We start from the raw sequence: 56,658 nt of genomic DNA, 5'->3' as shown, positions 1-56,658 counted from the left end.
CGGGACACCCAGGACCCCGGGGCGGCTGGAGGGGGACGGCACCTCGGCGCGCCCGGCCAGCACCCTCGTACGATGCTCCTGGCCCAGGTCCCATGGGCTCCGCGACGGTGCGAGTCCGCCCGGGGAGGCGTTACGGGCAGGGGCCCCTCACCGTTCAGCCACGAAACGTGGGTACGGTCGGGGCCCCGACCGTCAGGAGCGGGCTCCGCCCACCCCGGACAGCACCATGGACACCGCCGCTTCGGCGACGACCTCCGGGCTCTCCGCCGCACCGAGTTCTATGCGGCGCACGGCAGCGTCGACGACGCCCTGCAACAGCATGGCCGTCAGCCTCGGCTCAGCGTGTCCCATGTCTTCCAGAGCCTTGACGATCATGGCGATGAGCCCGCCGTGGGCAGCGCGGATCTTCTCCCGGGCACCGGCTTCCAGCTCACTCGCGGAGATCGCGACCACGGCTCGGTGACGGCGGTCCTCCACCAGAGCGAGCTGTCTGCGCACATAGGCCTCGACCTTGGCCTGCGGTGTGGTCGCGCGCTCCATTGCGGCCTCGACCTCCGTGGCCCACACAGGGAAGTCGACCGCGCACAACTCCTCCACTACAGCGGCGCGGGAACGGAAGTACTCGTAGACGGAGGACCTCGCCAGGCCGGTGCGCTCGGCCAGAGCGGGGAAGGTCAACGCGTCCGTGCCGCCTTCCGACAGGAGGGTGCGGGCGGCCTCCAGCAAGGCGCCGCGCTGCATAGTCCGGTGCTCGGCCAGTGAGGCCGCTCGAATCCTGGGCACGTCCCCAGCTTAAGGAGGTGCCCAGGGGCCGCGCGAGTGCCCGAAGGGCCGATTCAACGGATATCGGCCAGCTTGGCTCGTAGTTGCAGCACGGACTTGGAGTGGATCTGACTGACCCTGCTCTCCGTCACCCCGAGGACCTCCCCGATCTCGGCCAGGGTGAGGCCCTCGTAGTAGTAGAGCGTCACCACGGTCTTCTCACGTTCGGGAAGGGTGTTGATGGCCCGGGCGAGCAGGGTCCTCTGTTCGCGGTCCTCGGCCACCTCCACCGGGTTGTCCGCGGTGGTGTCCTCCAGTGTGTCGATCAGGCTGAGGCGTTCACCACCGTCGCCATTCACGTGGAGCAGTTCCTCAAGCGCCACCACATTGGCGAGGGACAACTGGCCGAACAACGTGTGCAGTTCGTCCACGGAGACATCCATGGCACGCGCCACCTCGGATTCCGAGGGCGTACGGCGCAGCGAGGCCTCCAGCGTGGCGTAGGCGTGCTCCACGGCACGGGCCTTTTGGCGTACGGAACGCGGAATCCAGTCCATGGCGCGTAGTTCATCGATCATGGCGCCACGAATTCTGGTGATCGCGTAGGTCTCGAACTTGATCGAGCGGTCCGGGTCGAATTTCTCGATGGCGTCGATGAGCCCGAAGATCCCCGACGACATGAACTCGGCCTGCTCGACGTTGGGGGGAAGCCCCACGCTGACCCTGCCGGCGACATATTTCACCAGGGGCGAGTAGTGGAGGATCAGTTGCTCACGCAGCTTCCCGTCCTGCGTCTCCTTGTACGAGCGCCAGAGTTCGGGGAGCGACCGGGGCGCAGCGACCCGCGCGCTGTCGTTGTTCGAGGTCGACACCGCGGTGGCTGTGGCGTGGGCAGGCCCGTGGGTGTGCTGGGGCATTTCGCTGTCGTGCGCCGTTCTGGGTAACGGCCGCTCCTGGACGAAGTCGGCCGATCGGAAGGGGAGGGAGGCGGAAAGGTCTGGTCACGTGCGAGTCGCGGGTGTGTCGGCGCGGGCATGGCGTCACGGCACCATCGCAATGCGTAAAGAGCGTTTCACTGGCAGACGATGATTCGTCCCGCTGCCCGCGCCTGGGAGTACTCCCCGCAGTCCGACTGATCCTCCGAACCGTTCAGGGTGTACGGCACTCACCTTGTCACTCAGTAATCACAGATCAAGGACCCGGCCATCACTCGATGGGGTTGGCTGATGAAAGCCTGACGAGTGCCCACCCGTCGCCCTGTTTTTCGACCAGTCCCAGGGAACGCAGTTCGTGGAGCCTCATGCGAGTCGCCTCGACCGAGTTTCCCGCCTCCCGGGCAATTTCGATCTCGCCCGCGCCTCCCCGCCCCGGCAACGCTTCCAGAACGGCCGCGGTCTCGGCGGGCAACGCGTCTCGGGGATGAACGGGTCCTTGGCGAGCGGGCGCCAACTCCCCCATCTCGCCGACCACTTCGATGATCTCAGCGACGTCCGAGACCAAGTGCCCCTCTCCTCGCAGGAGTTCGTGAACCCCCGTGGAGAGCGCCGATGTCGCTGGGCCGGGGACTCCCATGGTGTACCTGCCCAGAGCCTGCGCGTTCCGCGCCGTGACCAGGGAACCGCTGCGCAGTTCCGCCTCCACCACGACAGTTCCCCGAGTGAGGGCGGCGATGACGCGGTTCCGCAACACGAATCGGGACCGTGTCGGGTGAGCCCCGGGCGGCAACTCGGCAACCACCAGGCCGTGTTCGGCGATGCGTGCGATCAGGCCGCTGTGTCCTCGTGGATACGGCACGTCCAGTCCGTTGGCGAGGACCGCCACGGTGGCTCCACCACCGGCCAGGGCACCTCGGTGAGCGGCGCCGTCGACGCCGTAGGCCGCCCCGGACACCACTGTCCAGCCCCGCTCACTCAGGTCCGCTCCCAGGGTGGACGCCATGTGGATTCCGTAGCCGGTGCAGGCGCGGGCGCCCACCACGGCCACGGAACGAAGCGCCCAGAAGCGCAGGGAGGGGGTGCCTCGTACCCAGAGTCCCAGCGGCGTCTGCAACCCCAGGTCATCGAGCTGGGTGGGCCACTCGGCGTCCCCGGGACAGACGAAGCGCAGGCCGTGATCACGCAGGTCCCGCAGTGCCCTACCAGGGCGCAGCTGTCTCATGCGGAGTCGCAGGCCCTCCCAGCGCCGGGCGGTGGCACCGTCCAGCCGGGTGTCGCCCTCCAGGGCGCTGAGGGTCTCCTGTGCGCCGTATCGCTCCAGCCAGCGGCCCACCTGGTGGTCGCCGGGCTCCGTCACGTAGCTGAGGCTCATGCGGGCCAGCCGCTCCTGGGGGGACGCGGACCGCGCGGGGGTGGTCATGAGGTGACCTCCGCCGGCACTCCGCGTTCGACCCCGGTACGCAGGTGCAGTGCCCTAGCCACCTCCTGGCTGCCGGGGCGGTCCCGTCCGGTGAGGTCGGCGATGGTCCACGCGACCCGCAGCACGCGGTCCAGTCCCCGGGCGGACAACAGGCCCCGTTCCAGGTCGCGTTCGGCCTGGCTCATCACCTCGCCGGGCAACGGCCAGAGGGTGCGCAGCTCGTGTCCGGGCACCTCGCTGTTGGTGCGCCACGGGGTGTCGACGTACCGGTGGGCCGCGCGCTCCCGTGCGGTCACCACGCGTTCCGCCACCGTCGCGCTGTCCTCGGAGGTGGTCACGGCCTGGGCCAGCTCGGCCCGGCTCACGCGTTCCACGGCCACGCGGAGGTCCACCCGGTCCAGCAGAGGGCCGGACAGCCGCGCCTGGTAGCGCCGGACCAGAGAGGGTGGACACTCGCAGGCCGCCCCCACCAGGCTGTGCCGCCCACAAGGACAGGGGTTGGCGGCCAGGATCAGGGCGAACTTCGCGGGGAGCCGCACCATCCCCGCCGAGCGGGCTACGACCACGTGTCCCGATTCCAGTGGTTGCCGGAGCGCGTCCAGCACCTTGCCGCTGAACTCGGGCGCCTCGTCCAGGAACAGCACGCCCCGATGTGCGAGGGACACCGCTCCGGGACGTGGCACGCCGTTGCCGCCACCGACGATCGACGGCATCGTCGCGGAGTGGTGAGGGGCGCAGTAGGGCGCCGTGGAGATCAGTGGACGCGTCTCGGGCAGGACGCCGGCGACCGAGTGCACCGCCGTGACCTCGAGGGACTCCCGCTGGGTCAGCGGTGGCAGGAGTCCGGGGAGGCGCTCGGCCAACATCGTCTTGCCGACGCCGGGAGGGCCGGTGAGGAACAGGTGGTGGCCGCCGGCGGCGGCGACCTCCAGGGCGTACCGAGCCCTCGGCTGACCCACCACGTCGGCCATGTCCGGGGGTCGCTCGCCGGCCTCTGGCGGCCCCAGGCCCGTACCGGCGGGCAGGAACATCGAGGTGCCCGCCGCGCTCTGACCACGCGTTCCGGGAAGGGGTTCCTCGTCGGGGACCGGCTCGTCGCGGAGCACCGCGATGAGCTGTCGGAGGCTGCGGACGCCCAGCACGGACACATCGGGCACCAGAGCCGCCTCGGGCACCGCGTCCTCGGGGACCACCACCTCGCGGTATCCCGCCTCGGCTGCCGCGAGCACGGCGGGCAGCACTCCCCGTACGGATCGCACCCGGCCGTCCAGGCCCAGCTCGCCGATCATCATCAGGTTCGCGATCACCCTGGGGTCGATGGCTTCCGCCGCCCCCAACACGGCACAGGCCACCGCCAGGTCGAAGCCGCTGCCGCCCTTGGGGACGGATGCCGGACTCAGTCCCACGGTGAGCTTCTTCTGCGGCCACTCGGCCCCCGAGTTGACCATCGCGGCCCGTACCCGGTCCCTGCTCTCCACCAGGCTCTTGTCGGGAAGGCCGACCAGCGTGAAGGTGGCGATACCCGGTTCGAGGTCCGCCTGGACCTCGACGAGCACCCCCTCCACCCCGACCAGCGCCACGGAGCATGTACGCGCGAAGGCCATCACGCCACCCCCGGAGCGTGGTAGACCTCGGGCCCCCGTCCGTCGCGGAGCACCACCCCGACCAGGTCGATGCGGACCCCGCCCATGGGGGGACTGCCGTATCTGGCGAGCCAGCACTCGCTCAGCCACCTGGAGGAGAGCCTTCTGATCCGAGCGGCCTTGAGCGGGGTCAGCGAGGCCATGGGGTGTTGGTACCTGGTGCCCCGGCGGGTCTTCACCTCGCAGACGACGAGCGCGTCGTCCTCAGCGGCGATGATGTCCAACTCCCCCTCGCCACAACGCCAGTTGCGCGCGAGGATGCGCATCCCCAGACGGTGCAGTCGGTGCGCCGCGAGGTCCTCTCCGTATCGACCCAGTGCTCCACGTGCGTACGTGCTCATCGGTACCACCTCCGGCACCGACTGTGAGGGGTGCGGGGCGCACTAGTTGATCATGGTGCGCTTCTGTGGATAACCCGCGCTCTGTGGAGAACCCGTTCGCCCTTTCGGAGGAACCTCTCGCCTCAGGAGCCCTTGAACCCGGAACCTTCGGGAAGATCGAGATCGCTCTTGTTCAGCTCCTCGACGTTCACGTCCTTGAAGGTGAGGACCCGCACCTGTCTGACGAACCTCGCTGGTCGATACATGTCCCAGACCCACGCGTCCGCCATGGACACCTCGAAGAAGACCTCACCGCCCGCTGAGTGCACCTGCATCTCGTAGTCGTTGGTGAGGTAGAAACGCCGTTCGGTCTCTATGACGTAGGTGAAGAGGCCGACGACGTCGCGATACTCCCGATAGAGCTTCAACTCCATCTCGGTCTCGTACTTCTCAAGATCCTCGGCGCTCATGGCAAGGGCCCCTTCTGCCGTGCGTCCCCCTATTGTGCGTCAGGTACGACGGCGTCGACCGCTCAGGCGTGCGATCGGGCCATACGCGGCTCCGCCGAGGATCAGTCCGGCACCGGTGAGGATGGTCGCCACGATGGCGCGCACCGGCCCCGGCTCGGAGACTCCGCCGGGCAGGGCGGCGAAGCTGTCGGGGCGTGCCACCACACCCATGCCGCTCAGCGGCCAGGCTGTCGCGTCCACCCTCGCCTTGACCGAGAAGCGGTCGACGGACCCCTTGCCACTGTCGGTGAGGTGTATCCGCGAGTCGAGGGAGTCGTCGCGGTGGTCGCCCAGCAGGAACAGCCGGCCCTCGGGCACGGTGCTGTGGAAGCCCTTGGGCGAGGCCGGGCCCTTGGTGGAGAGGTAGGGCTCGTCGACGGGCCTGCCGTTCACGGTGAGCCTGCCCTTGCTGTCACAGCAGGCGACCTTGTCCCCACCCACGCCCACCACACGCTTGACCATGGGCAGCGAGCCCCACACGGCGTCCTCGAACACCACGATGTCCCCCCGGCGCACCGTGGAACCGTCGATGCGTTCCGCGAGGACCCGGTCCCCGGAGGAGACCGTGGGAGCCATGGAGTCGGTGGGCACGGTGTACGGCTGGTAGACCACGGCGCCCCAGACGAAGCCGCCGAGGAACAGCACACAGCCGACGAACACCACCACACCCGACAGCAGGCTCCCCCGGTCTCCCCGCCTGTCCGAGGACCTCCTGATGTCGACCATCCCGCCGCTCCTGATGTCACCGCCGTTGAGGATCTGGCCGAACCCTAACCGGGCGTGCAGCGACGGGGCAGCACCTGGTCGGCGGGAAGGCGGTCGGTGAGCGGGTGGGAAGGACATCCGAATCAGCGCTACCGGGCGCTACCGAGCTTGTCGAAGGAGTCAGGCACCGGCAGGTTGTTCCACCGGGTGGGCGGCCAGCCCACGACCATGGCCCGACCGACGACCTCGCTCTCCGGCACGGTGCCCTTGCCCTCGTCCTTCTGGTGGTACCGGGAGTCCAGCGAGTCCTGGCGGTTGTCCCCCATCACCCAGAGCCTCCCGTCGGGCACCTTGACCGGGCCGAAGGGCATGTCGTCGCAGGGGGTGCTGCCCGGGTAGAGGTACGGCTCGTCCAGCTTCTTGCCGTTGACCTTGACGGACCCGCCGCGGTCGCACTCCACCGTGTCCCCGCCGACAGCGATGACCCGCTTGATGAGGTCCTTCTCGTCGGCGGACGGCATCAGGCCGACGGCGCTCAGCCCCTTCTGGAGGAAGTTCCCCGAACTGCTCGCACCACGCAGCCAGTTGCCCGGGTCGTGGAAGACCACGACCTCGCCGCGCTGCGGCTTGGAACCGAACCACGGGGTGAGCTTGTCCACCAACACCCGGTCCCCCCGCTGGAGGGTGTCCTTCATGGAGTCGGAGGGAATCGAGAACGCCTGGAGCAGGAAGGTCTTGATCACCAGGGCCAGCACCAGGGCGATCCCGATCAGCAACGGGAGTTCGCGCCAGAAGGAACGGGGCTTCTTCTTACTCCTGTGTCGGTTTCCCGGATCGTCCTGATCTCCTTCGGACCCCGTACGGTCCTCCGGGCGTCGCTCTGGCTCTCCGGTCCCCGACCGTGCGCCGACCGCCACGTCCCCCACATCCACTCCTCACACTGCGATACCGCCCGCCCCACGGCCGGGACAGGCCCACTACTCCCATAACGAGCGGGAGTTCCGCAGGGATCGGGAGTGGCGTGGTTCGATTGTCCCCTGCGATCTTGGCCGCTGTCCCCGAGTTCCGTGCATCGGGCACGGAAGCGTAGGTGTCGTGCTGTTCGAGCCGCTGCCAGTGGCCGAAGGGCCAGGCGATCACCACGGCGCGCCCCACCACCATGTCCTCGGGGATGGTGCCCTTGCCCTCGTCCTTCAGGTGATATCGGGAGTCCGCCGAGTTGGAGCGGTGGTCACCCATCACGAAGACCCGCCCCTCGGGGACCTTCACCTCGAACTCCATCCGCGAGGGAGCGTTCCCGGGGTGGAGGTACGGCTCGTTCAGCGGTGTGCCGTTCACGGTCACCCGGCCGTCCTTGCCGCAACACTTCACGGTGTCCCCGCCGACCGCCACCACGCGCTTGATCAGGTCCTGCTCGTTGGCGGACGGCAACAGACCGACATGGGTGAGGGCGGACTTGACCTGCTTGATCCCCACGGGATCGTCGGCCTGCTTCTGCTCCGACGGCGGCAGCCAGCCGCCCGGGTCCTTGAACACGACCACGTCTCCCCGCTCCGGCTTGGAACCGAACCACGGGGTGAGCTTGTCCACCAGCACCCGGTCACCGATCTTGATCGTCTGCTCCATGGAACCGGACGGGATGACGAAGGCCTGCACCAGGAAGGTCTTGAGGACCCAGGCGATAGCCAGGGCTACGCCGATGAGGATGGGTATCTCCTTGGTCGCCGACAGCCGACGGCGCCGTTTGATGCGCTTCGCCGCACGCCGACGTGCGGCGCGGCCCTCTCCGAGGCGACGTAGCGGCTGGGCCTCCGCGTCGTCCGCCGCCGAGTCGGCGTCGTCCCCGGCGAGCCCGGACTCGGCGTCCCGTAGCCGCCCCAGCCACTCCTGGTCGGGGTCGAGGTCCTGGGACGGCGTGTCCGAACCCGACGGGGGGTGCGGGTACCGCAACCGGATCGTGTCGGAGGAGACCACCCCGTTCGGCGGGAACCCGGGGATGTCGCCCGGACCCGGCACCGTCGGGACGGCGGGACCCGCGTCGTCGGGGCGGACAGGCGGGGCGGCCCCCGCACCGACGAAGCCGTTGCCGGCGCTCGCCCCGGGGTGTGGCCGCCCGTTCATCTCGGGAGCCGAAGGCGCCCCGACCTCAGGAGACGACGAGGAGGCGTCCGAGGTGTCGGGGGGCGACTCGGGGCGGCGGCGCCGGCCACGCGGCCGACCGTGGCTACCCATGGACGGCTCCGAGGCTGTCGCGGTGCGCCAGGGCCTGGTCGGTCGACGGCTGAGCCTCAACCCGCCTGGGCGGCCACACCAACCAGTCCACCCGTCCGCGCACCCGGTCCTCCGGCACGGTCCCCCCGCCGGGCTTCCCGAGAAGGTCACGGGAGTCGCTGGACTCCGAGCGGTGGTCCCCCATCACCCACAGCCGGCCCTCGGGCACGGTGACGTCGAAGGGCACGGAGGAGGGCTTGTCCTGAGGATGCAGGTACTCCTCCCGCACTGGTTCACCGTTCACTTCAACCCTCCCCCGCTTGTCGCAGCAGACCACCCGGTCACCGCCGACGCCGATCACACGCTTCACGTAGTCGGTCTCAGCTGGTCTCACCAGGCCCACCGCCGATCCGGCCTTCCGCAGCCACGTCCATACCCTTCCCTCGTTCGAGGCCCTTTCCTCCTCGAAGGAACCGGTGCCGTCGAACACCACAACGTCTCCGCGCTGCGGAAGGTTGCCGAATCGATAAGCCAACTTGTTCACCAGCACGCGGTCGCCCGCTCGCAGGGTGTTGGCCATGGACGAACTCGGGATCGCGAAGGGCTGCACCACATAGGTGCTGAACAGGGAGAGGAGCGCCACCACAGCGGCCAGGACCGCGCCCACACGAACAAAACGCGACCGGAACCACCGTGCTCCAGGGAGAACGGTCCTCCGGTCGCGTTCCGTTGACTCGTGCCGCCGCTGTCTTTCGGTTTCCATCGGCGAGAGCTTAACCCGCCGTACACGACCTCAGACGAGGGACGGCGGCAAGATCAGTTCTCGCGCTTCTCCTTGATCTTCGCGGCCTTGCCGCGCAGGTCACGGAGGTAGTAGAGCTTCGCACGACGCACGTCACCACGGGTGACGACCTCGATCTTCTCCACCACGGGAGTGTGGACCGGGAAGGTCCGCTCCACGCCGACGCTGAAGCTGATCTTTCGGACGGTGAAGGTCTCACGGACCCCCGCGCCCTGGCGACGGATGACGACGCCCTTGAACTGCTGCACACGCGAGCGGTTACCTTCGATCACGCGCACGTGAACGTTGACCGTGTCACCGGGGCGGAAGGCCGGGACATCGGTCCGCAGCGAAGCGGAGTCAACACTGTCGAGAAGCTGCATGACCGTCTGCTTTCCTCGCTGATGCCACAGGTCATCAACGGAATCATCGTGGTGAGAGGGAAAACCCCGAAGGGGTGTGCGCCGGTCCGTGTGTGGACTCCCCCTGTGGCAGGTCACACCCCGGAAACGGCACGGTCGCTCATTCTTCCACGCGGTCCCCCGGCGGCCAAAATCGGCCGTCGGACTCGACCCACCCCAGCTCACACAGCTTCTCCCGGTCCGCGCGGTCCAGTTCGGCGGAGCCGATCCCGGCCAACAGGTCGGGACGGTGGGACGCGGTACGCGCGAGGGCCTGGTCCCTCCGCCAGCGGGCGACCCGTCCGTGGTGTCCGCTGAGCAGCACCTCGGGAACGTCACGCTCCCGCCAACTGGGCGGCTTGGTGTACACCGGCCCCTCCAGCAAGCGCTCCATCGCCCCCGGGGCGAACGAGTCGTCCCGGTGCGACTCGGCGTTGCCCAACACCCCCGGCAGCAGCCGGGCCACGGCCTCCACCATCACCAGCACCGGGGCCTCACCACCGGCCAGTACGTAGTCGCCGATCGACACCTCACGTACGTTCAGCCGGCTGGCGTACTCCTCCACCACCCTGCGGTCGATGCCCTCGTAGCGCGCCGGCGTGAAGACCAGCCAGGGCCTGCCGGAGAGTTCGACCGCGAGTTCCTGGGTGAAGGGCGCCCCGCTGGGTGTGGGCACCACGAGGGTCGGCTCCTCGGCTCGGCCCTCCGCCCGGGCGCCATCGAGCAGCTGGTCCAGTGCCTCGCCCCAGGGCTCCGGCTTCATCACCATGCCCGGCCCGCCGCCGTAGGGGGTGTCGTCGACGGTGTGGTGACGGTCGTGCGTCCACTGCCTCAAGTCGTGTACACGTACGTCGAGTTGGCCCCGCTCCCGCGCCTTGCCGACCAGGGAGAGGTCCAACGGCGCGAGGTACTCGGGGAAGATCGTGATGACGTCCAGCCGCATCAGTCGTCCGCCCCGGAGCGTGTGGCGGGCTCCGTGGGGCCCTCCCCCGAGGTCTCGTCCTCCTCCGGCAGCAGCCCGGGCGGAGGGTCGACGACCACCCGCTGCGCCTCCAGGTCGACCTCGGGCACCATCTCGCTGGCGAACGGGATGAGGACCTCACTGTCGTCGGCGCGCCTGACGACCAGCAGGTCCTGAGCCGGGAGATGGGCGACCTCCTGCACCCGTCCCACGGCGGTGCCGTCGACGGTGACCACGTCGAGGTCGACCAGCTGGTGGTCGTAGAACTCGTCGGGGTCCTCGGGGCGTTCCTCGGGGTCGACCTCGGCGATCAGCAGCACGTTGCGCAGTGCCTCGGCCCCCGTACGGTCCCGCACTCCGGCGATGCGCAGCAGCAGGCGTCCACTGTGCACCCGTCCCTGCTCGATGGTGAGGGGACCGGCGGAGGGCGGGTCCGTGGCCAGCACCGCGCCGGGGGCCAACCTCAACTCCGGTTCGTCCGTGCGGACTTCGACCGTCACCTCACCCTTGATGCCGTGGGCACGGCCGATCCGGGCGACTACCAACTGCACTGTGCGTACTCCATAACCATCCAGACCTACCGTGATCGGCTACGACGACGGGCCGGGGCCCGGGGTTCCTGTCGTCGGACAGCCCCGGTCCCCGGCCCGTGCCGGTGCCTTGACGCGTTCAGCGCACCTGGTCGACGTCGACCAGGTCGACGCGGATGCCACGGCCGCCGAGTCCACCCACGACGGTGCGCAGGGCTCGCGCCGTACGACCGTTGCGACCGATGACCTTGCCGAGGTCGTCGGGGTGCACCCGTACCTCCAACACCCGGCCCCGGCGCAGATTGCGGGAGTCGACCTGAACCTCGTCGGGATGGTCGACGATGCCCTTCACCAGGTGCTCAAGGGCCTCCTCCAGCATCCTCAGCCCTCAGTCGCGGAAGACTCGGTGGCTTCGTCCGCCTTCTTGTCGGCCTTCTTGGCCTTGGGGGTGACGGCCTCCCCCTTGGGCTCGTCGCCAGCTTCCTTGGCGGCGGCCTCGAACAGGGCCCGGTGGTCAGCCTTGGGCTCGGCCACCTTCATCGGCTCGGGGGCCGGCAGACCCTTGAACTTCTGCCAGTCGCCGGTGACCTTCAGAATGGCCTGCACCGGCTCGGTCGGCTGCGCGCCGACACCCAGCCAGTACTGCACGCGCTCGGAGTCGACCTCGATGCGCGAGGGGTTCTGCACCGGGTGGTAGATGCCGATCTCCTCGATGGCCCGGCCGTCACGGCGGGTACGGGAGTCGGCGATGATGATGCGGTAGTGAGGCGAACGGATCTTGCCCAGACGCTTCAGCTTGATCTTGACTGCCACAGCTGTGGTGTCTCCTGGTCTTGACGAGGTTGGGATGCGACGAGTTGCCACGTGGGGTTGTGGTACCCGAGATCCCGATGGACGCGTCAGCCGCCGGAGAGAGGGGTCCGAATCAGCTGTCGAGTACGGGCAGGCATTCTGCCACACCCGGCCCGGACAGCCGAATTCGCCCATCCTCACGGCCTCCCGGGCCGGGAGGCGTCAACCCACCGCCACGACCTCGGGGATACGGAAGGGCTTGCCGCAGGCTCCACAGGTGATGGGGGCCTGTGCCAGCACCGAGGGCACCACCCGTACGTTCCGGCCGCAGTCGCAGACGGCCTTGACCCGCACACCGCCACCGGAGGAACCGTGCCGGGCGGCCGGCCCCCGGAAGGCGCGGTCGCTGTCCCGGTTGTTCGCCATGGAGTGGGCGCGCAGGGCCCGGGACAGCCGCTGGATCGTACGCCGATACCGGCGACGGGTCTCGGGCGCCATGGTGACCAGCGAGAAACCACTGCTGGGGTGCGGCTCCTGCCGGTGCCGCAGCCCGAACTCCTCGGCGATCGCCAGGAAACGTCGGTTGTGGTACCGCCCGGCCCGGGAGGTGTCGCGCACTCCCCGGGCGGCGGCCAGGCCGTGCACCGCCTCGTGCAGCAGCCGCTCGAAGGAGAGCTCGGCTCCGCAGGCGGAGGACGACTCACCGATCAGGGCTTCTGGCGCGGCGAGGTCCGGCAGGTCGGGGTGGTAGCGCTGGATGTCCGCCCAGGCGGCGGCCAGCTCGGCGGCAAGGACTGGTGTCGTGCTCACGTCGTGTTCAACGACCAACCGTCCCCCTGTGTTCCGATTCGGGCTCATCGCAAATATTTCGCACGTACTCACCAGTTCATGAAGTGGGTCACGACAGGCGGAGAGTGCGGACAACTGCTGAAGTAGCCCCATTTGAAGGGCTCTTCCGCACCCTCAACGCCACTCTCCGTACGTGACGTTCCAGCGTTCAGTAAGCGCGGGCGATCACGGCCCGCACCCCGGGCTGCCCCTCGCTCTCGGGGACGTCGTCGTCCTCGGTCACCAGGCACCGTACGGTCACGCCGTGCTGGGCGAGCTTCTCCTCGCCCTCCGGGCCCAGATCAGCCCAGACCATGCGGGCCCAACGCCCCTGCTGGGTGACCTCCACGGCCTCGTCGAGCCGTGTGACCTCGACCGTCCGCGACTGGCGGCGTTCCCGGGACTGCCGGAGCAACGTCTCCTGGTCCTCCTCCAGGAGTCGGGGCACCAACTCCCGCAGGCGTTCCGCCGGCACCGGTTCCTTGCCTCCGACGACGCGGCGGGCCAGGGTGACCGCGCCCTGCTCGACGTCCCGGGGGCCGATCTCGACGCGGAGGGGCACGCCCTTCAACTCCCAGTCGACCGCGCGGCGGCCGAAGGGGGTGTCGGTGTTGAGGTCCTCCTCGACCCGAACCCCCGCCGCCCTCAGTTCCTCGGCGACGCGCCGCGCCGAGGCGAGCACCTCGTCCTCGCCCTTGATGGCCAGGACGACCACCTGTACCGGCGCCAGGCGAGGGGGCACGCGCAGTCCCTGGTCGTCGCCGTGGGCCATCACCAGGGCTCCGACCATGCGTGTGGTGCTGCCCCAGGAGGTCTGCCAGACCAGTTCCCGCTCCCCGTTCCGGGAGAGGTAGCGGGTGTCGAAGGCGCGGGCGAAGTTCTGGCCCAGTTCGTGGCTGGTCCCCATCTGCAGGGCCTTGCCGTCCCCCATCATCGCTTCGAGGGTGAGGGTGTTGAGGGCGCCGGCGAACCGCTCCTTGGCGGTCTTGCGGCCCAGCAGCACGTCGATGCCCAGGACGTTCACCATGAAGTCGGCGTAGACGTGGCGCTGGATGCGTGCCGCGTAGTCCCGCGCCTCCTCGTAGGTGGCGTGGGCGGTGTGACCCTCCTGCCACAGGAACTCCGAGGTGCGCAGGAACAGCCTGGGCCGCATCTCCCAACGCACCACGTTGGCCCACTGGTTGATCAGCAGGGGCAGGTCCCGGTAGCTCTGCACCCACCGGGAGAAGTACTCGTTGATGATGGTCTCCGAGGTGGGCCGGACCACCACCGGCTCCTCCAGCTCCTTGCCCCCGCCGTGGGTGACCACCGCGAGTTCCGGGGCGAAGCCCTCCACGTGCTCGGCTTCCCGGGTGAGGTAGGACTGCGGGATGAAGAGGGGGAAGTAGGCGTTGCGGGCTCCCTGCTCCTTGATGCGGGAGTCCATGTCGGCCTGCATCCGCTCCCAGATGCCGTAGCCGTACGGTCGGATGACCATGGTCCCGCGCACCGGGCCGTTGTCGGCCAGTTCGGCCTTGGCGATCAGATCCTGGTACCAGCGCGGGAAGTCCTCGGCCTGAGGGGTGAGGACGGGTGTTCTTGCCATGGCCGGCATCGTACGTCGCAGGACGTCAACGCCGGGAATCGGGACCGGGGATCCAGCCAGCCCGCTCCCGTCCACGACGACGGCCTCAGAGGGGCAGCCACTCCTCGGCGGTGAGGGCGAAACGCTCGTGGTCGCGCCAGGCGTCGTTGAGGTACAGCATCCGCGGGGAGAAGCCCTCGTGACGGAACCCCAGCCGCTTGGCCAGGGCGATGGAACGTTCGTTCTCCGGCTGCACGTTGATCTCTAGCCGGTGCAGCCCCAGTCCCCGGGGCGCCCGGGCGAAGCAGCGGTCGACGATCAGGCGCAGCCCCTCGGTCATACGACCGGTGCCCGCGTAGGGCAGGTAACTGTCGTATCCCAGCGAGGCGTTGCAGAAGCGGGCGCGCACGATGTTGGCCACGTTCACCCGGCCGACCAGCCCCTCCTCCTCCCGGTCGAGGATCAGGAACGAGTGCAGCTCGGGCCCCTGGCGGCGGAGCAACTCGGGGAAACCGTCCGGCTCCACCGGGTTCCAGGGCTCCAGGTGCTCCTTGGAACGGACCACGGCCTCACTGTAGAGGCGTTCATCCCCAGGCTCCGGTGGCCGGATATACACGCGCATGACGTGCATCATCGCCCGAGGGGAGGCGGAAAAGCCAGTCGCGGTGGACGGCCCGGATCCGAGCTGGTCCACCGCGACCGAAGCGGAGGTCACTGGGGGGGCAGGATGTCCCGGAACTCCTTGGGCAACTCGAAGTTCTCCGCGCTCTGACCGGCCCCGGGCAGACCGAAGACGCCGTCTCCCTGGGCGCTGCGACGCTGGGCGGCCTCCTCCTCCTGCTGCTTGCGCTTCATCGGGTTGCCGGAACGCTGCTTGCCCTTGGCCTTCTTCTGCTGCTTGCCCTTGCGCCTGGCGCCGCCGGCGCCGGGCATCCCCGGCATACCCGGCATCCCGGGAACGCCGCCGCCCTGCGCCATCTTGGACATCATCTTGCGCGCCTCGAAGAAGCGCTCCACCAGGTTCTTGACCGCGCTGACCTCGACGCCCGAACCCCGGGCGATACGGGCCCGGCGCGACCCGTTGATCATCGTCGGCTCCGCGCGCTCGGCCGGGGTCATCGACTTGATGATCGCGGCGGTGCGGTCCACCTCGCGTTCGTCCAGGTTGTTGATCTGGTCCTTCATCTGCCCCATGCCGGGCATCATGCCGAGCAGCTTGGAGATGGAGCCCATCTTGCGGACCTGCTCCATCTGCGCCAGGAAGTCGTCGAGCGTGAACTCCTTGGGCCCCTTCGCCAGCTTGGCCGCCATCTTCTCGGCCTCTTGCTGGCTGAAGGTCTGCTCGGCCTTCTCGATCAGGGTGAGCACGTCACCCATGCCGAGGATCCGCGAGGCCATGCGGTCCGGGTGGAACGCGTCGAAGTCGTCCAGCTTCTCGCCGTTGGACGCGAACATGATCTGCTTGCCGGTGACCTGGGCCACCGACAGCGCGGCACCGCCTCGCGCGTCACCGTCCAGCTTGGACAGGACCACTCCGTCGAAGCCCACGCCGTCACGGAAGGCCTCGGCGGTGGTCACCGCGTCCTGGCCGATCATGGCGTCGACCACGAAGAGGACCTCGTCCGGGCTGACCGCGTCCCGGATGTCGGCGGCCTGCGCCATCAGTTCCTGGTCGATGCCCAGACGTCCGGCGGTGTCGACGATGACGACGTCGTACTGCTTGTCGCGGGCGTGCGCCACCGAGTCCTCGGCCACCCGGACGGGGTCGCCCACGCCGTTGCCCGGCTCCGGCGCGAAGATCGCGACGCCGGCGCGCTCGGCCACCACGCTCAGCTGGTTGACCGCGTTGGGGCGTTGCAGGTCACACGCGACCAGCAGGGGGGAGTGCCCCTGGTTCTTCAGCCAGCGCCCCAGCTTTCCGGCCAGGGTCGTCTTACCGGCGCCCTGGAGGCCCGCCAGCATGATCACGGTGGGCGGGTTCTTGGCCAGGCGCAGCCGACGGGTCTCGCCGCCGAGGATGGCGACGAGTTCCTCGTTGACGATCTTGATGACCTGCTGGGCGGGGTTCAGTGCCTGGGAGACCTCCGCCCCCATGGCACGTTCCTTGACCTGCTTGATGAAGGCCCGCACCACGGGCAGCGCGACGTCCGCCTCCAACAGGGCCACGCGGATCTCGCGCGCCGTGGCGTCGATGTCCGCCTCGCTCAGACGGCCCTTGCCCCTGAGGTTCTTGAACGTCGCTGCGAGGCGATCGGAGAGAGTGTCGAACACGGCGGAGCGAATCCTTCACGTTGGAGGCGTACGGAGCGACCGCGAATCGGGCAGGCGGTCGACGCCCCAAGGGTATCCGTACGGCGGCGGGTCAGTCAGCCGCCAGGGTCCGCTCCAGGGAGCGCGCCAGCCTGGAGGCCTCGGACTCCGCCAGGGGCACCGGGGGCCCCGGGGGTTCCGTCTCGCGGTCGGTGACGTAGAAGGCGTCGACCGCGTTGTCCCCCAGCGTGCTCACCCGCGCCCCGCGCACCAGTACGCCGGCCTCGGCGAGGGCGGCGGCGATGCGGAACAGCAGCCCCGGGGCGTCCTGGGCGCGCACTTCGAGTACCGAGGCGGACCGGGAGCCGTGGGGAGCCACCGTGACCCGGGGCGGGGCCACCACGGAGCGCCGTCGGCGGGGGCGGCGGTAGGCGGCTTCCCGTTCCGCGAGCCGGCGTTGGATGTTCAGGGTGCCCTCGACCGCGCGCACCAGGTCGGCGCGCAGTCGCTCGCCCTGGGGCAGCGCCCCGAACTCCGCGGCCACCCGCCAACTGAGCAACAGCACCGCGGTGCCCTCCTCCCGGCGGCCGGCCCGAGGCGCGGGGCGCTCACTCACCACCGCTTCCGCGGCGTCGGCGCCGTCCGCCCGCGCCGACGCCGCGGAGACCCACAGCTCCTTGAGGTCCGCGGTGCGCACCGCGAGCCGGTGCAGGGCGAGGACCCCGGAGGCAGCGGCGAACGCCTCGGGGTGGCTGGGCAGCGCGATCAGCAGTTCGGCGCCGACCGGTTGGGGCGCCGTCGCCGCGTCGTCGCCGCCCTGTGGCAGGTCGGCCTCGCCGGGCAGCCTGAGGACCAGTTCCGGCTTCGACCGGGTCGCCGCCCGGAGGGCCAACTCCCTCGCTTCCGCGTCGAGTTCGCCACTGGCGACCTGGCGTTCGGCGCTCTCCCCGGCGAGCACGGACCGGGTACGGGTGACCAGTTCTCCCACCAGGGTGCTGCGCCAGTCCGACCAGGCGGCCGGTCCGGTGGCCCGGGCGTCGGCCTCGGTCAGGGCGTGCAGCAGTTCCAGGGTCCCGGCATCCGGGATCAACGCGGCGACGGAGCGGATGGTCTGGGGATCGTCCAGGTCCCGTCGGGTCGCGGTGTCGATCAGCAGCAAATGTCGGCGTACCAGCACGGCCAGGGTGTCGACGTCGGCCTCGTCGAAGCCCATGCGGGCGGCCATGTCCCGGACGATGGTCTCCCCCACGATGGCGTGGTCGCCGGGCCAGCCCTTGCCGATGTCGTGCAGCAGCGCGGCGACCAGCAACAGGTCCGGCCGGTGCACGTCGCGGGTGAAGGCGGAGGCCTGCACCGCGGTCTCCACCAGATGACGGTCCACGGTGAACCGGTGGACCGGGTTGCGCTGCGGCCGACAGCGCACCCGCTCCCAGTCGGGCAGGAGTCGGCTGATGATGCCCCCGACCTCCAGCGCCTCCCAGGCGGGCGCCGTCGCCGCGCCCGCGCCGAGCAGCGTCACGAACGCCTCGCGGGCCTCGGAGGGCCAGGGCTCGGGCAGGGTGACGGTGGCCTCGGACATCCGCCGTACCGACGGCAGGGCGAGGGGAAGTCCCGAGCGTGCCGCGGCTGCCGCCGCGCGCAGGGGCAGGACCGGGTCCCGTTCGGGGCGGGCGGTCCGGGCGAGGGCCACCTCGCCGTCGTACTCCACCACGCCCTCGGCGAGGGGCATCCGCTCCGACGGCGCCGACACACCGCCCCGTGTCAGCACCCGGCTGCGGCCCAGGCGCCGTCGGGGCGCGGCGCGGTCGCGCAGTACGCGGTGGACCTCGCGCCAGGTGACGTCGCTGGCGTAGGCGACGGTGCGGGCCGCCTCGTAGACCTGGCGCAGCAGGGTGTCGGCGTCCAACAGGCCCAGGAACGAGGCGACCTGGTCCTGGTCCTCCATGGTGAGCCGGTCGGTCGCCCGCCCGGTGGTCAGGTGCAGGGCGTCCCGGACGTCCAGCAGGGTGTCCCGTGCCTCGGCCAGGCCACGGTGCGGGGCGTCGGCCACCCACGAGGCAGCGACGGCGCGGAGAACGGTGACGTCCCGCAGTCCGCCGCCGGCTTCCTTGAGGTCCGGTTCCAGCAGGTACTGGAGTTCACCGTGCAGTCGGAGCCGTTCCCGCTGGGACGCGTGGATGCGGGGCAGCTGTCGCGGCGCGCGGTTCCGCCACTGCGCCAGTACCCCGCCGCGCAGTTCGGCGGTGAGGTCCGCGTCACCGGCCAGGTGTCGGGCGTCCAGCAGCCCGAGTTGGACCTTGACGTCCTCGGCGGCCGTCGCGCGGACCTGTGCGGGGGTGCGCACGGAGTGGTCGAGGGCGATCCCCAGGTCCCAGACTGGGTACCACAGTTGGTGGGCGAGGGCGGCGAGCTGCTCGGAGTCCACCGCGTCCTCGTGGAGCAGCAACAGGTCCAGGTCGCTTCGAGGGGACAGGGAACCCAGGCCGTACCCGCCCAGGGCGACCAGGGAGATCCTTCGTGAGGGCTTCCGGCGCGTGGCAGGGCCGGGCCGCCGCGAGTCGGTGCGTACGGCGGCATCGAAGAGGCCGGCGAGCCACTCGTCGGTCAGCCGGGCCAGTTCGGCCCTGCGCCACGACCCGGGCCGCGCCGTCTCCTGGAGGAGGCGCAGCCGGGCCGCGGCGTAGCCGGCGGGGTCGGTCCCGGTCTTCTGCGGGCTGGCGGTGTGCATGGGGACCAGACTCCGTTCCGTCTGCTCAGAGCGCGTCGGGACCGCGCTCGCCGGTGCGAACCCGTACCGCCGTGTCGACCGGCACGCTCCAGACCTTGCCGTCGCCGATCTTTCCGGTACGGGAGGCCTTGACGACCACCTCGATGAGCTGTTCGGCGTCCTCGTCCTCGGCCAGTACCTCGATGCGGATCTTGGGGACGAGGTCGATGGTGTACTCGGCGCCGCGGTAGACCTCGGTGTGGCCGTGCTGGCGTCCGTAACCACTGGCCTCGGTCACGGTCAGACCGGCGACGCCGAACGCCTGCAACGCGTCCTTCACCTGGTCCAGTTGGTGCGGCTTGATGACCGCGGTGATGAGTTTCACGCGTCAACCCTCCTGCTCTCCTGCGGCGCCGACGTAGCGGACTTGCGGGTGGTGGATCCGGTGATCGCGCTGAAGTCGTACGCGGTTTCCGCGTGGTAGCCCTGGTCCAGGCCGGCACGCTCGTCGTCCTCGGTGGCCCGGAAGCCGACCGACAGGTCCACCACCTTGGCGATCAGCCAGGAGACCACGAAGGAGTACGCCATCACCGAGAAGGCTCCGACGGCCTGCTTGCCGAGTTGGCCGGCACCGGCCAACCCGTCGATGGCGAGCACCCCGACGAGCAGGGTTCCGACCACGCCGCCGACCAGGTGCACCCCGACCACGTCGAGCGAGTCGTCGTAGCCGAGCTTGTACTTGAGGCTGACGGCCCAGGAGCAGACGGCTCCCGCCACCACGCCGATCAGGATGGCTCCGAGCGCGTTGACGTGGGCGCCGGAGGGAGTGATGGCGACCAGTCCGGCGATGGCACCGGAGGCGGCGCCCAGTGTCGTGAACGCTCCGTGGCGGATCCGTTCGTAACCGAGCCACCCGAGCATGGCGGCACCGGTCGCGACCTGGGTATTCAGGGCCATGCTGGCGGCGGTGCCGTCGGCGGCCAGTTCGGAACCGGCGTTGAACCCGAACCACCCGAACCACAGCAGCGCGGCGCCCAGGACGACCAGCGGAAGGCTGTGCGGGCGCATGGGGTCCTTGCGGAAGCCGATGCGCTTGCCGACCACCAGTACGGCGGCCAGCGCGCCGACGCCGGCGTTGATGTGGACCGCGGTACCGCCGGCGAAGTCGATGACCTCCAACTCGTACAGCCAGCCACCCTCGGCCCAGACCCAGTGGGCGACCGGGAAGTAGACGATGGTGACCCACAACGCGATGAAGAGGGTCCAGGCGCTGAACCGCACCCGGTCAGCCAGGGCACCGCTCATCAGAGCGGGGGTCAGTACGGCGAACATCAGCTGGAAGCAGACGAACGCGAAGACCGGAATGCCCTCCTTGCCGTCGGTCAGGGTGTCGACGCTGATGCCCTTGAGTCCGAGGTGGTCGAAGCCTCCGATGACGCCACCGTGGTCGGTGCCGAAGGCGAGTGAGTAGCCGTAGAGGACCCACAGCACGCTGATGACTCCCAGCGAGATGAAGGACATCATCAGCATGTTGAGCGCGCTCTTGACGCGCACCATCCCGCCGTAGAAGAAGGCGAGTCCCGGTGTCATCAGCATGACCAAGGCCGCGCTGATCAGCACGAATGCTGTATCCGCTCCATTCAATGGACGTCTCCTCGATTCACGACCCGTGCGGGCAGGTCTGGTCGGCCAGGATGTCGCCCAGGTTTTCCGAGGGCCGTTTCCCGAGGAGTCGTGCGGTGTTTCCCGGGCGTGACGATGTACCCGCCCTTGTTACGTCCACATGAAGGGGGTGCCTCACGGGGCCCGCCTCGCTATGCTGCGCGCCAACCACGGGACCGCCCCCGTACGGATCGTCCCCGCTCAGCCGGCCGCCGCGAGGGCGGCGGGGTCCGGGAGTTCGGACTTGATCCGCTGCCCCAGTCGCACCACGTCGGCGACATGCCCGAAGTCCTGTTCGGCCTTGGCCCCGGTGCTGCGCAGCCGGTTGTTGACCCGCTCGGAACGGATCTGGGCGGCGACGTCGCAGGCCTGTCCGGCCAGGGAGGCGCAGCCCTCCGGTTCCCTTTGCAGCAGGTGCACGGTGGCCAGGCCGATGAGGTTGAGGGCGTAGGAACGGCGGTGCCCGACACCGGGCCCCTCGGCCAGTTCCCGGGCGAACAGGGACACCGCCTTCTCCATGATCGGCCGGGCCAGCGAGGCGTAACTCGGGCTTCGGCCGGCCACGTAGGCCAGGTCACGGTAGGCGTGGGCACACTCCGCGTACAGCTCGCCCTCGGTGAAGAAGGTGATCCAGTCCGGTTCCCGGTGGTGAGGTTCGACGTCCTCGAAGGCGTCCTCGGCCATCCGCGTGGCCCGTTTGCACTTGCCCGGCTCCCCCAGGTTCGCGTACGCCCGGGCCTCCACCGCGTACAGCATCGCCTGGGTACGCGGGGTGGCTTCCTCACGGCTGCCGTACTGGGCGAGGTGGATGAGTTCCAGCGCGTCGTCGGGGCGGCCAAGATGCGTCATCTGGCGGCTCATGTTGGACAGGATGTACGCGCCCAGCGCCTGGTCCTCGGCCTCCTTGGCCGCGTGGAGGGCCAGGACGAAGTACTTCTGCGCCGTGGGCTGCAACCCCACGTCGTAGCTCATCCACCCGGCCAGCTCCGCCAGTTCGGCCGTCACCCGGAACAGTCGCGGGGTCACCCGACTCGACTGGCACTCCCTCAACAGCTCGGTGACCTCGTGGAGTTGGCCCACCACCGCCTTGCGCCGCAGCCCCCCGCCGCAGTGGGCGTCCCAGCGGCGGAACATGGCGGTGGTCTGTTCCAGCTGGCTCACCTCCGGCAGGGAGATCCTGGGGGAACGTTTATCCAACCGCTTGGACCTCGTCGCTCCCCCCTGGACGACGGACAGGTGACCTCGCACGGTCTCCCGTCCGTCCGGCACGGGAACCGGCGGCTCCCCGGGGAGCGGCCGCTCCGACGGCGGGGTGGGCACCAGCCACCGTTGCATCGGTTCCACGAGCGCGGCACCGGCCGTCATGGACAGCGAGGCGCCCAGGAATCCGCGGCGGGCCAGCATCAGGTCGCTGCGGGAGAAGTCGTGGATCATCGCCAGGGTGGGCTGCCCGGCCCACGGGAGGTCCGCTCCCGAGTCACCCGAGGGACGCGGGGCGCGTAGGCCCAGGTCCTCCGGGGAGATCACGGCGCCGAAGCGCTCGGAGAACAGCTCGGACAGTATCCGGGGGATGGGTTCCCGGGGCTGCTCGCCGTCCAGCCACCGCCGCACCCGGGAGGTGTCGGTGCTGATGTGGTGCGCGCCCAGTCGCCGCGCGCGGCGGTTCACCTGCCGCGCCAGCTCGCCCTTGGACCAGCCGCTGCGCAGGAACCAGGAACGGAGCGCTTCGTTGGGCTTCTTCTCACTCCTGCCGGCGTTCTCGGTGATCACGACGTCGCTCTCGCTGGCCCGCACCGCTCACGCCCCCTCTGGTTCCGTTTCCCGCCGGTGGTGGCGGCGTCCCTGAGGAACTGCGTCCTGTGGCGAGGAAGGCACCCTTGGTGTCCGCCGGTCATCTTGTCGTGTGCCTCCGGCATACCCACGCCAGCACTTCTGCCTCCATCGTGCGAACTGAAAGTAGTTCAACAGTCACTGTCCCGGGAGATGGTCTACCCAATCGCCACCCTTCGCCACCCCTCCTTTTGAACCGCCTTGACGCTCGGGGCTGTTGACTTGTTCGGCGCCGGAAACGTCGTCGAACACCGCTGGGAAGACGCCCACGACGGGGCCCAGCCGGCGCCCCACGTAACCACGTACCGGGCCGGACCGTTGGAGGGAGCATGGGCTTCACGATCGGTGGGATCCGACAGACGCGGGCGCCACGCCCGACCGTGCTACGCCCGGGGGGCACACGCCAGGACCGTCACCGCGTCCAGGACGCGGTGACCGAGTACGCCGACCGCTGGGGCTGGCCGGTCGTCCCCGGAGCCCGGGCCACGAAGATCGACGGACGACTGCGCTGCTCCTGCGGCCGGGCGAACTGCCTCGCCCCCGGAGCACATCCACTGGCCGGTGACCCGGCGGCGGATCCCGGGCCCGACCGGCCACCGCGACGCGGGCACACCCCCTCGGACGCCTCCGTGATGCTGGCGGTGGGACGCCGTTTCGACGTACTGGAGATCGCCGAGTCCGCCGCCCACCACGCGGTGGCCCGGCTGGAGCGGATGGGCCTCCCCCTGGGGCCGGTGGCGGTCACCCCGCACCACCGTGCCTGGTTCCTGGTGGCGCCCGGAGCCTGCGCCGACCTGCCTGACCTGCTGTACCGCATGGGCTGGGAAGGGGTCACGCTCGACCTGCGCGGCCTGGGCCCGGGCCAGCACATCGCCGCTCCCCCCTCCGACCTCGGCGGGCTCGGCCCGGTGCGCTGGCTCCGCGCGCCGACGGCGGAGGGGGCACGGCGCCCCCCGCCGGCCCGCCTGCTGCTGGGCACCCTGGCGTACGTCTGCCACCGCGTGGCCCGGGGCCTCAACGGAGTGGTACCCGCACAGAGTTGAGGCCCGAGGGGACTCCTCGGGCCTCACACCACATCGCGGTCATGGCGCGGCGACGGCGCCCGCGCGTCAGTCGCCGATCAACGCCTCCACGAACGCCTCGGGCTCGAAGGGCGCGAGGTCGTCGGCGCCCTCGCCCAGGCCCACCAGCTTGACCGGTACGCCCAGTTCACGTTGTACGGCGACGACGATGCCGCCCTTGGCCGTACCGTCCAGCTTGGTCAGCACGATGCCGGTGATGTCCACGACCTCCGCGAACACCCGGGCCTGCACCAGACCGTTCTGCCCGGTGGTGGCGTCCAGGACCAGCAGCACCTCGTCCACCGGGCGCTGCTTCTCCACGACCCGCTTCACCTTGCCCAGCTCGTCCATGAGCCCGGTCTTGGTGTGCAACCGCCCGGCGGTGTCCACCAGCACGGCGTCCACCTGCTCGTCGATGCCCGCCTTGACGGCGTCAAAGGCCACCGAAGCGGGGTCGCCACCCTCGGGACCGCGCACCGTCCGCGCGCCCACGCGCTCGCCCCAGGTCTCCAACTGGTCGGCGGCGGCGGCACGGAAGGTGTCGGCCGCGCCCAGCAGGACCGACTTGCCGTCAGCCACCAGCACGCGCGCCAGCTTCCCGCTGGTGGTGGTCTTACCGGTGCCGTTGACGCCCACCACCATGACCACACCGGGCTTGCCCTCGGCGTGGACGGTGCGGTCCAGGTCCGGCCCGACCAGGGTCAGCAACTCCTCGCGCAGCAGCGTACGAAGCTCCTCCGGGGTACGCGTGCCGAGGACCCGCACCCGCTCCCGCAACCGCTCCACCAGCTCCTGGGTGGGCGCCACGCCCACGTCGGCGGTGATGAGGGTGTCCTCGACCTCCTCCCAGGTGTCCTCGTCCAGACGGTCCCGGGAGAGCAGGCTGAGCAACCCCTTGCCAAGGGAGTTCTGCGACCGCGACAGACGCGTCCGCAACCGCACCAGTCGTCCGGCCGTCGGCTCCGGGGCCTCGACCGTGGTGACCTCGGGTTCGGGCAGTTCCACCTCGTCGACGGTGCGGGTGGCGCCCTCCGGTTCGCCCTCGGCCTCCTCTCCGACATGGGGTTCGATGGGAGGCGCGGTGGTGGCCGGGCCACTCTCAGGAGGGGCGCTCGGCGACTGCTTCCTGCGGCCACTGACCACGAGTCCGGCGACCACGCCAAGCGCGATCACGGCGATCACTACTGCAAGGATGACGAATTCCATAACTCCACCAGTATCGGCCAAGGGCCCCGGACATCGGCGCGACAGGTCGTCGGCGCCCCGGGTGAACGCGGATGAACCAGCTTCCGGGACCGCCCCCTGGCGCTGCCCCGCAACGGTACTGCCCCGACCCTTCGAGTCGGGGCAGTACCTGAAGCGAGGAGTCGGGCGGCGGGGTTTGGCCCGTCCCCTCCCACGCCCCTCCCCCGGCTTCCGCGCCCGGAGGCGAGGGGGCCACGAGGGGGGACGAAGATCGCGTGAAACCGCCGGACCATCCACGACCCGTACCTCGCGGGGCCACGGGTGCGCACATCTCACCGCCCTCGCCCACGGTGGCCCCTCGAACGGGGAGCCTTCGGGAAAGCGCGGAACAGACGGCCAGCAGTTGAATGGCTCTGACGGCCAACTTGAGGCTATGCGTTCAGACTTCGAAGTCAATACCTCGCGAGAAGCCGCTGAGAGCACGAACATGAAACTTCGAGCTTCAACGAGTGAAACCCCGTCAGTGCTCGCCTCGTGCGGCGTCACCAGGAGTCCCCGCAACCAGCCCCTCGCCGATCCCCCCGTCGTCGCGCCGACGGCGCGGGGAGGATGAGGGCTCAGCCGAGTCGCTGGCTGATCACCTTGGACACACCGTCGCCCTGCATCGACACCCCGTAGAGCGCGTCCCCGACTTCCATGGTCCGCTTCTGGTGGGTGATGACGATCAGCTGCGAGCTGTCCTTGAGCTCCTCCATGATGCGGATGAGGCGTTGGAGGTTGGTGTCGTCCAAGGCGGCCTCCACCTCGTCCATCACGTAGAACGGACTGGGCCTGGCCTTGAAGATCGAGACCAGCAGGGCGACCGCGGTCAGCGAACGTTCCCCGCCGGACAGCAGGGAGAGCCGTTTCACCTTCTTGCCCGGCGGCCGGGCCTCCACGTCCACCCCGGTGGTCAGCATGTTCTCCGGGTCGGTTAGCACCAGCCGCCCCTCGCCACCGGGGAACAGCCGCGAGAAGACTCCCTCGAACTCACGGGCCGTGTCGTGGTACGCCTCCGTGAAGACCTGCTCCACGCGTTCGTCAACCTCCTTCACCACGTTCAGCAGGTCGGCGCGGGTCTTCTTCAGGTCCTCCAACTGCTCGCTGAGGAACTGGTGCCGCTCCTCCAACGCGGCGAACTCCTCCAGCGCCAGCGGGTTGATCTTCCCCAGCTTCTGATACGCCCGTTCCGCCGCCTTCAGGCGCTTCTCCTGCTCAGCCCGTACGAAGGGCACCGGCTTGTTGCGCGGGTGCTCCGGGTCCTCGGGCAACTCCTCGCCCTCGGCCGGCGGTGACGGCGGCACCAGTTGCCCGGGGCCGTACTCCGCGATCAGCACGTTCGGCTCCACGCCCAGCTCCTCCAGGGCCCGGGCCTCCAACTGCTCGATACGCAGCCGCTTCTCGGCTCCCAGCACCTCACCCCGGTGCATGGAGTCCGTGAGCTTGTCCAGCTCGTCCTTCAGCTCCCTGGCCTGGTTCCGCTCGGCCACCAAAGCCCGCTCGCGCTCCTCCTTCGCCGCCTCCACGGCCTGCCTGTCCTCGTCGGCACGCCGTAGGGAGACCTCCACATGGGCCAGCAACTGTCGGGCACCCGAGGCCACCGCTTCGGCCACCTCGGCTTCGTGCCGCAACCGGGCCTGCCGCTGCTCCGCCCGCCGCCGGGACTCCCGCTCCGCCCGCGCGGCACGGTCCAGCCCCTCCGCCCGGCCCGCGAGTCCCTTGACCCGCTCCTCATGGGTGCGCACCTGGAGGCGGGCCTCCATCTCGGTCTGCCGGGCGTTGGCGCCGTCGGCCGAGAGCCGGTCCCGCACCGAGGTGTCCGGCTCCACGTCGTCATCCTGGGCTTCCCTGGCCGCTTCCAACCGCTCGGCCAACTCCGCGGCCTCCGCCTCGGCCCGCTCCGCCGCCTCCTCCGCCCGGGCCGCCGACTCGGTGGACCGCTCGGCCTCCTCCGCGGCGGCTCGGGCCTGCCCCCCGAGCCGGCCCAGGTCGCCGGCCACCTTGGAACGTTCCCGCTCGGCGGCGCTGACCCGGCGGGAGTAGTCCTCCACGAGCTGCGCGGACTCCCGGCGACGCTCCCGTGCCCGCTCCAGGGCGCCGGCGGCCTCCTCGGAGCGTACGGCCAGTTCCTCCAGTTCCCGTGCGGCCTCGTCCACGGCCGCCTGCGCCTCCAACATGCTGGGCGCCCCGGCCGACCCACCTCGGGTCAGGGGGCGTCCCAGCAGGTCACCCTCGGCGGTGACAACCGTCAACAGGGGCTGCTGGGTGAGGAGTTCCTCCGCGTCCTCCAGGGTTCGGACCACCACCACCCCGTCCAGCAGCGCCCGGACGGCGGGCATCAGAGGCTCGGGGGCCTGCACCAACTCCACCGCGCGCGTGCCAAGGGGCAGGGGGTCCTCCACCGGGACCCGTACGCGCCCCCCGCCGTCGTCGCCGGCGACCACCATGGCCACCCGACCGGAGTCCTGTTTACGCAGCAACCGCAGGGCCTCCGCGGCGGACGCCACGTCCTCCACTGCGATGGCGTCCGCCGCGGCGCCCAGAGCCGTGGCGATCGGTGTCTCGAAACCGGCGGTGACCCTGAGCAGCTCGGCGGTCGGCCCCAGCAGGCCGCCCAACCGCTCGCGGGCCTCCCACAGGGCACCCGAACCGTCCTTGCGCTGGAGCCCCAGGGCCAGCGCGTCGTGCCGCGCCGACGTCGCGGCCCGCTCACGCTCCAGGACGGTGGCCGTCTCCCGAGCCGTGGACAGTTCACTCTCCGCCTCGCTCAGGGCGCGCTTCGCCGCCTCCAGGGAATCCGCCAGCTGGCTGTCGTCGGACTCCAGCGTCTCGACCTCGGCCTTCAACGCCTCGTACTCGGTTCTGGCCGCCTCCGCCCGGGCGAGCGCCTGCTCGCGGGAGGACTCCAGTCGCTCGATCTCCGACCGCGCCGACGCCGCGCGGCTGTGGGCCGCCTGGGCCTGCGCCCCGAGCCTGGCCAGACCCTCCCGGCGGTCGGCGAGAGCGCGGGCCTCGTCCTTCAGCCGGCGCTCCTCCTGCGCCAACTGGCGCTCCAACTCGGCCCGGTGCTCGACGGTGTCGTCCAGGGCGCGCTGTGCCGCCTCCAGAGCGGCCTCCAACTCCGCCTCCTGTTCCCGGATCCGCTGGGCCTCCCGTTCCAGCTCCTCCGGGTCCCTGCCCCTCCGCTCGGTCTCCGGTGCGGACCGGGCGCTGTGTACCCGTGCGTCGGCCAGGCTGATGGTGCCCCGGATCCGCTCGGCGAGTTGGGACAGTTCGTACCAGGTGTCACGGGCCTGCTGGAGCTTCGGCGACAACGTGTGCGCCTGGTGTTCCAGGGCCGCCTCCCGCCGCAACGCTTCCTTGACCCGCGCCTCGACCACACCCCTGCGTTCCTTCAGGGCGGCCTCGTCGGCCAGCTCGGTACGTAGCGCCTCCCGGAGGTTGCCGAGGTCGTCGGCGAGGAGACGTAGCCGGGCGTCCCGCAGGTCGGCCTGGATCACGGCGGCCTTGCGGGCGACAGCGGCCTGGCGCCCCAGGGGCTTCAACTGCCGCCGCAGTTCGTCCGTGAGGTCCTGGACGCGGGCGAGGTTGGCCTGCATCGCGTCCAGCTTGCGCAGCGCCTTCTCCTTGCGCTTGCGGTGCTTGAGGACGCCGGCGGCCTCCTCGATGAAGGCCCTGCGACCGGTCGGGTCGGCGTGCAGTACGCCGTCGAGCTGCCCCTGCCCGACGATCACGTGCATCTCCCGGCCGATCCCGGAGTCGGACAGGAGTTCCTGGATGTCCAGAAGGCGGCAGGTGTCGCCGTTGAGCTGGTACTCGCTGCCGCCGTTGCGGAACATGATCCGGGTGATCGTCACCTCGGAGTACTCGATCGGCAGAGCACCGTCGGTGTTGTCGATCGTCAACGACACCTCGGCCCGGCCCAGCGGTGGCCGCCCGGTGGTGCCGGCGAAGATGACGTCCTCCATCTTCCCGCCGCGCAGCGACTTGGCGCCCTGCTCCCCCATGACCCAGGACAGGGCGTCCACCACGTTGGACTTGCCGGAACCGTTGGGGCCCACCACACAGGTGATGCCGGGCTCGAAGCGCAACGTGGTGGCGGAGGCGAAGGACTTGAACCCCCGGAGGGTCAGGCTCTTGAGGTGCACGGCGTCGGACTCTACTCTCCCGGGCACGCGACGCTCCGCCGCGATACGCCTCGGGCTTTCAACTGGCTGTCATATTCCGGGGTTTCGCCACGGAACCGGCAGGGCAAGCAGACGGTAGGCAAAAACGGGAGGTTGGAAACGACAAAGGGACGCCGTAGCGTCCCTTGCAGTGCCGTAAGCGGTTGGCTGTGCAGCAGCCCGACCGGCCCGGTGGGCGGGGTCAGGTCAGCGCAGGCTCCGCCTTGGATACGTCAATGCTGTCAAGCAGAGAGTCATGCCGAGCGGCGGCGGACAGCGCGTCATTCTCAGCCTGGACTCGCACAAGCTCGGATTCCAGGTCCTGGACGCGCTGCTGAAGCCGTCGCATCTCGACGAGGACTCGGGGGTCGGATCCGCCGACGTAACCGAGAAGCGCCTTTGCCATGATGGATGGTCCTCCGAAATGAGTGACCGACCGCAGCGATATGGGTCGTGAGGGATGCGTAACCCGCGTGTTCGCCCCTGCCTCGAGCCCCAGGGTCAAACATGTCCTGTGTGCGCGGGGCTTCCAGAGTCTCACCAAAAGGTTTGGCGGTCAACACGATCACAGCCCACAGGCCCCCATTGCCTTGAAAATCCAGCGCGATCACGCGGTGGGCCGAGGGGAGAAAGATCATTTCCTGTGGCGCTTGGGCGGCAGCTTTGCACGTCACCTGAGGTATGGCAATAGCGACGGATTAACGAATCGCAAAACCGTTGTAGCCACCACGAGGCGAATCCCAGATCTCGGTGACACCGTCGACCCGGCCGGGAGTATCGCCCTCTTTGAGCCATTCCAGCAGTTCCTCACATTGCGCACGATTCCCCTCAGCCACCACCTGGACCCGACCATCCCCCAGGTTGAGGGCGAAACCGCGCAGACCGCCGATCCGCAGAGCGTTGGCTCTGGTAAACCAACGGAACCCCACACCCTGCACCCGACCCCGTACCCAGACCGTCATCCGCGCCTCGGCGGTGTGCTCGCTCGCTTCCATGGATCGTCACGCTATCGGTGTGTCCGGCCCACACCTACTCGGGCTTCCCGGCGCCCCCTGTGGTGTCTGACGTAATCCGGTACCTGCCCGTGCATGGACAGGGCCCATGCCATACAGTCACGCGTCAATGGGTCTCACCCGAGAGAGTGACAGCCGTCGACCGAGCATGTGAGGACCGGACTGTAGATGGGCCGCCACAGACGCGACACCCCGCCTACCGCTGAGTTTCCCAGCGCCCCCGCCGACGCCGGCGAGTCTAGGGCCGAACAGAAGAAGGCACGTCGCAAGTCTCTGGTGCCCGTACGAACCGGACTGGTCGGCGCCTCGGCCGCCGTCGCCATGGGCGCCGTGGCCGTGGCGTCCGGGCTGATACCAGGTCCCGGCGGCAACTACACCGTCGGCAGCCCGCAGGGCCCGGCCGACCGGGTCCGCGCCGACCGCCCCTCGGACCTGCCCAGCACCGCGCCTTCGCACCAGCCCACCGACGACTCACGGTTCGGCTCGGGCAAGAACCCGGACCACTCCCACAAGCCGAAACCGCACGAGTCCTCCGATCACTCCCCAGGGCGCTCCCCCGGCAGCGGCGACAGCTCAGCACCGGACGGGGGCGACGAGGCGGAGACGCCCAGTTCCCCGCCTCCTTCCGAGGACGAGCCGGCGACCGGCAGCCCCGCCAGCGCGGACACCGAGACGGCGACCGAGGCCACGGTCCTGTCCCTGGTGAACCAGCGCCGGGCCAGGGCCGGCTGCCAACCGGTCACCGCCAGCCCCCAACTCACGGAACTGGCCCGGGACTTCAGCAAGTCGATGGCCAGCGAGGACTTCTTCGACCACACCTCGCCGGACGGCAAGACGCCCTGGCAGCGCGCCGAGGAGCAGGGGGTCAAGAACCTGGGTGGGGAGAACATCGCCCGGGGCCAGGCGGACGCCGAAGCGGTGATGCGGACCTGGATGAAGAGCCCGGGACACCGGCAGAACATCCTCAACTGCGAGCACCGGTCGCTGGGTGTGGGCGTGCACTTCGGCGAGGGCGGCCCCTGGTGGACCCAGGAGTTCGGCTTCTAGTCGGCTGGGTTCCCACCGATCTCCCCGAACAGGGGACGCCAAGGGCTCAACAGCCCCGGCCCGGTTCAGGAGGGTGCGAGAGCCGAGGCGCGAGGTGAACGCTGGCACCGTGGACAGAAGTAGCTGGACCGGTTCATCCAGGGGCGCCGGCGCATCCTGGTGCCGCAACGCCGGCAGGGCTCCCCTTCCCGGCCGTAGGCGTCCAGGGAACGGTCGAAGTAGCCGGACTCGCCGTTGATGTTCACGTAGAGGCTGTCGAAACTGGTGCCGCCGGCGGCCAGGGCCTCGTTCATCACCGCACGGACATGGGTGAGCAGCTCGACGACCTTGGGGCGGGTGAGCGTGGACGTCGGGCGCTCGTAGTGCAGCCGGGAACGCCACAGGGCCTCGTCGGCGTAGATGTTCCCCACCCCGCTGATCAGCGTCTGGTCCAGCAGGGCCCGCTTGATGGTGGTGCGGCGACGACGCAGCGCGGCGAGGAACCGCTCCTCGTGGAAGTGGGGGTCCAGCGGGTCGCGGGCGATGTGCCCGATGACGTCCGGCAGCCCGGCGTCGTCGTCCGGGTGGAGGGACAGTCCTCCGAAGGTGCGTTGGTCGACGAAGCGCAGTTCGGTGCCGAGCGGATCGGCGAAGGCCAGCCGGATCCGCAGGTGGCGCTCATGGGGAGCGTCCTGTGGTTGGACCAGCAGTTGACCGCTCATCCCCAGGTGGGCGAGGACCGAGTGGTGCTCGCCTGTCATCGGGATCCAGAGGTACTTGCCCCTCCGGGAGGGCACGCCCAACCGCTGCCCGACCAGCCGACCGACGAAGTCCTCGGGGCCGGCGAGGTGGCGTCGGGTGGCACGTGGGTGGAGCACCTGGACCTCGGCCACGGTACGGCCGGCTATCCACCGTTCCAGCCCACGACGTACCACCTCGACCTCGGGCAGCTCGGGCACGCCTGTTCTCCTCGTACGGGACACCGCCGGGCCGGCCCCGGGATCCCGGGGCCGGTGCGGTCAGTCCGACGAACTCGTCCTGGGCGAGGCACCGTCCACCGAACCAGGCTGCGGAGCCTTCGCGGACTGGTCGGTGGCCTCTCGGATGGCGCGCCAGGCCGCCTCGGCAGCCTGCTGCTCCGCCTCCTTCTTGCTGCGGCCAGTGCCGGTGCCGTACGCGACACCACCGACGCGGGCAGCAGCCGTGAAGGTCTTCTCGTGATCGGGCCCGGTCTCACTCACCAGGTACTCGGGGACGCCGAGGCTCTCGGCGGCCGTGAGCTCCTGGAGACTGGTCTTCCAGTCGAGGCCGGCACCCAGGTTCGACGACTTCTCGATCAGAGGGTCGAACAACCGGTGCACCAGCGCGCTGGCGGCCTCCAGCCCCTGGTCGAGGTAGACCGCTCCGATCACCGCCTCCAGGGTGTCGGCCAGGATCGAGGCCTTGTCCCGGCCTCCGGTTCCCTCCTCGCCCCGGCCCAACCGGATGAAGGCTCCGAGGTCGAGCCCCCGCGCGACGCCGGCGAGGGCACGCGAGTTGACGACCGCGGCCCGCAGCTTGGCGAGCTGCCCTTCGGGCAGGTCGGGGTGGGTGCGGTAGAGGGTGTCGGTGACGACCAGCCCGAGGACCGAGTCGCCGAGGAACTCCAGACGTTCGTTGGTGGGGAGCCCACCGTTCTCGTAGGCGAAGGAACGGTGTGTCAACGCACGCACCAGAAGGGCGGCCTCAAGCTGGTACCCGAGCCGCCCTTCCAGAACCGTGTGAGACGAGGCTGCATCCACCACGTTCGCCGAGCCTTTACGAGGCGCCGTGGCGTCTGACATGAAGCCTGTCACCCGCCGATCAGACCGCGAGGACCTGACGCCGGTTGTAGGTGCCGCAGCTGGGGCACGCGATGTGCTGCTGCTTGGGCTCCTGGCAGCGCTCGCACTTCACCAGCGTCGGGACGGCAGCCTTCCACTGCGACCGGCGGTGGCGGGTGTTGCTGCGCGACATCTTCCGCTTCGGAACAGCCACGGCTACTTCTCCTGCTTCTCGTCGACGCCCGCTCGCGCGTCCGCGTCGCTCAACTCGTCCTTCTCGCCGTCCGAGATGGTCTCGGCGAGTCCTTGCAAAGCGGCCCAGCGAATGTCGACGGGCCCTTCGTGCTCGTGTTCCGGGTCGTCCGCGAGTCGTACCCCACAGTCGGGGCAGAGCCCGGGGCAGTCCTCCCGGCACACCGGTTGGATCGGCAGTGACAGCACCACCGCGTCCCGCAGCACTGGTTCGAGGTCGAACAGGTCGCCCTCAAGAGAGAAGGTGTCCTCCTCCTCAGCGTCGTCGCCGGTCTCCGCCGGGTGGCGGCTCCGGTCGTCGGCGTCAGGGTAGGAGAACAGCTCCTGGAAGTCCGCCTCGCATCGCTGCTCCAGCGGCTCCAGACACCTTACGCACTCCCCCTTCATCGGCGCCTGGGCGGTGCCGGTAACCAGCACGCCCTCCATGACCGACTCCAGACGGAGGTCCAGGTCGATCGGTGCGCCCTCAGGCACGCCAATGACCTCGATACCCAGGTCCTTCGGGGCGTCGACGGTACGAGAGAGGCGCTTGAGCGCACCGGGTCGCCGCCCCAGCTCCCGTGTGTCGAACACGAGGGGGGAACGGTGGTCCAGTGTGGTGTTCAGGGCTCTCTGCTTTCTACGCGTCGAACGGCCGTCGAAGAGTCCGGGCAGCTTTGATCACGGCCATGTGTGACCGAAGGGCCAGGATACTGGACCTGGCCTGTGGCGCCCAATCCAGTGGGCCGGCCACCCGGTGAGCCGGGGGCCGGGCCCGGACGTCAGCGGCCGTGCCCCTGCTCGTACTGCCTCAGCTGGTCGATGTCGATCATGCTGGTGTCGAAGAGGCTGGTCTCGTCCAGGGCACCGCTCTGCTCGGGTGCCGGCTGGGCGTACTGCTGCTGCGCGTAGTGGTGGGGGTCCTGGTACGAGGGATCGGCACCCTGGTAGGAGCCCTGCTGGTACGCGCCGTGTTGGTGGTCGTACCCGTGCTGGGGGTAGCCCTGCCCGTACGGGTCGTAGCCCTGCTGCGGATACCCGGTGTAGTAGGGGTCGGCCTGCGGGTAGCCCGGGTCCTGGCCGTACGTGGGCTGGGGGTCCGGGTAGTGCTGCTGGGGCGGCGCAGGCGGCTGCTCGGGGGCCGCGGCCACGTAGGGATCGTGCTGGGGCGGGGGGCAGGGTTCCTGCGGAGCGACGGTCGGCGGGGCCGGCGGAACGGGAGGCGCCTGCCGCGCATCCTCGGACCCCCTCGGCGTCGGGATGGCCAGTCCGGCGAGGTAGTCGTCGTCGCTGGCGTGGACGGCGCTGTTGTTCCAGTCGACGTTGCCGTCCTGCGCGGCGATGTGGTCCGCCAGTTCGTCGATCGGGCGGTGTCCGAGAAGCTTCTTCCGCCCCCGGCCCACGGCCTGCAGGGTCTTCGTCAACACCGCCGAGACGGCGCCCAGTCGGGCGTCCACGTAGGAGTCGGCGCGACGGCGCAGCTCCTCCGGGTCGGCGGTGCGCTCGGGCACCTCGTCCCCCTCCGGGGCCTCGCCCAGGGACGGGGAGGGCTCCGCGCCGAGCAGCTTCTCCCGGCCGCGCTCCACCGCGTCGACCGTCTTGCCCAGCACCACCTCGAAGTTGGCCAGCTTGCTGTCGACGTAGTCGTCGGCCTCGGCGCGCACCAACTCGGCTTCCCGCCGCGCCTCGGCGAGGATGCGGTCGGCCTCCTGCTGGGCGCTCACCGCGACCTGGGTCTGGGCGACCAGCGTCTCGCGTTCGGTCTCGGCGGACTGGACGATCCGCTGGGCCTCCCGCTGGGCGTCCGCCACGACCTGCTCGCGCCCGCCGAGGACCTCCTGCGCCTGGGCGAGGGAGCCGGGAAGCGCCTGGCGCACCTCTTCCAACTGCTCCAGCAACTCGGCCCGGTTCACCACACAGGAAGCCGACATGGGCATGGAGCGCGCCCCGGCGATGGTCGCGACGATCTCGTCGAGTCTTTGCTGTACGTCCACGGGAGTGACTGTACGGCCATCGGCCACCGACTCGACACCCGCCGGGGCGATTGTCGGGGCGGCGGAGGAGTGGGGCGTCCCCTCGCTCAGGGGCGGGCCAGACGCTCGGTCAACGCCTTGTGCACGCTCTCAGGGACGAGGTGGGACACGTCGCCGCCCCAGGCCGCGACCTCTTTGACCAGACTGGAGGAGAGGAAGCTGTACGTGGGGTTGGTGGGGACAAAGAGGGTCTCGACTCCGCTGAGGCCGTTGTTCATCTGGGCCATCTGGAGTTCGTAGTCGAAGTCGCTGACGGCGCGGAGGCCCTTGACGATGGCCGGGATGTCCCGCTGCCGGCAGAAGTCCACCAACAGGCCGCGGAACGCCTCTACTTGCACGTTGCCGTAGCTGCGGGTCTCGTCGGTGATGAACGCGATCCGTTCCTCGACCGTGAACAGTCCCTGCTTGGACTTGTTGATCATGACGGCGACATGCACCACGTCGTAGAGCTTCGAGGCGCGGGCGATGATGTCGAGGTGTCCATTGGTGATGGGGTCGAAGGACCCCGGACAGACTGCGCGGCGCAACGCTGGTTCCTCGCTCTCAGAAGTCATGACGCGGGCGTTGCCAAAGGTGCGGCGGCGCGACCGTACCAAAGGGTGCCTTCTCCGTAGCGACGGGACCGCAGCTCCTCGAACCCCTCTGGCCAGCGGAACGGTCCGCCACGGCTGCCCCGCTCCACGGTGACCAAGGCGTCGGCCGTCAACCAGCCCCCGACCCGGAGTGTGATCAGGATCTCGCGAAGATCGTCGTCGGAGACCGCGTACGGAGGGTCCAGGAAGGCGAGGTCGTACGGCTGGGCGGTGGTGCCCTCCGCCACCAGGGAGGCGACCTTGCCGGTGCGCAGTTCGGCGCCCGGCAGGCCCAGGGACGCGATGTTGTCCCGGATCACCCGTGCCGCGCGGGAGTCCGCCTCGACCAACAGCGCGTGGTCGGCGCCGCGTGACAGTGCCTCCAGGCCCACCGCGCCGGAACCGGCGTACAGGTCGAGCACCCTCGTCTCGGCCAGGGATCCACCGCACTGTGCCAGCCAACTGGAGAACAGGCCCTCACGTGCCCGGTCGGATGTCGGCCTGGTGCCCGTACCCGGGGGCACGAGGAGACGGCGCCCACCGGCCGCCCCCGCGATGACACGGGTCATGACATCGCCGTCCTTCGTCGTCGTGATCGGGAGCGACGGTCGGATGGACCGCCGCTCCCCCACGATATGACCCGCCCGTCGGTCAGTCCTCCCCGGTCACCGTCCCCGCGACGGCGCCGACCAGCGAGGGCGAGGCGTACCGCGACCAGGACAGGCAACCGTCCGGCGGGCAGTGCTCCGGCTGCCTGGGGTCGTGCCCCAGTTCACGCAGCTTGGTGCGCACCGAGTCCGGGGTGCGGCCGAACCGCGCGGCGATCCTGGCGATGGTCTCCCCCGCGTGGAAGCGCCGGGTCAGATCCTCCTCGTGGCTGGGTATCCACGGCGCCCCGTGCCCGGGGAACAGCTCCCGCAGGACGTCGCGGTCGGGTATGGGCTCGGAGACGTCGGCGGCCAGCGCCAGGGCCCGCAGCGCGCGGTTGAGAGCGACCCGCAGCGCCGGCACGTCGGCCAGCGGCATGGTCAACTGACCGGAAGCCAGTGGTGTGTCGGGGGCTGACTCGTGCCAGCCGCTGAGGCTCAGGGAGACGGTGACATCGTCCTCGCTCGCCAACTCGACGCGGAAGACCTTGTCGCCCAGTGGAAGTTCGTTGGTGTGCCGGAATGCCATGAACTACCCCCAGTCCTGCCATGAGTCGACCCCTCGCGGATCGACTGGGACTGCGTCCATTCTCCCAGCGAGCACTGACAACTGACGGCGCGTCAGGTGTTCCGGCGAGGGGCTCAGCCCTTCTCCAGGAACTCCTCCCGCTCCTCGTCCAGCAGGGCGTCCAGCGCGGTACGCAACTCGGGGTGACCGGTGAGCTCCGGGTCCTGTTCCACCACTCGTACGGCCTCCTGCCGGGCCTCCGCGATGACCTCCGCGTCGTCGAGCACCGCCAGCACGCGCAGCGAGCTGCGGGACCCCGACTGCGCCTGGCCCAACACATCGCCCTCACGGCGCTGTTCCAGGTCGACCTGCGCCAGACGGAAGCCGTCCAGAGTGGCCGCCACCGCGTCCAGACGGCCCCGGGCGGGGCCGCCCTCGGCCGCCTCGCTCACCAGCAGGCACAGCCCCGGCGCACTGCCCCGCCCCACACGCCCCCGCAGCTGGTGCAACTGGGAGACGCCGAAGCGCTCGGCGTCCATGATCACCATGACGGTGGCGTTGGGGACGTTCACCCCGACCTCGATGACCGTAGTGGCGACGAGCACCTGCACCTCCCCGGCGGCGAAGGCGCCCATCACCTCCTCCTTGTCGTCCGGGGCCATCCGGCCGTGCAGTGCCTCGACCCTCAACCCCCGCAGGGGCCCGGCGCGCAGTTCCTCCACGATGTCCAGCACCGCCAGGGGCAGGCGCTCCTCCTGCTCCCCGTCCGAACCCGAGCCCTCCTCGTCGCCGATCCTCGGGCAGACCACGTACGCCTGGTGGCCGGCCTCCACCTCCTCGCGGACCCGCTCCCAGGCCCGGGTCAGGAAGTGCGGCTTGTCGCGGGCCGGCACCACGTGGGTGGAGATGGGCGAGCGGCCGGCGGGCAGCTGGTCCAGGGTGGAGACCTCCAGGTCACCGAAGACGGTCATGGCGACGGTGCGGGGAATGGGCGTCGCGGTCATCACCAGCAGGTGCGGGGGGCGTCGGCCCTTGGAGCGCAGGGCGTCCCGCTGCTCCACCCCGAAACGGTGCTGCTCGTCGACCACCACCAGGCCCAGGTCCTCGAAACGCACCCGCTCCTCGATCAGCGCGTGGGTGCCCACCACCAGGCCGGCCTCGCCGGTGCTGACGTCCAGGAGGGCCTGCCGTCGGGCGGCGGCTCCCATGGAACCGGTCACCAGCACCACCTCGGTGCCCCGCTCGTGGCCGCCCAGCATTCCGCCCTGGGCGAGGTCGCCCATCATCTCGGTGATCGAACGGTGATGCTGCTGGGCCAGCACCTCGGTGGGGGCCAGCAGGGCGGTCTGTCCCCCGGAGTCGACGACGTTGAGCATGGCTCTCAGGGCCACCAGGGTCTTGCCCGAACCCACCTCGCCCTGGAGCAGCCGGTGCATCGGGTGGTCCTGGGCGAGGTCGGCGAAGATCTCCGTACCGACCTTGCGCTGCCCCTCGGTGAGGGTGAACGGCAGGCGCTCGTCGAAGGCGTCCAGCAGTCCGTCCGGCACCGCCGGTCTGGGGGTGGCGGGCCGCTGGGACTCGGCCCGACGACGCCGGGCCAGGGCGACCTGGAGCACGAAGGCCTCGTCCCACTTCAGCCGGGAGCGAGCCTCGGCGACCTCGGCCCAGCTGCGGGGGTGGTGCACCTTGGTCAGGGCCCGGGGAAGGGGCAACAGGCCACGGTGGTCCCGGAGTTCGGTCGGCAGGGGGTCGACCAGGCCCTGCCAGTCGGTCACCTCCAGGGACTCCAGCACCATGTCCACGGCCTTGGCGATCTTCCAGGACTGCATCTGGGCGCAGGCCGGGTAGATCGGCAGCAGCTGGTTGGCGAAGGCCTCCACCTGGGCGCTGTCGGCGTCCTGGGGGAGCAACTGGTAGTCGGGGTGGGTGAGTTGACGCTTGCGGTTGAACGTACCGACCTTGCCGGCGAACATCGCCCGGCGGCCGGGCAGCAGGTCCTTCTGCGGTTTGAAGATGCCCCGGCCGAAGAACACCAGCTGGAGCCGTCCGCTGCCGTCGGTGATGGTGATCTCCAGGCGCTGGCCCTTGCCCCGGTTGTAGCTGTGGACCCGGGCGTCCGCCACCTCGGCCACCACGGTCACGTGCTCGTCCAGGGGCAGTTCGGCGAGCCGGGTCAGCTCACCGCGCTCCGCGTAGCGCCTGGGGTAGTGGTGGAGCAGGTCACCCACCGTGTGCAGCCCGAGGTGCTCCGCCATCACCTTGGCGGTGGTGCCCCCCACCACGCCTTTCAGGGACTCACCCAGCACTGCTTCTCCTCGTCCTCACCGTGCCCGGTCCGCCGTGGACGTCCGGTTCGCGTACGGCGACGCGGACGGTCCACGGTGAGACCCATTGCACACCATGGCGGTGACAACGCGGTGGGAAGGCGGCGTGGTCGGCCGGCACCGCTACTCGACGCCGACGAGCAGCACCGAGGTGTTCTGGTGCCCCTCGTACACCACGGTGTCCACCGCCAGGTGGTGTTCGCGGACGTGCTCCTCCAGCTGGGGAGCGAGCCCCTCGGGCGCGTCCTCACCGAGCACCAGCGTGACCAGTTCGCCTCCGGCCGCCAGCATCCGGTCCAGCACCCGAAGGGCGACCCGGGGTACGTCGGTCCCGATCTCCGCGACGTCGTCGTCCACCAGGCCGAGTACGTCGCCGGCCTCGCAGACCCCGGCGCTGGTCCAGAAGCGTTCCGTGGCGAGGGACAGTTCCCCGAACCGGGTGGCCCCGGCCGCCGAGGTCATGGCCACCACGTCCTGGTCGAAGGGGCGGTGCGGGAGGTGGACGGCCAGTGCGGAGATCCCCTGTACCGCGGCCCGGGTGGGGATCACGGCAAGCCGGGGTCCGCCCTCGCCCTGCCCGGTCAGATGGCCGGCCACCTCCTCCGCCAGGAGGCGCAGGTCGGTGTCGTTGGGGAGCAGCACCACCTCGGCCGCGTCCGCCGCGTGGACGGCGCGTAGCAGGGCGTCCCGGTCCACCGTCCCGGCGCCGTCGTCGCGCAGCACCCGGGCGCCGGCCTCAGTGAAGAGTCGGGCCAGCCCGTCGCCCCGGACCACGGCGACCACGGCACGCTGGTGCGAGGGGGCGGCGCCGTCGGCGGGAGAGGGGGTGACCGTCGCGTCGGTGTTCGTGTCGGTTGCGGCGCCGCAGCCGTTCGCCGCCACCGCGGTGGCGTCCAGCCCACCGGGGCCTCCGGGTTGGCCGAGCTGGCCGAGGTGGGTGATGCGGATGCCCCGTGGGCGGCCCACGGTCAGTGCCGCCTCCACCGCGGCGCCGGCGTCGGCCACGTGGACGTGTACGTTCCACAGCCCCCCTCCCCCGGCGAGCACCAGGGAGTCCCCGAGGGCGTCCAGGTCGGCCCGCAGGGACGGTATGCGGGAGTCGTCCGCGTCCAGCAGGTACATCACCTCGTAGTCGGGGGTCGGCTCGCCCGCTCCGTCCACGCCGGGGGTGAGGGGGTGCCCGACCGCCGCCCGGACAGCGGAGGTCGGGAGCGGGTCGGGGGGCGCGGCCTCTCCGCGCAGCGCGGCGACGAGGCCGCCCAGCACCTCCAGCAGCCCCATGCCGCCGGCGTCGACCACCCCCGCGGCGGCGAGTACCTCCAACTGCTCCGGGGTGTGGACCAGGGCCTCGGCGGCGGAGCGGTACGCGGCGTCGGCGACTCCCTGGACATCCGCCGGGTCCGCCCGTTCCGCCCCCCGGGCCGCGGCGGCCACGACGGTGAGGAGGGTGCCCTCCACCGGGTGAGCCAGGGCGTCGTAGGCGGCGCGTGCCGCCCGGGTCAGCGCGGCGCGTAGACGGCGCGCGGCCTCGGGGGCGCGCTCCGCGGCGTCGGCGCCCTCGTACTCGGCCGCGACGCCCAGGAGGATCTGGGCCAGCAGGGTGCCGGAGTTGCCCCGGGCGCCGAGGAGGGCCCCGTGGGCCAGAGCCCGCGTCGCCTCCCCGGGGGAGGCGGTCTCGCCGGCCTCGGCGAGGGCCCGCTGCCCCGACTCCAGGGTGAGCAGCATGTTGGTTCCGGTGTCGCCGTCCGCGACCGGGTAGACGTTGACGGCGTTGATCTCCTCGCACCGTCGTCGCAACGCCGCGAGCGCGATACCGCACCATCGGTGTACCGCCGTGGCGTCCAGCGTGTGCGGCACCTGGCCTCCCTTCGAGCCCCTCCACCGGGGGCGTTCCCCGGAAGGCTAGTGCTCACGGGTGGGGGCGCCGGTCCGAGCGGGGTGGTCCGCGCTCCCGGTGGGAGGCCGTTGACCCGCGTTTTCCCGCTGACGCGCCTGCGATGTATGCTGCAGCGGTTGCCTGATGAGCGTCAGGCACGTTGTTCCCTGGCACTGCCGGTCCCACGTGATCCTGCACGCCGGAATTTCACCGTAAGCGCATCTGAAGTCTTTGGAGTGACCCGTGGCTGCCAACTGCGACGTCTGCGGCAAGGGGCCGGGCTTCGGCAACAGCATCTCCCACTCGCACCGCCGCACCCCGCGCCGCTGGAACCCGAACATCCAGCGCGTGCGTGCCGTGGTCGGTGGAACGCCGAAGCGTCTCTACGCCTGCACCTCGTGCATCAAGGCCGGCAAGATCTCGCGCTGACGTAACGACAGCGCGGCCCCCTGGCTGGTACTGAGGCCGGTTCGTCTGACGACGGACCGGCCTTTGTGATGCCCGGGCCGGCTCCCGGCGCTCAGCCTACGCCCTCCGCCAAGTCGCCGCCCGGCCGGAACCGCCAGCCGTGGTCCACCGGGCCGATGCCCGCGCCGAGGGGGTACCCGGAGGCGATCGCGCCCGTGACATAGGCCTTGGCCTCGGTTACGGCGGCCACCATCGGCCGCCCGCCGGCCAGTCGCGCGGCGACGGCGCTGGCCAGGGTGCAGCCGGTGCCGTGGGTGTGCGCGTTGTCGTGCCGAGGCGCGCGCAGCCAGTGGCGTTCGCCGCCGTTGGTGAGGAGGTCCACCGCCTCACCCCGCAGGTGGCCGCCCTTGACCAGCACCCAGCTGGGGCCGTAGGCCAGCAGGGCGTCCGCCGCCCGTTCCATCTCCGCCTCCCGCTCGACCCGTACGCCGGTGAGCTGGGCCACCTCGTCGAGGTTGGGGGTGGCGAGGGTGGCCGACGGCAGCAGTTCGTGCCGTACGGAGTCCAGGGCCTCGGGCGCCAGCAGGGCGTCGCCGTGCTTGGACACCCCGACCGGGTCGACGACCACCGGGCAGGTCACCCCGGCGAGCAGGTTGGCGACGGTGCGCACCAGTTCCACGGAGGACAGCATCCCGGTCTTCACCGCGTCGACCCCGATGTCGTCCACGACGCTGGCGAACTGGGCCCGTACCGCCTCGGAGGGCAGGTCCCAGGCCCCCTGTACGCCCAGGGAGTTCTGCGCGGTCACGGCGGTGAGGACGCTCATGCCGTGGGTGCCGAGGGCCAGCATGGTCTTGAGGTCGGCCTGGATGCCGGCGCCTCCGCCCGAGTCCGATCCGGCGACGGTCAGCACTCTGGGGGGCGCGGTGGTCGGGCGGGGCTGTGTGGTCATGCCTCGACCGTACTCAGCCTTCGGTGGCGAAGTGGTTCCAGCCTCCGGCCTGGTCCCAGGGCTCCCCGTCGACGGTGACGCGGGGCGCTGCGGTCACCGTCCGCACCTCTCCGATGCGGCGCCAACGGGCGGGCAGTTTCACGTCGTTGGGGAAGGTGGCCGCTATCGCGTGGTCCTCTCCCCCGGTGAGCACCCAGCGCAGTGGGTCCACGCCCACGGCTCTGCCGATGTCCGACATCTGGGCCGGAACGTCCAGCAGCGCTCGGCGCACGTCGATGTGCACCCCGCTGGCGGCGGCGACGTGCCCCAGGTCGGCGACCAGCCCGTCGCTGATGTCGATCATGGACGTGGCGCCGAGCGCGGCCCCGGCCGGGCCGGCGTGGTACGGGGGTTCGGGCCGTCGGTGGGCCTCCACGAAGGCCCGGGGTGAGCGGAAGCCCCGGGTGAGTACCGCCAGTCCGGCGGCGGACCAGCCGAGCCAGCCCGCGACGGCCAGGACGTCGCCGGGGCGGGCGCCGGAACGGGTGACCGGTTGCCGGCCCCGCAGGTCGCCGAGGGCGGTGATGGAGACGGTGATCGTGTCGCCGCGCACCACGTCGCCCCCGACGACGGCCGCCGCCGCCACGTCAGCCTCGTCGCGGAGGCCGTCCATCAGCTCGCTGGGCCAGTTCACCGGTGTGTCCCCCGGCACCACCAGTCCCAGCAGCAGCGCCGTCGGGGCGGCGCCCATGGCCGCGATGTCGGCGAGGTTCTGGGCTGCGGCCTTGCGCCCCACGTCATACGCTGTTGACCAGTCCCGACGGAAGTGGCGCCCCTCGACGAGCACATCCGTGGTGGCGACGACCCGGCGGTCCGGGGCCGCGACGACGGCGGCGTCGTCGCCGGGCCCGAGGCACACCTCCGGGGTGCTGGTCAGACGGGAGGTCAGCTCCTTGATCAACCCGAACTCCCCCAGTTCGCCGACCGTGCCCTTCATCCCTTGCCCCTTCGTTCGTGTACCGCAATCCTGCCGCGCCGCCGGCGCCGACACGCCATCGGGCACCCAACTCCGGGTCTCCCGCGACGTGTTGCCCCGGGGGTACGGTGACGACCCCACCCCCCGCACCACCCTCATAGCGCCCCTGGAGGCCCCGTGGTACAGGCTTACATCCTGATCCAGACCGAGGTGGGAAAGGCGTCCACGGTCGCCGAGATGATCCGACGGATGTCAGGGGTCCTCCATGCCGAGGACGTCACCGGCCCCTATGACGTGATCGTCCGGGCGGAGGCGGAGACCATGGACGAGCTGGGGCGCATGGTGGTCGCGAGGGTCCAGCACGTGGAGGGCATCACACGCACCCTGACCTGCCCGGTCGTCCATCTGTAGCCCACCGTATGCTCGGTCCGGTGAGCCTTGGAGCACGCCGGAACCGCGTCCTCGTCGCCGCCGCCTCGGCGGCGATGCTGGCGGCCTTCGCTCTGTTGTCCCCGGACGACGAGGTGGACGTGGACTCCCCGTCCCCCACGGGCAAGGCCGCCCAGTCCTGCCGCGAACTGAACGAACGACTGCCCGAGCAACTGCTGTCCCAGCACCGCGTCCCGGTACGGAACCCCTCAAGGTTCACGGCCGCCTGGGGCGATCCGGCCATCGTCCTGCGCTGCGGGGCCCCACGCCCGGACCGCCTGTCACCGGACAGCGCGGACTACGACCCGCTGAGCGACGCGGTGGAAGTGAACAGTGTGACCTGGCTGTTCGAGGAGCACGAGGGGGGCTACCGCTTCACCACGACGGACCGCGCCACCTACGTGGAGGTCACCGTGCCGAGCGCCCACGCACCGGAGACCGGCGCCCTGCCGGAGTTGGCGAAACCGATCAGGTCGGCCACCGCCAGGAAGCCGCTGTGACCCCTCCGACACGGGGCGGTCGTCACACGGTCACGCTCAGCGCAGCCCGGTCGAGCGGTTCAGGGCCGCCTGGAGGAGACGGTCCACCAGCTCCGCGTAGCTGACTCCGCTCTCCTGCCACATGCGCGGGTACATCGAGATGGGCGTGAAGCCGGGCATGGTGTTGATCTCGTTGATCACGAACCGGCCGTCGTCGCAGAGGAAGAAGTCCGCGCGCACCAGCCCCTCGCAGGACGCCGCCTCGAAGGCGAGCACGGCCAACCGCTGGACCTCCTCGGTCTCCTCCGGGGTCAACGGGGCGGGCACCACACCCGAGGCGGAGTCGATGTACTTGGCCTCGAAGTCGTAGAAGTCGTGGGAGGTCACCGGCGGGATCTCGGCCGGCACGCTGGCCCGGGGCCCGTCCTCGAACTCCAGCACCCCGCACTCGATCTCCCGGCCCCGCAGAGCGGACTCCACGATGATCTTGGGGTCGTGGCGCTGCGCCTCGGCGATGGCCTCGTCCAGCTCCGCGAGGTCGGCGACCCGGGAGATGCCCATGGAGGAACCGGCCCGGGCGGGTTTGACGAACACCGGCAGCTGGTGTTCGGCCACGAAACCCATGATCCGTTCCCGCACCGACGCCGCGTCGCGCTCCCACTCCCGGGCGCGAACGACCAGGTACGGACCCACCGGGAGCCCGAAGGACTCGAAGATCCGCTTCATGTACTCCTTGTCCATGCCGACGGCCGAGGACAGCACCCCCGCGCCGACGTAGGGCACCCCGGACAGCTCCAACATGCCCTGTAGGGTCCCGTCCTCGCCGTAGGGGCCGTGCAGTACGGGGAAGACCACGTCCACCTCCCCCAGGGACTTGGGCACCGCCGCGGCCTCCGCGTAGGTGACCTCGCGGTGGGAGGGGTCGACGGGGAGCAGCACCGAACCCGCGTCGGCGTCGCTGAATTCGGCCACGCTGGGGAGGCGCCGGTCGGTGATCGCCATCCGCTCCGGGTCGTCCGGGGCGAGGGCCCAACGGCCGTCCGAGGTGATGCCGATGGGCAGCACCTCGTACTTGTCACGGTCGATGGCATCGAGAACCGCTCCGGCGGTGAGGACGGAGATCGCGTGCTCGGAGCTACGCCCACCGAAGATCACGGCGACGCGGGGCTTGGGAGAGGGGGTGTCGCTGCTCATATCCCGGTGACTCTACCGCCTGGTCCCGGGCGCGTCAGGCGTGTCGAACCCGCGTCTCCCCCGAGTCCGTACGCGGCGTCCACGCCGCCGGAGACGCTAGACGGACTCGGACTTGGCGCTGCGTCCCATCAGCTCCTTGAGGGCCACCTGCGGTGGCTTCTCCCGGTGCACGATGTCGAAGACGGTCTCGGTGATCGGCATCTCGATGGAGTGCCGGCGGGCCAAGTCCCTCACCGACTCGCAGGACTTGACGCCCTCGGCGGTCTGCTGGGTGACCGCGACCGTCTCGGCCAGGGTCATGCCCCGCCCCAGGTTGGTGCCGAAGGTGTGGTTGCGGGACAGCGGTGAGGAGCAGGTGGCCACCAGGTCCCCCATGCCCGCGAGGCCGGCGAAGGTCCGTGGGTCGGCTCCCATCTCCGCCCCCAGGCGGGCGGTCTCGGCGAGCCCACGGGTGATCAGGGAGGCCTTGGCGTTGTCCCCCAGCCCCATCCCGTCGGCGATCCCCACCGCGAGGGCGATCACGTTCTTCACCGCACCGCCCAGTTCGCAGCCGGTGACGTCCTGGTTGGTGTACGGCCGGAAGTACGGGGTGTGGCAGGCGGCCTGCAACCGTTCGGCGACCGTCAGGTCGCGGCAGGCGACGACGGCGGCGGCCGGTTGGCGGGCCGCGATCTCCTTGGCCAGGTTGGGGCCGGTGAGCACCGCGATCCGTTCCGCCCCGGCGCCCGTCACCTCCGCGACGACCTCGCTCATCCGCTGCACGGTGCCCAGTTCGACACCCTTCATCAGCGACACCAGCACGGTGTCGGCCGGCAGCGACGGAGCCCAGCGGGTGAGGTTCTCCCGCAGTGACTGGGAGGGGACGGCGAGGACGGTGAACTCCGCCTGGTGCGCCGCCTCCTCGGGCTCGGTGGTGGCACGCACCGTCTGCGGCAGCACCACGCCGGGCAGGTAGTCGGGGTTGCTGTGGTCGGCGTTGATCGCCTCGGTGACCTCACGGCGGCGGCCCCACAGGGTCACCTCGCAACCCGCGTCCCCCAACACCATGGCGAACGCGGTGCCCCAGGAGCCGGTACCGAAGACCGCGACCCGTGTCACGCGTTCTCCCCCTCGACGGTGCTGTGGTCGCTGACCCGTGGCGCGTCCGACTCGCCGTCGACCGGGCGGCGCCGTTGCTCCGCGGTCCGACGGGGGCTGAAGCGCCGCTCGGGTGGGCGCTCTTCCCTGATCTGGGCCAACTGCTCGGTGATGGCGTCCATCAACGTGTCCGTCACCTCCCGGAGCACCTCGACGGTCGGTTCGCAGCCCTCGTACGCGGAGAGGTCGACCGGGGGCCCGGCCTGGACGGTGAGCGTCTTGCGGGGGAAGAGGCGCAGTCGCTTGCTCTTCGCGTAGGGCGGCATCGCCAGGTTGGCGCCCCACTGGGCGATGGGGATGACCGGCGCCCTGGTGAGCAGGGCGACCCGGGCGGCCCCGGTCTTGCCTTCCATCGGCCACATGTCGGGGTCCCTGGTGAGGGTCCCCTCGGGGTAAAAGGTGACGCACTGCCCCCGGTGTACGGCTTCCACGGCGGCGCGGAAGGCGCCGGCCGCGTCGGCCGACTCGCGGTAGACCGGGATCTGTCCGGTACGGCGCATCATGGTGCCGACGAAGCCCTTGTCGAACAGGGAGACCTTGGCGAGGAAGCGGGGCAGACGGCCGCTGTTGTACTGGAAGTGCGCGTAGGAGAGCGGGTCCAGATAGGAGTTGTGGTTGACGACCGCGATGAAACCACCGTCGGCCGGAATGTGTTCCGTCCCGCGCCAGTCACGCTTGAACAACAGCAGCATGGGCGGTTTCACCAGAACCGCGGCGAGGCGATACCAGAAGCCGAATTTGCGGCGGGCCACCCGGACACCATCTCCTCTTACCTGTTTCGTCGCCACCGCACCCGCGACGGCGACCGCACAAGTGTGGCCCCGAGTCACAGCTCCGTCGAGCACACCGTCTGTCGTGGACACCGTAACCCCACCTCTGGCCACGGGAGGAGGGCGGTGACGGGCGAGAATGGGGCGATGGGGCAGCGAAGCGCACGGGGCACGGCGGGCGGTTGGAGCGTGGTGGTTCCGGTCAAGCCCCTTGAACAGGCGAAGAGCAGGCTGGCCTCCGGGCTCCCGGAGGAGCTCCGTCCACGCCTGGCGCTGGCCTTCGCCCAGGACACGGTGAGTGCGGCGTTGTCGGCGCCGTCGGTGCGGACTGTGGCCGTTGTCACCAACGACACCGAGGTGGCCGCCGAACTGTCGCTGCTGGGCGCCCGAATCGTTCCCGACCTTCCCCGGTCGGGGCTGAACGGGGCCCTGCGGTACGCCGCCGACGTACTGCGGGACACCTCGGCGGATATTCCCCTGGCGGCGGTCAACGCGGACCTTCCGGCGCTGCGGGGCGAGGAATTGGAACGCGTTCTGGAACGCGCCTCCCGCTTTTCCCGGGCATTCCTCGCCGACCAGGAAGGCAGTGGAACGACTTTGTTGACGGCACTCGGGGGTACGGAATTGAACCCCCTATTCGGTCCGGCGTCCCGGCGACGCCATCGGCGTTCGGGGGCGGTGGAGATCCCCCTGCCCGACGTGCCCAGCGTGCGGCAGGACGTGGACACCGAGCGGGATCTGCGCGCGGCCCAGAGGCTCGGTCTGGGGCGGTTCACCTCGACCCAGGTCCGGGTGCCGTGCGGCCCGGCGTCGGGGCCGGGAGTGCGCCCCGACGCCGGGCGGCGTGGGCGGCGTCGGCGCCCGTAGGGTGGGCTCATGCAGGCCACCACGTACACCTACGACGCCGACAGCCGCAGCGGCAGCGTCCTCCTGGACGACGGCACTCCGCTGCCGTTCACCGCGAGCGCCTTCGACGCCGGCGGTCTCCGTCTGTTGAGGCCCGGGCAGCGGGTGCGGATCGAGTGCGAGGGTGAGGGCGAGGAGCGGCGGGTGACCCTGGTGACCCTCTACACCTTCTAGTTCGCCCCCTGCCCCGCGCGGAGCCTCGGCCCCGGAGCGTACGGGCGAACGGCGCGTTCACAGCACACGGGCCGGAACCCCTTCGTCGGGGTTCCGGCCCGGCACGGATGTCGCGTACGGGGATACGGCGGCTGCCGTAGCGCCGGAGTGAGGGAGCGGTCCGCGAATGTCGCCTCACCTGCGGCGGGCAGTCGCCCGCTTGGCGGTGCTTCGGGCACCGGTTCGACGACCAGGCGACTTCTTGGCGGTCGACTTCTTGGCCGGAGCCTTTTTCGCGGTGGCCTTCTTGGCCGTCGACTTCTTCGCCGCGGTCTTCTTGGCCGTGGCCTTCTTGGTGGTGGTCTTCTTCGCCGCGGTGCGCTTGGCGGCGGTCTTGGCCGTGGTGGTCTTCTTGGCGGTGGTGCGCTTGGCGGTCGCCTTCTTCGCCGCCGCCTTCTTGGCCGTCGCCTTGCGGGTCGAAGTGCCGCCGGAGAGGCTGCCCTTCGGGGCCTTCTTGACGGCCACGTCGTTCTTGGGGAGCTTCTTGGCCCCGCTCACCAGGTCCTTGAACCCCTGGCCCGCGCGGAAACGGGGGACCGAGGTCTTGCGGACCCGCACCCGCTCGCCGGTCTGTGGGTTGCGGGCGTAACGGGCGGGGCGGTCCACCTTCTCGAACGAGCCGAATCCGGTGACCGAGACCCGGTCGCCGGAGCACACGGCCCGGACAATGGCGTCGAGTACGACGTCGACGGCTTCCGATGCCTGCTGGCGGCCACCGAGCCTGTCGGCAATTGCTTCAACGAGCTGCGCCTTGTTCACGTCTTCCCCTTCGGAGACAATGCCGGAACGAATGAGTTCAAGCTTTTTCGCACGTTAGGCAGATATATACCGCAAATCAAACACGAAACGGGCGGATCACCCTTGTGCCGCAACGCGCGTGAGGAGCCGTGACTTCCCTAGGAGTTGCCGGACTTGGGGAGCCGTCCCTCGCCGATGTCCCGCATGAGCCGTTCGAGACGTCGCGCCGCACCGGCGAGGTCGTGCTTGGAAGCGGCTGTGATGACGAGCAGCTTCCGGGTAAGTGCCACCCGTACGCTCTCCGGGACTTGCAGAGAACGCACAGTGCTATGCGCCTCCTTCAAGCGAACGGCAAGGCGGTCATACAGCTCAAGTTGACCGTCGCGTTCCATGCACAGATTGTGCCATCTGGGGGGAGTTGTCGCCTCATGAGACCCCAACACGCCGTGGAAACCCCCGAGATGGGGACGACGAGGGCTTCGAACACCGCCTCCAGAGGCCACATTCCGCCTGGTCCACGGGTACGCCCATCCGGCTGGCCGGGCCCGGACGTGGCTGTGCCCACCGCCGTTCGTCCGGCGGTGGGCACAGCCACGTTGAAGGCGGGCCGAGGGCCCAGGTCAGGCGCCCTCGGGCGAGGGGTCAGACCGGCTGGGTGACCGGCTTGAAGGAGGGCCTCCCGGCCTCGTAGGCGGCGATGTCGGACTCGTTCTTCAGGGTCAGGCTGATGTCGTCCAACCCCTCCAGCAGACGCCAGCGGGCGTTCTCGTCCAACTCGAAGACCGCGTCGACGACGCGGCCGTCCGCGCTCCGTCCCCGCACGGTACGAGCCACCAGGTCGACGGTCACCTCGGCCTGGGGGTCGGCCTCGACCAACTCCCACAGCGCGTCCACCGTCTCCTGGGGCAGGACCACGGTCAGCAGACCGTTCTTCAGGGAGTTGCCCCGGAAGATGTCGGCGAACCGGGAGGAGATCACGGCCTTGAAGCCGTAGTTCTGTAGCGCCCAGACGGCGTGCTCCCTGGAGGAACCGGTACCGAAGTCGGGGCCGGCGACCAGGACCGTGGCCCCCTGGTACCGCTCCTGGTTCAGCACGAAGTCCGGGTCCTTCCGCCAGGCTTCGAAGAGGCCGCCCTCGAAGCCGTCGCGGGTGACCTTCTTCAGCCAGTGCGCGGGGATGATCTGGTCGGTGTCCACGTTGCCGCGACGCAGCGGCACCACACGTCCGGTGTGGGTGGTGAAGGGCTCCATGGCGGTTCAGACTCCGGTCAGCGCGGGGACGTCGGACAGGTCGGCCGGCGAGGCGAGGTGCCCCAGCACCGCGGTCGCGGCGGCGACCTGGGGCGAGACCAGGTGGGTACGGCCCCCCTTGCCCTGCCGGCCCTCGAAGTTGCGGTTGGAGGTGGAGGCCGAGCGCTCCCCCGGCTTCAACTGGTCGGGGTTCATGCCCAGGCACATGGAGCAGCCGGCGTGCCGCCACTCCGCTCCGGCGGCGGTGAACACCTTGTCCAGGCCCTCCTCGACGGCCTGCAGGGCCACCCGTACCGACCCGGGCACCACCAGCATCCGTACTCCGGGGGCGATCCGGCGCCCCTCGATGACCTCGGCCGCGTTGCGCAGGTCCTCGATCCGGCCGTTGGTACAGGAGCCGACGAACACGGTGTCCACGTCGATCTCCCGCAGCGGCTGCCCGGCCGTGAGCCCCATGTACTCCAGGGCCTTCTGCGCGGCGTAGCGTTCGCTGGCGTCGCTGAAGGAGTCGGGGTCGGGGACCGAGGCGGACAGGGGGGCGCCCTGGCCGGGGTTGGTGCCCCAGGTGACGAACGGCGCCAGTTCGCTCGCCTCGATCACCACCTCGTGGTCGAAGACCGCGTCCTCGTCGCTGCGGAGCGTGCTCCAGTACTCCACGGCGGCGTCCCAGTCCTCGCCGTGCGGCGCGTGGTCGCGTCCCCTGAGGTAGTCGAAGGTGGTCCGGTCGGGAGCGATCATGCCCGCTCGGGCGCCGGCCTCGATCGACATGTTGCAGATGGTCATGCGGGATTCCATCGACAGCGCCTCGATGGCCTCGCCCCGGTACTCGATGACGTAGCCCTGGCCACCCCCGGTGCCGATGCGCGCGATGATGGCGAGGATCAGGTCCTTGGCGGTCACGCCTTCCGGCAACCGCCCGTTGACCGTGACCGCCATGGTCCGAAACGGAGCCAACGGCAGCGTCTGGGTGGCCAGTACGTGTTCGACCTGGCTGGTACCGATGCCGAACGCCAGCGCGCCGAAGGCGCCGTGCGTCGAGGTGTGGCTGTCCCCACAGACCACGGTCGTGCCCGGCTGGGTCAGCCCCAGCTGGGGTCCCACCACGTGGACGACGCCCTGTTCCACGTCGCCCAACGGGTGGAGACGTACGCCGAACTCCTCGCAGTTGCGGCGCAGGGTTTCCAGCTGGGTGCGGGAGACCGGGTCCGCGATGGGCTTGTCGATGTCCAGCGTGGGGGTGTTGTGGTCCTCGGTGGCGAGGGTCAGGTCCGTACGCCGTACCCTCCGGCCGCTCTTACGGAGGCCGTCGAACGCCTGCGGGCTCGTCACCTCGTGGAGCAGGTGGAGGTCGATGAAGAGGAGGTCCGGCTCACCGTCGACTCGTCGGACGACGTGGTCGTCCCAGACCTTCTCCGCGAGTGTCCGTCCCATTGCGTTCCCTTCGGTCGGCGACGGTGCCGATCCCGTCCTGTCGAGATCAAAGCCACATCGGCGGGCCCCGAGTAGCGGCTGTCACTACAGAGTGGCGCTTTCCACGGGGATGAGAACTTGCGTTTCGCAATGTGAGACGCCAGTATCGCGACATGAACAACTCTAGTGGCGCCTCAAGTGGAGTGGGCGTTCTCGACAAGGCCGCCGTGGTGCTCAGCGCTCTGGAGTCCGGGCCCGCCACCCTCGCCGGACTGGTGGGAGCCACCGGACTGGCCCGCCCCACGGCCCACCGGCTCGCGGTGGCCCTGGAACACCACCGCATGGTGGCCCGGGACATGCAGGGCCGGTTCATCCTCGGTCCGCGCCTGGCCGAACTCGCGGCGGCGGCCGGGGAGGACCGGCTACTCGCTTCCGCCGGGCCGGTGTTGACGCACCTACGCGACGTGACCGGCGAGAGCGCGCAGCTGTACCGGCGCCAGGGGGACATGCGCATCTGCGTCGCGGCGGCGGAACGGCTGTCCGGCCTGCGGGACACCGTCCCGGTCGGCTCGACCCTGCCGATGAAGGCCGGCTCCGCCGCCCAGATCCTCATGGCCTGGGAGGAGCCGGAACGGCTGCACCGAGGCCTCCAGGGGGCCCGTTTCACCGCCACCGCCCTGTCCGGGGTACGCCGACGGGGCTGGGCGCAGTCCATCGGGGAGCGCGAACCCGGGGTGGCCTCGGTGTCCGCCCCGGTACGGGGGCCGTCGAACCGCGTGGTCGCCGCCGTCTCGATCTCGGGACCGATCGAACGGCTCACCCGCCACCCCGGGCGGATGCACGCCCAGGCCATCGTGGACGCGGCGGCCCGGCTCTCGGAGTCCCTCCGCCGTACCGGCTGAGCCACTGTGGGGCGCGCCCCTCGGGGTCGCCCCACACCCCGCCCCGACACCGCACGGCTACCACCGGCCCGGTCAACCCGCCCCGTACGGGCCTGAGTTGACCCACCCGGGAAGAACCGGCGGGTGTGAAGGTGACCACGCGGGCACGTGCGACGAGGAACCCCGGACACGACACAGGGCCCTCCCCTGAGGGGAGGGCCCTGTGGATCGAGTACCCCCGACCGGATTCGAACCGGCGCTACCGCCTTGAGAGGGCGGCGTGCTAGGCCGCTACACAACGGGGGCCCCAACACGATCCCGCGTACGACATCCACCGAGAACAGTGGACGCGAACCGGGATCCGTACCCCCGACCGGATTCGAACCGGCGCTACCGCCTTGAGAGGGCGGCGTGCTAGGCCGCTACACAACGGGGGCTCGATCTCGTGGAAACGACATCGCGCTGGGGTACCAGGACTCGAACCTAGACTAAGTGAACCAGAATCACTCGTGCTGCCAATTACACCATACCCCAACAAAACGCAACCCCTGGCGGGGATTTCGTTTGATGATCACCGTCCGATCGGGGCTTCCGCTCCGCCTCGTTCGGCGACGAGAAGAACATTACCCGATGGGCGACGGTGCTCCAAAACGAGTTCCGCCGGCCCCGAACCAGCCTTCCGAAGGCCGCGCCACGGGCGTCACCGGCCGCTCATACGAGGTCACCCCACCCCACGGAGACCAGCGGGACCCGGCCCAGTCGAGTCCGGCCCGCACACCCCACGCGGTCCCCTCCGTGCCGGTGGCGCCCCTGATGAGAGAGGGGCCCAACTCCGCCGTCTCGAAGCGGAGTTGGGCCCCTACCGTCCTTCCCACGCCCTCGGGGTCATCACGACCCCTCACAGCCCTCCACACAGGCCCGCAAAAGGCCCTGGACTGTCCGGGCACCCGGGATCAGAACGCGCGCTCAGTCGGCCTCCTGGGCCAACCGCTCCAGGGTCACGTCGATCCGCGCCAGCGTGCGGTCCCGGCCGAGGACCTCCAGCGACTCGAAGAGGGGGAGGCCCACGGTCCGACCGGTCACCGCGACCCGTACCGGCGCCTGGGCCTTACCCAGCTTGAGCCCGTGCTCCTCACCGGCCGCGAGGACGGCCTCCTTGAGGGCCTCGGCCTTCCAGTCGGCGGCGAGCAGCCGCTCCCTGGCGCTGGCCAGCACCTCCCGGGCGCCCGGCTTCATCGCCTTCTTCCAGGAGGCCTCGTCCCGGACCGGCTCGTCCAGGAACAGGAAGTCGACGTTGGCGGTGATGTCGGAGAGCACCGTCAGCCGGGTCTGGGCCAGCGGCGCCAGCTCGTCGAAGGCCACCTGGTCGAAGGCCTCGGGCGCCCACGGCGCGAAGGGCTCCCGCAGCCAGGGGGCACAGGCTTCACGGAAGGCGTCCAGGGGCAGTTCGCGCAGGTGGGTGGCGTTGATCGCCTCGCACTTCTTGAGGTCGAAGCGCGCCGGGTTGGCGTTGACCGCGCTGATCTCGAAGGCCCGCACCATCTCGTCGAGCGAGAAGATGTCCCGGTCCTCGGACAGCGACCAGCCCAGCAGGGAGAGGTAGTTGAGCAGGCCCTCGGGCAGGAACCCGCGCTCGCGGTAGAGGTTCAGCGAGGACTGCGGGTCCCGCTTGGACAGCTTCTTGTTGCCCTCCCCCATCACGTAGGGCAGGTGGCCGAAGCGGGGCACTCCGCCGTTGCCGACACCGATCTTCGCCAGCGCCTCGTAGAGGGCGATCTGCCGGGGGGTCGAGGAGAGCAGGTCCTCCCCGCGCAGCACGTGCGTGATCTCCATCAGCGCGTCGTCCACGGGGTTGACCAGCGTGTACAGCGGCGCCCCGTTGGCCCGCACGATGCCGAAGTCCGGTACGTCCCGGGGCGAGAAGGTCAGCTCTCCACGCACCAGGTCGGTGAAGGTGATGCTCTCCTCCGGCATACGGAACCGGACGATGGAGCTGCGCCCCTCCGCCACGAACTCCGCGATCCGCTCGGGGCCCAGGTCACGGCAACGGCCGTCGTACCCGGAGGGCCGGCCCTCCTTGCGGGCCTGCTCGCGGCGCTCCTCCAGCTCGGCCTGGGTGCAGTAGCAGCGGTACGCGTGGCCGGCGGCCAGCAGCTTGTCCGCCACCTCGGCGTAGATGTCCATCCGCTGCGACTGCCGGTAGGGCCCGTGCGGCCCCCCGACCTCGGGGCCCTCGTCCCAGTCCAGGCCCAGCCAGCGCATGGCGTCGAGCAGCGCCTCGTAGGACTCCTCGGAGTCCCGGGAGGCGTCGGTGTCCTCGATGCGGAAGACCAGGGTGCCGCCGTGGTGCCGGGCGAAGGCCCAGTTGAACAGGGCGGTGCGGACGAGTCCCACGTGGGGGTTGCCGGTGGGAGAGGGACAGAACCGTACGCGGACGGGATTCGCGTTAGTCACGCTTGATCACCTTGTTGGTGAGAGTGCCGATGCCTTCGATGGTGACGGCGACCTCGTCGCCGACGTGCAGGGGGCCCACACCCGCAGGGGTGCCGGTCAGGATGACGTCGCCGGGCAGCAGGGTCATCGCCTCGGAGATGTGGGCGATCAACTCCTCGATGGGGCGGACCATTTCGCTGGTGTTCCCCAGTTGCCGCTGCTCGCCGTTGACGGTGCACATGATCGTCACCGAGGTGGGGTCCAGGTCCGTCTCCACCCAGGGGCCCAGGGGGCAGGAGCTGTCGAACCCCTTGGCGCGGACCCACTGCGCCTCGCGCCGCTGGACGTCCCGGGCGGTGATGTCGTTGGCGCAGGTGTAGCCGAGGATCACCTCACGTGCCCGTTCCCGGGGGACCCGGTGGCACATGCGGCCGATGACGACCGCGAGTTCGGCCTCGTGGTGCACCTCGGAGGAGTACGTGGGGTACGCCACCGGGTCCCCGGGGCCCGCCACGGCGGTGGAGGGCTTGAAGAACAGCACCGGGTCGTCGGGCACCTCGTGCCCCAGCTCCCTGGCGTGCTCGGCGTAGTTGCGGCCCACCGCGACGACCTTGTTGGGCAGCACCGGCGACAGCAGCCGCACCGCGCTGAGGGGCAGGGTCTTGCCGGAGCGTTCGAAGTCGGCGAAGGGATGGCCCTTGATGATCTCGATCACCGGGTCGTCCGAGGGCGACTGCTCCCGCTCGGTGGGGGCGGACGGATGCACGATGCCGAAGGCGACGTTGCCGTCCAGGGAGAATCTGGCGATGCGCACGGGTACTGCGACCCCTCACTGATCACTACCGGGGTGTAAAGACGGACACCCCAGCCTACCGAGACCGCCCACCGCCCCCACACCCGATTCCGGGCGAGCTCTCACGCCGCCGGAGCGACGGGGCCGGGAAGAAGGCGTACGACCTCGGGGATCACACCCACCGCCGATCGCCGGGGCCACCGAAGCCGCACCCTTGGGGCGCGTACCGAACCCGGAGGGCCGGCGTCGCCGGGGCGCGCTGTCCTTCCGCGCCCGGGCGGGGACCGCCGACGGGGCCCCGCTAGCGCAGGCGCGCCATCAGCGCGTGCTCGACGAGGGTGATCAACGCGCTCTTGGCATCAGCCCGATGACGCGCGTCAGTCGTGATGATCGGAGCATCCGGCCCGATCTGCAA

Annotated in this window: 55 protein-coding genes, 3 tRNA genes and 2 pseudogenes; 8 read left to right on the top strand and 52 right to left on the bottom strand. The window is 70.3% G+C overall.

The window, feature by feature from the left end:
* Positions 1–192 precede the first annotated feature (192 nt).
* The 23 genes and pseudogenes from ABZT14_RS23920 to ABZT14_RS23810 form a co-directional block, all read right to left on the bottom strand.
* Positions 193–759, bottom strand: a complete 567-nt coding sequence (locus ABZT14_RS23920; protein ID WP_356306239.1) for a helix-turn-helix domain-containing protein — start codon at positions 757–759, stop codon at positions 193–195.
* A gap of 77 nt (positions 760–836) precedes the next feature.
* Entirely contained in the window at positions 837–1,679 is an 843-nt protein-coding gene (whiG, locus tag ABZT14_RS23915) for an RNA polymerase sigma factor WhiG (protein WP_356306123.1), read from the bottom strand.
* 289 nt (positions 1,680–1,968) lie between these two features.
* A complete protein-coding gene (dprA, locus tag ABZT14_RS23910; RefSeq protein ID WP_356306121.1) occupies positions 1,969–3,117 on the bottom strand; it encodes a DNA-processing protein DprA in 1,149 nt (382 codons plus the stop codon).
* Positions 3,114–4,721, bottom strand: a complete 1,608-nt coding sequence (locus ABZT14_RS23905; protein WP_356306118.1) for a YifB family Mg chelatase-like AAA ATPase — start codon at positions 4,719–4,721, stop codon at positions 3,114–3,116. Before ABZT14_RS23905 ends, dprA begins: the two co-directional genes overlap by 4 nt.
* The gene (locus ABZT14_RS23900; RefSeq protein WP_356306116.1) at positions 4,721–5,101 is read right to left on the bottom strand and encodes a YraN family protein; all 381 of its coding nucleotides are present in this window, start codon (positions 5,099–5,101) and stop codon (positions 4,721–4,723) included. Before ABZT14_RS23900 ends, ABZT14_RS23905 begins: the two co-directional genes overlap by 1 nt.
* A 122-nt stretch (positions 5,102–5,223) precedes the next feature.
* Positions 5,224–5,550: a DUF2469 domain-containing protein gene (locus tag ABZT14_RS23895; protein WP_356306114.1), complete on the bottom strand. Its 327-nt coding sequence runs from the start codon at positions 5,548–5,550 to the stop codon at positions 5,224–5,226.
* Positions 5,551–5,589: 39 nt separating this feature from the next.
* Positions 5,590–6,315: a signal peptidase I gene (gene lepB / locus ABZT14_RS23890; protein ID WP_356306112.1), complete on the bottom strand. Its 726-nt coding sequence runs from the start codon at positions 6,313–6,315 to the stop codon at positions 5,590–5,592.
* A 140-nt stretch (positions 6,316–6,455) separates the two neighbouring features.
* A pseudogene (gene lepB, locus ABZT14_RS23885) lies at positions 6,456–7,211 on the bottom strand (signal peptidase I); the annotation flags it as partial.
* Complete coding sequence (gene lepB, locus ABZT14_RS23880; protein WP_356306110.1) at positions 7,105–8,415, bottom strand: signal peptidase I; 1,311 nt, start codon at positions 8,413–8,415, stop codon at positions 7,105–7,107. The pseudogene lepB (ABZT14_RS23885) and the gene lepB (ABZT14_RS23880), both read right to left, overlap by 107 nt.
* 103 nt (positions 8,416–8,518) lie before the next feature.
* Positions 8,519–9,268 (bottom strand): signal peptidase I, encoded by a 750-nt coding sequence (lepB, locus tag ABZT14_RS23875; RefSeq protein WP_356306108.1) that lies wholly within the window; start codon positions 9,266–9,268, stop codon positions 8,519–8,521.
* A 53-nt stretch (positions 9,269–9,321) separates the two neighbouring features.
* Entirely contained in the window at positions 9,322–9,669 is a 348-nt protein-coding gene (rplS, locus tag ABZT14_RS23870) for a 50S ribosomal protein L19 (protein WP_356306106.1), read from the bottom strand.
* Between the two features lie 139 nt (positions 9,670–9,808).
* A complete protein-coding gene (trmD, locus tag ABZT14_RS23865; RefSeq protein ID WP_356306104.1) occupies positions 9,809–10,630 on the bottom strand; it encodes a tRNA (guanosine(37)-N1)-methyltransferase TrmD in 822 nt (273 codons plus the stop codon).
* The gene (rimM, locus tag ABZT14_RS23860; protein ID WP_356306102.1) at positions 10,630–11,199 is read right to left on the bottom strand and encodes a ribosome maturation factor RimM; all 570 of its coding nucleotides are present in this window, start codon (positions 11,197–11,199) and stop codon (positions 10,630–10,632) included. Before rimM ends, trmD begins: the two co-directional genes overlap by 1 nt.
* Positions 11,200–11,317: 118 nt before the next feature.
* Positions 11,318–11,557: an RNA-binding protein gene (locus ABZT14_RS23855; RefSeq protein WP_356306100.1), complete on the bottom strand. Its 240-nt coding sequence runs from the start codon at positions 11,555–11,557 to the stop codon at positions 11,318–11,320.
* Between the two features lie 2 nt (positions 11,558–11,559).
* Complete coding sequence (gene rpsP, locus ABZT14_RS23850; RefSeq protein ID WP_356306099.1) at positions 11,560–11,991, bottom strand: 30S ribosomal protein S16; 432 nt, start codon at positions 11,989–11,991, stop codon at positions 11,560–11,562.
* Between the two features lie 201 nt (positions 11,992–12,192).
* Complete coding sequence (locus tag ABZT14_RS23845) at positions 12,193–12,828, bottom strand: hypothetical protein (RefSeq protein WP_356306097.1); 636 nt, start codon at positions 12,826–12,828, stop codon at positions 12,193–12,195.
* Positions 12,829–12,967: 139 nt separating this feature from the next.
* The gene (gene proS / locus ABZT14_RS23840) at positions 12,968–14,383 is read right to left on the bottom strand and encodes a proline--tRNA ligase (protein WP_356306094.1); all 1,416 of its coding nucleotides are present in this window, start codon (positions 14,381–14,383) and stop codon (positions 12,968–12,970) included.
* 85 nt (positions 14,384–14,468) lie between these two features.
* Positions 14,469–14,996: a GNAT family N-acetyltransferase gene (locus ABZT14_RS23835; protein WP_356306092.1), complete on the bottom strand. Its 528-nt coding sequence runs from the start codon at positions 14,994–14,996 to the stop codon at positions 14,469–14,471.
* 77 nt (positions 14,997–15,073) lie between these two features.
* Positions 15,074–16,633, bottom strand: coding sequence for a signal recognition particle protein (ffh, locus tag ABZT14_RS23830; protein WP_356306090.1), 1,560 nt, complete (start codon positions 16,631–16,633; stop codon positions 15,074–15,076).
* Between the two features lie 91 nt (positions 16,634–16,724).
* The gene (locus ABZT14_RS23825; protein WP_356306088.1) at positions 16,725–19,340 is read right to left on the bottom strand and encodes a [protein-PII] uridylyltransferase; all 2,616 of its coding nucleotides are present in this window, start codon (positions 19,338–19,340) and stop codon (positions 16,725–16,727) included.
* Positions 19,341–19,365: 25 nt separating this feature from the next.
* Positions 19,366–19,704, bottom strand: coding sequence for a P-II family nitrogen regulator (locus tag ABZT14_RS23820; RefSeq protein ID WP_356306086.1), 339 nt, complete (start codon positions 19,702–19,704; stop codon positions 19,366–19,368).
* Positions 19,701–20,963 (bottom strand): ammonium transporter, encoded by a 1,263-nt coding sequence (locus ABZT14_RS23815; protein WP_356306084.1) that lies wholly within the window; start codon positions 20,961–20,963, stop codon positions 19,701–19,703. The genes ABZT14_RS23820 and ABZT14_RS23815 overlap by 4 nt, the downstream gene beginning before the upstream one ends.
* A gap of 219 nt (positions 20,964–21,182) precedes the next feature.
* Positions 21,183–22,775, bottom strand: coding sequence for a hypothetical protein (locus ABZT14_RS23810; protein ID WP_356306082.1), 1,593 nt, complete (start codon positions 22,773–22,775; stop codon positions 21,183–21,185).
* Positions 22,776–23,140: 365 nt separating this feature from the next.
* On the opposite strand from ABZT14_RS23810, the gene ABZT14_RS23805 reads away from it, so the two are divergent.
* Positions 23,141–23,854, top strand: a complete 714-nt coding sequence (locus ABZT14_RS23805) for a DNA primase (RefSeq protein ID WP_356306080.1) — start codon at positions 23,141–23,143, stop codon at positions 23,852–23,854.
* Between the two features lie 66 nt (positions 23,855–23,920).
* Here ABZT14_RS23805 and ftsY read toward each other — a convergent pair whose 3' ends face one another.
* The 4 genes from ftsY to ABZT14_RS23785 all read right to left on the bottom strand — a co-directional run bounded on the left by ftsY (position 23,921) and on the right by ABZT14_RS23785 (position 30,257).
* A complete protein-coding gene (gene ftsY, locus ABZT14_RS23800) occupies positions 23,921–25,078 on the bottom strand; it encodes a signal recognition particle-docking protein FtsY (protein WP_356306078.1) in 1,158 nt (385 codons plus the stop codon).
* A gap of 596 nt (positions 25,079–25,674) precedes the next feature.
* On the bottom strand, positions 25,675–29,244 hold the full coding sequence (gene smc / locus ABZT14_RS23795) for a chromosome segregation protein SMC (RefSeq protein WP_356306237.1): 3,570 nt from the start codon (positions 29,242–29,244) through the stop codon (positions 25,675–25,677).
* Positions 29,245–29,464: 220 nt separating this feature from the next.
* Positions 29,465–29,668, bottom strand: coding sequence for a hypothetical protein (locus ABZT14_RS23790; protein WP_356306076.1), 204 nt, complete (start codon positions 29,666–29,668; stop codon positions 29,465–29,467).
* 292 nt (positions 29,669–29,960) lie between these two features.
* On the bottom strand, positions 29,961–30,257 hold the full coding sequence (locus tag ABZT14_RS23785) for an acylphosphatase (RefSeq protein ID WP_356306074.1): 297 nt from the start codon (positions 30,255–30,257) through the stop codon (positions 29,961–29,963).
* Positions 30,258–30,551: 294 nt separating this feature from the next.
* Here ABZT14_RS23785 and ABZT14_RS23780 point away from each other — a divergent pair, with 294 nt between their 5' ends.
* Positions 30,552–31,322 (top strand): CAP domain-containing protein, encoded by a 771-nt coding sequence (locus tag ABZT14_RS23780; RefSeq protein WP_356306072.1) that lies wholly within the window; start codon positions 30,552–30,554, stop codon positions 31,320–31,322.
* Positions 31,323–31,387: 65 nt separating this feature from the next.
* On the opposite strand, the gene mutM is transcribed toward ABZT14_RS23780, so the two are convergent.
* The 10 genes from mutM to ABZT14_RS23730 form a co-directional block, all read right to left on the bottom strand.
* On the bottom strand, positions 31,388–32,260 hold the full coding sequence (mutM, locus tag ABZT14_RS23775) for a bifunctional DNA-formamidopyrimidine glycosylase/DNA-(apurinic or apyrimidinic site) lyase (protein ID WP_356306070.1): 873 nt from the start codon (positions 32,258–32,260) through the stop codon (positions 31,388–31,390).
* Positions 32,261–32,320: 60 nt separating this feature from the next.
* Complete coding sequence (gene rnc / locus ABZT14_RS23770) at positions 32,321–33,124, bottom strand: ribonuclease III (RefSeq protein ID WP_356306068.1); 804 nt, start codon at positions 33,122–33,124, stop codon at positions 32,321–32,323.
* A 19-nt stretch (positions 33,125–33,143) separates the two neighbouring features.
* Positions 33,144–33,317, bottom strand: a complete 174-nt coding sequence (gene rpmF, locus ABZT14_RS23765) for a 50S ribosomal protein L32 (protein WP_356306067.1) — start codon at positions 33,315–33,317, stop codon at positions 33,144–33,146.
* A gap of 2 nt (positions 33,318–33,319) precedes the next feature.
* The gene (locus ABZT14_RS23760; RefSeq protein ID WP_356306235.1) at positions 33,320–33,961 is read right to left on the bottom strand and encodes a YceD family protein; all 642 of its coding nucleotides are present in this window, start codon (positions 33,959–33,961) and stop codon (positions 33,320–33,322) included.
* A gap of 155 nt (positions 33,962–34,116) precedes the next feature.
* The gene (locus tag ABZT14_RS23755) at positions 34,117–35,328 is read right to left on the bottom strand and encodes a cell division initiation protein (RefSeq protein WP_356306066.1); all 1,212 of its coding nucleotides are present in this window, start codon (positions 35,326–35,328) and stop codon (positions 34,117–34,119) included.
* A gap of 86 nt (positions 35,329–35,414) precedes the next feature.
* Positions 35,415–35,894: a pantetheine-phosphate adenylyltransferase gene (coaD, locus tag ABZT14_RS23750; protein WP_356306233.1), complete on the bottom strand. Its 480-nt coding sequence runs from the start codon at positions 35,892–35,894 to the stop codon at positions 35,415–35,417.
* A 23-nt stretch (positions 35,895–35,917) separates the two neighbouring features.
* Positions 35,918–36,508 carry a 16S rRNA (guanine(966)-N(2))-methyltransferase RsmD gene (gene rsmD / locus ABZT14_RS23745; RefSeq protein WP_356306064.1) on the bottom strand — a complete coding sequence of 197 codons (591 nt, stop codon included), beginning with the start codon at positions 36,506–36,508 and terminating at the stop codon, positions 35,918–35,920.
* An 82-nt stretch (positions 36,509–36,590) separates the two neighbouring features.
* The gene (locus ABZT14_RS23740) at positions 36,591–37,115 is read right to left on the bottom strand and encodes a hypothetical protein (protein WP_356306062.1); all 525 of its coding nucleotides are present in this window, start codon (positions 37,113–37,115) and stop codon (positions 36,591–36,593) included.
* Between the two features lie 113 nt (positions 37,116–37,228).
* Positions 37,229–39,400: an ATP-dependent DNA helicase RecG gene (gene recG, locus ABZT14_RS23735; RefSeq protein WP_356306060.1), complete on the bottom strand. Its 2,172-nt coding sequence runs from the start codon at positions 39,398–39,400 to the stop codon at positions 37,229–37,231.
* Between the two features lie 141 nt (positions 39,401–39,541).
* Positions 39,542–41,275, bottom strand: a complete 1,734-nt coding sequence (locus ABZT14_RS23730) for a DAK2 domain-containing protein (RefSeq protein WP_356306058.1) — start codon at positions 41,273–41,275, stop codon at positions 39,542–39,544.
* Positions 41,276–41,537: 262 nt separating this feature from the next.
* Here ABZT14_RS23730 and rpmB point away from each other — a divergent pair, with 262 nt between their 5' ends.
* Entirely contained in the window at positions 41,538–41,723 is a 186-nt protein-coding gene (gene rpmB, locus ABZT14_RS23725; protein WP_356306056.1) for a 50S ribosomal protein L28, read from the top strand.
* Positions 41,724–41,814: 91 nt separating this feature from the next.
* On the opposite strand, the gene thiD is transcribed toward rpmB, so the two are convergent.
* A complete protein-coding gene (thiD, locus tag ABZT14_RS23720; RefSeq protein WP_356306054.1) occupies positions 41,815–42,654 on the bottom strand; it encodes a bifunctional hydroxymethylpyrimidine kinase/phosphomethylpyrimidine kinase in 840 nt (279 codons plus the stop codon).
* Between the two features lie 13 nt (positions 42,655–42,667).
* On the bottom strand, positions 42,668–43,630 hold the full coding sequence (locus ABZT14_RS23715) for a thiamine-phosphate kinase (protein WP_356306052.1): 963 nt from the start codon (positions 43,628–43,630) through the stop codon (positions 42,668–42,670).
* A gap of 156 nt (positions 43,631–43,786) precedes the next feature.
* Between ABZT14_RS23715 and ABZT14_RS23710 the strand changes: the two genes are divergently transcribed.
* Positions 43,787–44,020, top strand: coding sequence for an Lrp/AsnC ligand binding domain-containing protein (locus ABZT14_RS23710; protein ID WP_356306050.1), 234 nt, complete (start codon positions 43,787–43,789; stop codon positions 44,018–44,020).
* Positions 44,021–44,040: 20 nt separating this feature from the next.
* Positions 44,041–44,538 carry a DUF3515 domain-containing protein gene (locus ABZT14_RS23705; RefSeq protein ID WP_356306048.1) on the top strand — a complete coding sequence of 166 codons (498 nt, stop codon included), beginning with the start codon at positions 44,041–44,043 and terminating at the stop codon, positions 44,536–44,538.
* A gap of 36 nt (positions 44,539–44,574) precedes the next feature.
* On the opposite strand, the gene ABZT14_RS23700 is transcribed toward ABZT14_RS23705, so the two are convergent.
* From ABZT14_RS23700 to ABZT14_RS23690, 3 genes are all read right to left on the bottom strand, one after another.
* Positions 44,575–45,711 carry a D-alanine--D-alanine ligase family protein gene (locus ABZT14_RS23700; RefSeq protein ID WP_356306047.1) on the bottom strand — a complete coding sequence of 379 codons (1,137 nt, stop codon included), beginning with the start codon at positions 45,709–45,711 and terminating at the stop codon, positions 44,575–44,577.
* 96 nt (positions 45,712–45,807) lie between these two features.
* Entirely contained in the window at positions 45,808–46,809 is a 1,002-nt protein-coding gene (locus ABZT14_RS23695) for an NAD(P)H-dependent glycerol-3-phosphate dehydrogenase (RefSeq protein ID WP_356306045.1), read from the bottom strand.
* Entirely contained in the window at positions 46,806–47,600 is a 795-nt protein-coding gene (locus tag ABZT14_RS23690; RefSeq protein ID WP_356306043.1) for a lysophospholipid acyltransferase family protein, read from the bottom strand. Before ABZT14_RS23690 ends, ABZT14_RS23695 begins: the two co-directional genes overlap by 4 nt.
* Before the next feature lie 165 nt (positions 47,601–47,765).
* On the opposite strand from ABZT14_RS23690, the gene cofC reads away from it, so the two are divergent.
* A complete protein-coding gene (gene cofC / locus ABZT14_RS23685) occupies positions 47,766–48,485 on the top strand; it encodes a 2-phospho-L-lactate guanylyltransferase (RefSeq protein ID WP_356306041.1) in 720 nt (239 codons plus the stop codon).
* Positions 48,486–48,494: 9 nt separating this feature from the next.
* Positions 48,495–48,698: a hypothetical protein gene (locus ABZT14_RS23680; RefSeq protein ID WP_356306039.1), complete on the top strand. Its 204-nt coding sequence runs from the start codon at positions 48,495–48,497 to the stop codon at positions 48,696–48,698.
* A gap of 174 nt (positions 48,699–48,872) precedes the next feature.
* Here ABZT14_RS23680 and ABZT14_RS23675 read toward each other — a convergent pair whose 3' ends face one another.
* From ABZT14_RS23675 to leuC, 4 genes are all read right to left on the bottom strand, one after another.
* Positions 48,873–49,496 carry an HU family DNA-binding protein gene (locus ABZT14_RS23675; protein ID WP_356306037.1) on the bottom strand — a complete coding sequence of 208 codons (624 nt, stop codon included), beginning with the start codon at positions 49,494–49,496 and terminating at the stop codon, positions 48,873–48,875.
* A 137-nt stretch (positions 49,497–49,633) separates the two neighbouring features.
* The gene (locus tag ABZT14_RS23670) at positions 49,634–49,867 is read right to left on the bottom strand and encodes a hypothetical protein (RefSeq protein WP_356306035.1); all 234 of its coding nucleotides are present in this window, start codon (positions 49,865–49,867) and stop codon (positions 49,634–49,636) included.
* Positions 49,868–50,117: 250 nt separating this feature from the next.
* On the bottom strand, positions 50,118–50,726 hold the full coding sequence (leuD, locus tag ABZT14_RS23665) for a 3-isopropylmalate dehydratase small subunit (protein ID WP_356306033.1): 609 nt from the start codon (positions 50,724–50,726) through the stop codon (positions 50,118–50,120).
* Between the two features lie 6 nt (positions 50,727–50,732).
* On the bottom strand, positions 50,733–52,157 hold the full coding sequence (gene leuC / locus ABZT14_RS23660) for a 3-isopropylmalate dehydratase large subunit (protein WP_356306031.1): 1,425 nt from the start codon (positions 52,155–52,157) through the stop codon (positions 50,733–50,735).
* Positions 52,158–52,309: 152 nt separating this feature from the next.
* Between leuC and ndgR the strand changes: the two genes are divergently transcribed.
* Positions 52,310–53,038, top strand: a complete 729-nt coding sequence (ndgR, locus tag ABZT14_RS23655) for an IclR family transcriptional regulator NdgR (RefSeq protein ID WP_356306028.1) — start codon at positions 52,310–52,312, stop codon at positions 53,036–53,038.
* Between the two features lie 212 nt (positions 53,039–53,250).
* On the opposite strand, the gene ABZT14_RS23650 is transcribed toward ndgR, so the two are convergent.
* The 6 genes and pseudogenes from ABZT14_RS23650 to ABZT14_RS23625 all read right to left on the bottom strand — a co-directional run.
* Positions 53,251–53,323: transfer RNA gene (locus tag ABZT14_RS23650), tRNA-Glu, on the bottom strand.
* A gap of 58 nt (positions 53,324–53,381) precedes the next feature.
* Positions 53,382–53,454, bottom strand: a tRNA-Glu gene (locus ABZT14_RS23645).
* 25 nt (positions 53,455–53,479) lie between these two features.
* A tRNA-Gln gene (locus tag ABZT14_RS23640) sits at positions 53,480–53,551 on the bottom strand.
* Between the two features lie 432 nt (positions 53,552–53,983).
* The gene (gltX, locus tag ABZT14_RS23635) at positions 53,984–55,471 is read right to left on the bottom strand and encodes a glutamate--tRNA ligase (protein WP_356306026.1); all 1,488 of its coding nucleotides are present in this window, start codon (positions 55,469–55,471) and stop codon (positions 53,984–53,986) included.
* On the bottom strand, positions 55,464–56,264 hold the full coding sequence (locus ABZT14_RS23630; protein WP_356306024.1) for a fumarylacetoacetate hydrolase family protein: 801 nt from the start codon (positions 56,262–56,264) through the stop codon (positions 55,464–55,466). The genes gltX and ABZT14_RS23630 overlap by 8 nt, the downstream gene beginning before the upstream one ends.
* 280 nt (positions 56,265–56,544) lie before the next feature.
* Positions 56,545–56,658, bottom strand: a pseudogene (locus ABZT14_RS23625) (ATP-binding protein); the annotation flags it as partial.

The organism is Streptomyces sp. NPDC005438, assembly GCF_040606315.1.
Lineage (GTDB): Bacteria > Actinomycetota > Actinomycetes > Streptomycetales > Streptomycetaceae > Streptomyces.
The sequence above is the reverse complement of the archived record's forward strand: the minus strand, read 5'-3'. Positions and strand labels throughout refer to the sequence as shown.

Excerpts from the sequence above, each read along its gene's own strand:
- ABZT14_RS23715 (WP_356306052.1), bottom strand. The coding sequence starts at position 43,630 with ATGAAGGGCACGGTCGGCGAACTGGGGGAGTTCGGGTTGATCAAGGAG.
- whiG (WP_356306123.1), bottom strand. The coding sequence starts at position 1,679 with ATGCCCCAGCACACCCACGGGCCTGCCCACGCCACAGCCACCGCGGTG.
- trmD (WP_356306104.1), bottom strand. The coding sequence starts at position 10,630 with ATGCGGCTGGACGTCATCACGATCTTCCCCGAGTACCTCGCGCCGTTG.
- ABZT14_RS23905 (WP_356306118.1), bottom strand. The coding sequence starts at position 4,721 with ATGGCCTTCGCGCGTACATGCTCCGTGGCGCTGGTCGGGGTGGAGGGG.
- ABZT14_RS23895 (WP_356306114.1), bottom strand. The coding sequence starts at position 5,550 with ATGAGCGCCGAGGATCTTGAGAAGTACGAGACCGAGATGGAGTTGAAG.
- ABZT14_RS23785 (WP_356306074.1), bottom strand. The coding sequence starts at position 30,257 with ATGGAAGCGAGCGAGCACACCGCCGAGGCGCGGATGACGGTCTGGGTA.
- ftsY (WP_356306078.1), bottom strand. The coding sequence starts at position 25,078 with ATGGAATTCGTCATCCTTGCAGTAGTGATCGCCGTGATCGCGCTTGGC.
- lepB (WP_356306112.1), bottom strand. The coding sequence starts at position 6,315 with ATGGTCGACATCAGGAGGTCCTCGGACAGGCGGGGAGACCGGGGGAGC.
- ndgR (WP_356306028.1), top strand. The coding sequence starts at position 52,310 with ATGAACAACTCTAGTGGCGCCTCAAGTGGAGTGGGCGTTCTCGACAAG.
- leuD (WP_356306033.1), bottom strand. The coding sequence starts at position 50,726 with ATGGAGCCCTTCACCACCCACACCGGACGTGTGGTGCCGCTGCGTCGC.
- thiD (WP_356306054.1), bottom strand. The coding sequence starts at position 42,654 with ATGACCACACAGCCCCGCCCGACCACCGCGCCCCCCAGAGTGCTGACC.
- ABZT14_RS23900 (WP_356306116.1), bottom strand. The coding sequence starts at position 5,101 with ATGAGCACGTACGCACGTGGAGCACTGGGTCGATACGGAGAGGACCTC.
- ABZT14_RS23855 (WP_356306100.1), bottom strand. The coding sequence starts at position 11,557 with ATGCTGGAGGAGGCCCTTGAGCACCTGGTGAAGGGCATCGTCGACCAT.
- ABZT14_RS23700 (WP_356306047.1), bottom strand. The coding sequence starts at position 45,711 with ATGAGCAGCGACACCCCCTCTCCCAAGCCCCGCGTCGCCGTGATCTTC.
- rplS (WP_356306106.1), bottom strand. The coding sequence starts at position 9,669 with ATGCAGCTTCTCGACAGTGTTGACTCCGCTTCGCTGCGGACCGATGTC.
- ABZT14_RS23740 (WP_356306062.1), bottom strand. The coding sequence starts at position 37,115 with ATGGCATTCCGGCACACCAACGAACTTCCACTGGGCGACAAGGTCTTC.
- dprA (WP_356306121.1), bottom strand. The coding sequence starts at position 3,117 with ATGACCACCCCCGCGCGGTCCGCGTCCCCCCAGGAGCGGCTGGCCCGC.
- cofC (WP_356306041.1), top strand. The coding sequence starts at position 47,766 with ATGGGGCAGCGAAGCGCACGGGGCACGGCGGGCGGTTGGAGCGTGGTG.
- lepB (WP_356306110.1), bottom strand. The coding sequence starts at position 8,415 with ATGAACGGGCGGCCACACCCCGGGGCGAGCGCCGGCAACGGCTTCGTC.
- ABZT14_RS23805 (WP_356306080.1), top strand. The coding sequence starts at position 23,141 with ATGGGCTTCACGATCGGTGGGATCCGACAGACGCGGGCGCCACGCCCG.
- ABZT14_RS23670 (WP_356306035.1), bottom strand. The coding sequence starts at position 49,867 with ATGGAACGCGACGGTCAACTTGAGCTGTATGACCGCCTTGCCGTTCGC.
- leuC (WP_356306031.1), bottom strand. The coding sequence starts at position 52,157 with ATGGGACGGACACTCGCGGAGAAGGTCTGGGACGACCACGTCGTCCGA.
- ABZT14_RS23845 (WP_356306097.1), bottom strand. The coding sequence starts at position 12,828 with ATGAGCCCGAATCGGAACACAGGGGGACGGTTGGTCGTTGAACACGAC.
- ABZT14_RS23790 (WP_356306076.1), bottom strand. The coding sequence starts at position 29,668 with ATGGCAAAGGCGCTTCTCGGTTACGTCGGCGGATCCGACCCCCGAGTC.
- ABZT14_RS23835 (WP_356306092.1), bottom strand. The coding sequence starts at position 14,996 with ATGATGCACGTCATGCGCGTGTATATCCGGCCACCGGAGCCTGGGGAT.
- proS (WP_356306094.1), bottom strand. The coding sequence starts at position 14,383 with ATGGCAAGAACACCCGTCCTCACCCCTCAGGCCGAGGACTTCCCGCGC.
- lepB (WP_356306108.1), bottom strand. The coding sequence starts at position 9,268 with ATGGAAACCGAAAGACAGCGGCGGCACGAGTCAACGGAACGCGACCGG.
- rnc (WP_356306068.1), bottom strand. The coding sequence starts at position 33,124 with ATGTCAGACGCCACGGCGCCTCGTAAAGGCTCGGCGAACGTGGTGGAT.
- ABZT14_RS23680 (WP_356306039.1), top strand. The coding sequence starts at position 48,495 with ATGCAGGCCACCACGTACACCTACGACGCCGACAGCCGCAGCGGCAGC.
- ABZT14_RS23825 (WP_356306088.1), bottom strand. The coding sequence starts at position 19,340 with ATGCACACCGCCAGCCCGCAGAAGACCGGGACCGACCCCGCCGGCTAC.
- rsmD (WP_356306064.1), bottom strand. The coding sequence starts at position 36,508 with ATGACCCGTGTCATCGCGGGGGCGGCCGGTGGGCGCCGTCTCCTCGTG.